Below are 57,671 nucleotides of genomic sequence, written 5' to 3'. Positions count from 1 at the left end.
TCAACCTTCTCTCCAGCATCACAAGGCATGATATCCGGAACCAGCTCATGGCCCTCAAGACCTACATCCAGCTGAGCGAGGACTCCTTAGGAAAACCTGCCCACGTGATGGAATTCTTAAAGAAGCAGGAAAAGATTTCTGACAATATCGAACGCCAGATCAATTTCACCAGCGATTACGAGGAGATGGGTGTAAAATCCCCGGCATGGCAGAACATAGAAGCGATTGTCAGCAGGGTGGCATCAGAGCATTTGTTGCGGGATACCCGGGTTGAGACGACCTGTCCGGATCTGGAAATCTTTGCCGATCCGCTGCTTGAGAAGGTGTTCTACAATCTTATCGATAATGCCCTGCGGTACGGGGGAGAGCAGATGACCGTGATCCGCACCACTATGCAGGAGTCTGAGGGGGGAATGGTTATTTCCGTTAAAGATGATGGTGTCGGCATATCAGCAGAGGACAAGAAGCACCTCTTCTCCCGCGGCTTCGGGCACAACACCGGCCTTGGCCTCTTCCTCTCCCGCGAGATCCTCTCGATCACGGGGATTATGATTACCGAGGACGGGGAGCCGGGCAAAGGTGCGAGGTTTGAGATCCTCGTGCCAAAAGGGGGGTGGCGGTTCACCAGTAAACCGTAAACCAGAAAATATCCGAAGATAGGATATGCAATCCCCAACCTTTCTTATATTCCTGTAATTATGGAAACTGCCTGCTGAGCGGTCACCGGTTCCACGACCCGGGCCGGCACCAGCCCGGCCACTGCAACGAACAGAGCCGGTACAATATATGAAGATGGCAATTCTGTCGCGATACGGATTCTTTCCCCCATTCGGGGATAATTTTATCATCCTTAAACTAAAAAGCGCTGTCATAGCAGAGGCAAGGAGAGAATGGCGTGAGGGTACTGGAAGAAATGCCCGTTATGGAGAATCGCCCCCTCATTTTGCCAAAGACGGGTCACTTCGCGTGCCTGGCGGGATGAATAAAAACGGCAGGACATAACCGGATTACCGGGAAAATACCTGCAGTTGTCATCACAGTAACGGAATACATCGAGGTCTGGCAGCAGGGACGTACAGGTTGAAAAATGAACGGTATGAAACAAAAAACTGACAATACAGAAGATAAGTTCCGGAAGAAACGACCCGAAGTGCCCCGGCGGGTATTACTTCAATACGTTCTCGTTCTACTCACATTTCTCCTGCTCGCCGCGCTTGGAGTCTCTTACATCAACAGCATTAACCAGGTTGCATCTGAGACCGCGATATCATCCTACCAGCAGACCGAACTGGAGATTGTCCGCGAAGCAGCCCGCGGGGCTGAAGAGTACATCCACATGGAGATGGTAGTGCATGGCCGGACGGATATTACGGCTGTTGAACAGGAGGTATATACAAAATTCATCGATCCCATCCGTCTGTTAAAAAACGGCGATGCCTGGATTTATGCGCCGGATCACATCGTATTTGACCAGAGTGCTGACCTGCCAAAGGAATACTGGGGCAGGAGCATGGCGCAGATCTTTGCCCTCCAGCAAACGCACGGGGCAAGCCACTATGAGGAGATGACCGCTGATGTCACCTCTGGCCGGGAAGGGGTCGGGTATTATGTCTGGCTTCCGGAAAAAGGTCAGGAGATCGCGGCGTGGACCCCGGTGAGGGTAGGCAATAATACCTGGACAATCGGCCTGTCAACGCCGCTGCCGGAGATCCTTGACGCAAGCGGCGCCTCGTCCCATATTGTCATTGCCAAAGCGGGTATCCTTTCAAGCATCCTCCTTGCCTTCATCCTGCTCTGCCTGTGGGTATTTTCCGATATGAAGCGGAGGCAGGTCAATGAGGATCTCCAGGTGAGCGAGGAGCGGTTCCGCCTGATATTCCAGAACGCAAATGACGGTATCTTTGCCCACGATATATCCATGGAAGGCCCCGGGAAGTTCCTTGATGTCAATGACCAGGTTTGCCGGTGGCTTGGCTACACCCATGATGAAATGACCCGGATGGCCGTCACGGATATCGATGTTCCCGAGCAGTTCGAAAAATTCCCGGCGATAATACAACGCCTGACAGAAGACGGGTTTGCGGTTTTTGAAACCGACTTTTTGACAAAGGACAAAAAGCGGATCCCGGTTGAAGTGAGTGCCCGCCTTTTCGATCTCCATGGCAGGCAGACAATCCTTGCCATCATACGTAATATCACCGACCGTAAAGCTGCAGAACAGGCGCGGCGGGAGAATGAGGCCCGGCTCGCAACCGCGATGGACATTGCGGCCCTTGCCGACTGGGAGTACGATGTCCCGACCAGGTTCTTCACCTTCAATGACCGGTTTTATGCATTGTACGGCACCACCGCGGAACGGGAAGGCGGCTACCGGATGCCGGCAGATGTGTATGCACGAACATTCGTTCATCCCGATGAGATGCAGGTTGTGGGCGAAGAAGTGAACCGGGCGATTACGACAACAGATCCCAATTACCGGTCACACCTGGAGCACCGGATTATCCGGAGGGACGGGGAAATCCGGTATATTGTTGTCCGGATCAGGATCACCAAGGACGCTGCCGGCCGCACCATAAAAACCCATGGCGCGAACCAGGATATCACCGAGCGCAAACTTGCCGAGAAGCACCTGCGGGAGCAGGAAGCCACCCTTGAAACGCTCCTGAATGCTCCTACGGATATCTTTGCCCTGCTTGACCGGGACGGGACAATCCTGAACATCAACGAGAGTGGTGCCCGACAGGAGGGGGGAACGGTAGAGGAAATCACCGGGCGGAATGTGTACGATCTCCTGCCACCCTCACTGGCTGGAAAACGGAGGGAGATTATAAAAGGGGTCTTCACCGCCGGGAAACCGGCACACTTCGAAGACGAATATGCCGGCAGGTATTTCTATAACAATATTTTCCCGGTCTTCGGTGCAGAACAGAAGGCGGTCGAACGTGTCGTGCTGTTCGCTTCGGATATTACCGACCGCAAGAAGGCAGAGCTGCAGCTCCAGCGTTACAATGTTGACCTTGAGGAGGGGATCGCAGAACGGACGGCATCCCTGCACAGGACCGCCGAACTGCTCCAGGACGAAGTGCTCCAGCATGAAGTAGCGGAGAAGAAGATCCAGGAATCGTTAGACGAAAAAAGTGTCCTGTTAAAAGAGGTTCACCACCGGGTCAAGAACAATCTCCAGATCATTGCAAGCATGTTAAACCTCCAGGCACGGTATATCACGGATGAAAAAACCCTCCAGGCGATCAAGGACAGCCAGAACCGGGTCAGGGCAATGGCCCTTGTCCATGAAAAGCTGTACCGGTCAGCGGATATCTCAAAGATCGACCTCGATGAATATATCAGGTTCCTCGGTAACAGCCTGTTCCAGTACTATGGAATGAAAGGGAGAGGTATCGTGTTCACAACCGGCATTAAGGATATCACGCTTGATATCAATGCCGCGATTCCCGTGGGGCTCATCATCAACGAACTGATCTCCAATTCCCTGAAATATGCATTCCCCGATGGAAGAAAAGGGGAGATTTCCATCACGATTACGCGGGAGGGCAGAGTACTCTCCTTCCTGTTTAAGGATAATGGCATCGGCATCCCTGCAGACTTTGACTGGCGCAATGCGGAATCCCTCGGGCTCCGGCTGGTGAACTCGCTTGTCGACCAGCTGGACGGGACGATTGAACTGGACCGGACAGCAGGGACTGCGTTTACGATTGTCGTAAAGGAAAAAGAGTGAGGGGAGGATATGAATCTGAACATCAGCACCGGTACCATTTTTGAACGGGTTGCACGTGCCTGCGGGATTATTTCAGTTATTATCGGGGGGACGGGTCTTGCAGGATGGGCCTTTGGATCGCGAGTCCTGACGGGGGTGCGACTGGATTATATCCCCATGGCACCCAACACTGCCATCCTTGTCATCCTGCTCGGGTCCGCTCTTTTTTCCGGGACCGCATGGCCCGGGAACCGTACTGTCCGCAGGGTGATTGCAGGAATCTCATCTCTTAGTATCCTCATCGCAGGCCTGACCCTTGCCGGGATCATTACCGGCATCGATCTTAAGACGGATTATCTCTTCCTCACGGTAACGGGTACGGTCGGCACCGTTCCTGTAGGGCGAATGTCTCCGGTGACTGCAACCTGCTTGCTGCTGGGAAGTGCTGCACTCCTGCTTCTCCTGGTGAAAAAGAACGATCTGAGTGCGTTTCTGGGCACGGTGATGGCGCTGGTTGGCGGAGTAGTGATCATCGGGTACTGGTATGGCGCCCCGCTGCTTTACGGGGGCACCGTAATACCGGTTGCACTTACCACAGCAGTGGCCCTCGGGATACTGGGGATCGGGATGAACGCAGCTGCGGGTCCCGCCAGCTGGCCCCTCTCCAGCGTAACTGGCGATTCGACCCGCGCACGACTCCTCCGCGGGCTGCTGCCGGTCATCCTCATCCTTGTCCTCCTCGTGAACTGGATGAATACAGTCGTCGTGGGACATGCGGACAGCACGGTAGTCCTCTTTTCTGCCGTGACAATTATTCTCTCCCTGCTTGTCGTGTATGGGGTAGTCTTACAGATATCCCATAAAATCGGGGATCCTATCGATCTGTCCGAGCGGGAACGGAAAAGAACCGTGGAAAATGTGCGGAGAGCACGGGATTTTTACTTAATGGTCCTTGACGATTTTCCCAACCCGATCTGGCGGTCGGACATCCATGCGAAATGCGATTATTTCAACAAGGACTGGCTCGCGTTTACCGGGCGCAGGATGGAGCAGGAGCTTGGCGACGGATGGGCTGAAGGGGTCCACCCGGACGATCTCGAACGGTGCGTAAAAATCTATCTCGATCATTTCCATGCGCAAAAACCATTCGAGATGGAGTACCGGCTCCGGTATCATGATGGCACCTACCGCTGGCTCTACGATAACGGGAAACCACTATTCACCCCGGAGGGGGAGTTTGCCGGGTATATCGGCTCCTGCTACGACATCCATGACCGCCGTATGGCGGAAGAAGAGATCCGGCGGCTCAATGCGGATCTGGAGAAACGGGTTTCAGAGCGGACGGAAGATTTGCAGCATGCACTCACCCGGATTGAAAAATCCCTGCATGAGAAAGAGATTCTCCTGCGTGAAGTTCACCACCGGGTCAAGAACAACTTCCAGATCATCTTAAGCCTGCTCTCCCTCCAGTCGCGAAGCATTGGTGATGAGAAGTTTTCCCTGGGGATACAGGAGAGCCGGAACCGGATACGGGCTATGGCATTTGTTCATGAGAAACTGTATACTTCAGCAGATTTCTCCCGGATTGATCTGGAGATGTATGTAAAATACCTGACAAAACAGTTATTTACCTTCTTTGGGGTACGCCCGTCGACAGTCTCACTCAATCTTAAAATAAACAATATTTTCAGTGATATCAACACGGCAATTCCTTTGGGGCTTGTCATCAATGAGCTGGTCTCGAACTCGTTAAAGCATGCCTTCCCTGATGGGAGAACAGGCCAGATCACCATCAGTATCCTTGACGATCAAAAGGGACTCATTATTACGTACCAGGATAACGGTATCGGATTTTCCAAAGGCTTTGACTGGCAGACAGCAGAGAGCCTTGGTTTCAAACTCATCCGCGTGCTGGTCGATCAGCTCGATGGTACTATTGAGCAGCAATCCCGTGAAGGTACACGCTTTATAATCAAAGTGAAGAAAAAAACGGATGAGCAGGGATACCTCCACGGTACATTTAACCCGGTCCCGGAATGAAAATTCGTTTTTAGTCGATTGAAGTCCGGAATCCTAAATGAGGAGGGTGGTAACCTTTGAGGGTACAGGAATTCTCTTCATTTTTTTTACAGGAGTTGTCCGGTAAAATTCATGCAGTTGGGGAGAGCTTCGTTGAACATAACCATCTCAAGGATATTCAGACCTGCTGCACGTACGCCTGGATCACTGACAGCGTTATGTGCTTCGCAATACTCCACCACTCCCGCATCAGGACCGGACCGCAGATTCCAGGCCAATTCCTGTTTTACAGACATCCCCGGAAAAAACGACCCTCATATTTGCATTCCGGCAGGGTTTCCGGGGCCCGGATGGGGTAAACTAACGGGCGAAAAAGGTCTCAATAAAAAGGTCTTTGGCAGGCTTTTGGCGAGGGTGTTTCCGCCCGTATTTTGGTAAACGGGGTAAAATTTGAACGTATTTTCCACAGGGCACAAAACGGAGGGTTTTACGGGCTTTGCCATACGGGAGCACGATAAACGAAGCCCAATTCGGGCGTTTTTTCCCTCATAGTACATACCACCCCATGGTGCCGGAGAGCGGGTACCGGTTTACCGGCTTAACGCAGGTGTTCCCATTCTTCGAGGGGTACACCAGATTATTTCTTTTAGTGATTCATCATTTGGTGCCACCAACCTTTAATGTCAGATATCAAATCAACAAATAGTTAACATTTTGTTGTCTGTAGTAAGCCTATTTTGTTAATACCATACCCCCCTCTTGCGCCACCAGTCCCCCGAGGGGGACGGGGCGCATTGTGATTGGACGAGGTGGGTTACAGGTAATACGTCGTTATCGCAATCCGGGGGATGCCACAGTGGCGGGGGCGGAGGTGGAACCAAAGCCCCCAAGAACGTCTGATAAGTTTTCTCTTGGAGATGGCTTCTTAAAAAAACCGAAACAAAATCTTAATTGGTGGCTCTAATTAACGAATCACCTTTCTTTTAATAATCCCGCTTGATATTATGGCGCATTTGTACCCGTACATGTCCGAATCTGAAAAGGGCGAACAATGCAGTATTCAGACCTTCAGGTCACCAGCAGGTTCCGGATTCTGACAGATATTTTTATCCATATCGATAATGGTGTCTACAAACATCGTCAGCTGGGTGAGTACATCCGGATCGAGCCCTTTTTCCACCGCAATGAAAATCCCGGCAAAACGCATGAGTCGCAGTTTGTTCGTCACAAAATGAATGAACCGGGTGATATTCTGCGAGGATATATAGATCAGCATGGAGTTGACCGAATCGAACACCAGCGATACTTTCTTTCCTTTAAGTCCGGCAAGGGACTCCGTGACAGCAATCCCGATAGCAGTCAGATCGGCAGGATTGCTGACAAACCTGCAGTTACTCTCAGGTTCGTGATCGTGTCCCATGGCATATTTTGTAACGGTATCAACCACAGAAATTTTCTCCATGGGGATACCATTTTTTTCAAAATTCTTTTTCAGGACATCAAAGGGCTGGTTTGTCGCGATGACCAGAACATGGTAATCCATGGCCTGCAGCATTTTGATCAGTTCGATGTTCTTGTTCCTGATCTCCGCCGCTGATGCCATGACAAGGTAGATCTCCTCATCTTTGATACTCGATAAGCAAAATGTCATCAACTTCACCTATTCCATGAGGAATTTCCTGGTTGCATCAGACAATTCATCGCCATGCTCAGTGATCGCCTTGTTCAGGTCTATGATGTTCTGCCGGATCTGTTCGATGTTCTTCATCTGGATTTTCAGCTGGAGGGCCACATCCGCCGTGTCACACCCGCCCCGTTCAACATCGCTGGTAATTCCTGCGATATTTTCCTCCACCACCTCAAGCGGGGTCTTTAACCGCATGGCGGCTTCCCTGATAAATTCAAGGAATCGTTCATTACTCTCTCTGAGGGCCTCTTCGTTTTTCATGATCCGTTCGGACTGCTCGCTGACGACTTTCTCCTGCACCGTCAGGAGTTCGGTCAGTGAGGCCACCATGGATTCAAGGGCGTGTACCCTGTCGGTTGTGATAACCATATCCATCTGTTATTCCTCCTTTACCGAAGTGCGCTGTTTCCGTGGATCAGAGAAAACCGCTTTGCCCTCAAAGGGAAGGATTGCAATCTTTACGCTTAAGGCAAGCGACCGGAACATATCTGCGGTCTGACGGGAGACCTTCACTTTGCTGAAAAAGATGATCGCAAAGAGATTTCCTGAAGGCAGGATGCCCCCAAAGCCAAGGACAGAATTGACCCCGAACGGGATGACGAAATCGTCCTGGGCAGGTACGTACCTGCTGCCAACTGCATCGGGTATCAGGAAAACATTGTAGGTAGTCTGTGCCATGTCCATGACAACGGCCGGATCCGGCTGTAATACGGTATTAACCTCAAGTCCCAGTTGCTGGATGAGCTGCGTGATCATGGGGAACGATTCGATGAAATGCTCACTGGGGAGGGGGATTGCTTTGTGCCCGTCAGATTGTTTGCGTGAGTTCCACTCCGGCAGCATGCCGGCGCTTGCCAGCAGGACAAGGCATTTCATTTCACGGGATCCCGGTGAGGCTTTCATGATGCGGGAGGCAAATGCCTGCAGGTTATCATCAAGTTCTCCGTAGGCGTGGGTCTTGAAGAGGCGGACAAGGACACAGGCATTACCTCCCCCGTCTTTGTCATTGAGATGATCGTACAGGTAATGAACGATTCTGTCCGCTACCTCTTCCATACTGGCAGCACCGGATCCCATCGATCGGAGTGCAGCTGAAACCTCGACCATATCCTTGAGAGTAAAATCGGCAATATCAGGCATCATATCCTCCTTATTCTGCGGGCAATGGACAGATTTTCAACCCGGGTTTTTTATCCTCCATGATACCGATGATACTCATTGCATCACCGGGCACGGTCCGGGTTGAAATAGTATATTTTCTCATTTAGAAGACATCTATATATATGTATTCAGCCAGCACGGTTGCAGGCATAACACCACCTGATGATTGCCGTGTCCCTTATCCACGGTCTGCCAATATCTGATGAGAAAAAACAGATGCGGAATTTCTCTGATGGTTTCTGCACCATCTTTGCTCCTGCACTATCATAGGTATTTTTCCTGTTGAAACACACATGAACGGGAGTTCGCACCCGAAGCATCAAAATCGTTTTTATGATTCTTCCCCGCCTCAGGATCTTTCCGTGGCACGGCGGGGCAATGAGATTTTAGAATTTTTTTGTTGCTTTGTAGAAATCATTTAGAAAACTCTGACGTTCTCAGGGGCTTCGCTCCCGCCACTGGGGCACACCCCCCATTGCGATGACAACGTATTACCTGTAACCTTACTCGGGCTATCGCACTGCGCCCGTCCCCCAACGGGGGACAGGTGGCGCGAAGAGGGGGGCAATATATAATAAAAAAAGGTTTTCTCCAGAGCAATTTTTGTCATTGAACCGCCGCGAGGCGCCCTTTGAGGTCGGCGGAGTTTATCGTATCTGGAGGTACGGGGGTCTCAACCCCCATTATAATTCCTGAAGAGGATATTTTCCCTGGTGAATACACCCGGGTTATTTAATAAGAAGTTTTATTAACCGCCCTGTATAACTCATCGATATGCCGCCTGTGGGTGAATCACCGGATACTGCACCCCGTGGCCTGATTATCGCTATTCTTCTCTTGTTTCTTGTCATTATCGGAGCCGGTGTCCTCTTCTACCAGTCACAGGAACAGCAGATCAGGGACAGGGTAACCGGCGATCTCTCGTCAATCGCAGCCTTGAAAACAGACCAGATCGAAGGCTGGAGGGAGGACCGGCTGTTCGATGCCCGGGTCATCTCAGCCGGGGAGTTTTTCGCTGACGGGGCGGAACATTACCTGGCATATGGTGATGACGAGACCCGGGGGAAGATCCTCGCCCGCTTCCGCGAGATAAATGCGTCGCCCCATTACCATAATATGGTGCTGGTCGATCCGCAGGGCGATGTCCGGATCACGCTCGATCCCGCGATCACGACCCTCCAGCCGTCCGTGAAAGCGTAGGTGCTGGAATCCCTTGCAACGGGTAACGTCACGATGACGGATTTTCACTATGTCCCGGGCAGCGATCATATCCACCTCGATGTCATCGCCCCCCTTGCCCGTAAGAGTAATGGTGCTGGCAAGCCAGTCGGCGCCGTCCTGCTCTCGATCGATCCGGAGGATTTCCTGTATCCTCTGATCCAGTCGTGGCCGGTACCAAGCGGGAGTGCAGAAACCCTGCTCGTTGAACGCGAGGGGGATCATGTCCTGTTCCTGAATGAACTCCGTCACCGGAACAATACCGCACTCAACCTGACAATCCCACTCATCCAGACGGACGTCCCATCCGTGATGGCGGTATTGGGAACTACCGGTGCATTTGAAGGAACGGATTACCGGGGGGCAGATGTGATCTCGGTGCTGGAACCGATCCCCGGTTCTCCCTGGTTCATCGTGGCGAAAGTCGATACCGGGGAGGCGTACTCGTCGTGGCGAAGTCGCTCGGCACTTATTGTCGCACTGGTAGCGGGAACAGTGATAAGCGTTTTTATCATCATCGGGCTGGTCTGGCAGCGCCGGCAGAAATATTTTTACCGCTCTCTCTATGCAACAGAAGCGGAGCGAAACAAAGAAGAGCTGCAGAACCGCGAGCGGCTGGAGACCCTGCTGCGGCTCTCTGAAATGCAGTCTGCCAGTGAACAGGAACTTATGGACTTTGTTCTCGATGCCGGATGCAGGCTTACGAACAGTTCACTGTCTTTTATCGGTGTAATGTCCCCGGACGAGGCGGTCTTTGACATCACAGCATGGTCGAAGTCGGCAATGAAGGACTGTTCCGTTGCCGCATCGCCGATCCATTTCCCTATCGAAAAAGCAGGCATCTGGGCTGAGGCCGTGCGAAAAAGAACCCCGCTTATCGTCAATGACTATAACGCACCCCAGGCGGCAAAGAAAGGTCTTCCCCCGGGACATGTTCCCATCACACGGTTTGCATCCATTCCGATCTTCGATCAGCAGCGGATCGTCATGGTCTGTGCCGTTGCCAATAAAGACGCTGATTATACGCCATTGGATGTGGACAACCTCACGCTCCTGATGCAGGGGGTCTGGAACCATCTCCGGAAGCGTTCGGCGGATGAGGCGCTGCGCCAGAAGACTACCGATCTTGAGGCTGCGTATGAAGAGATTACTGCGAGCGACGAGGAGCTGGCAGCAAACTACGATGAACTGGCAAAGAGCCAGCAGGCATTAGCCGAGAGCGAGCGGAAATACCGCACCATGATCGACTGGACGTATGACTGGGAATACTGGATCGGTCCGAACAGGAACGTTATCTATGTCTCACCATCCGTTGAACGCATCACGGGTTACGCTCCCACTGAATTTATTGCTGACAAAGATCTGATGGAACGGATCGTCCACCCCGATGACCGTGCCCGGTGGGAGGAACACCTCACACTCCATGCAAACAATACGCAGAGTAGCAATTCCGCAGAGATTGAGTTCCGCATTATTGCACGGGACGGTTCCACACGCTGGATCGGCCATACCTGCCAGGCGATCTTTGCAGATGATGACACATGGGCCGGAAGAAGGATCTCCAACCGGGACATCACCGGGCGGAAACGGGCGGAAGAAGCGCTCCGCGAGACCAACGAGTACCTTACCAGCCTCTTCGATTATGCAAACGCTCCGATCATTGTCTGGGATACGGAGTTCCGGATCACCCGGTTCAATCACGCGTTCGAGCGCCTGACGGGGAGCATTGCGGAAGGGGTCATTGGAAAACCTGTCGACATCCTGTTTCCCGACGATTCACGTCAACGGTCGATGGCTCTCCTGGGGCAGGCAACGGGAGGTGAACGATGGGAAGCAATAGAGATCCCCATCCACCGTAAGGATGGCTCCCGGCGGACTGTGCTCTGGAACTCGGCAACAATCTATGCTGATGACGGGACAACAGTTATCGCCACCATTGCACAGGGGCAGGATATTACGGACAGGAAGCAGGCGGAAGAAGCCCTTCGTGAGAGTGAGCGGCTCTACCGCTCCCTGTTTGAGAATATGCTGAACGGGTTTGCATATTGCAAAATGATCTATGAAGACGGTGACCCGCGGGATTTCACCTACCTTGCCGTGAATCGTGCCTTTGGGGAGCTGACCGGGTTACACGATGTGGAAGGAAAGAATGTCTCGGTAGTCATCCCGGGTATCCGCGAGGCAGATCCCCGGCTTTTCGAAGTTTACGGAAGGGTGGCATCAACCGGCATTCCCGAACGGTTCGAGATATTCGTGGAATCCTTAACAATGTGGTTCTCAATCTCGGTATATTCCCCGCAGCACGGGTATTTTGTAACCGTTTTCGACGTAATTACCGATCGCAAGGCTGCCGAGGAATCACTGCGCGAGAGCGAGAAGCGGTTCCGTTCTGCCTTTGATCTTGCCGCAATCGGGATGTCGCTGACCGCACTGGACGGGCGGTTCATGAAAGTAAACCAGGCATTCACGAGAATGATGGGGTATTCGGAAGAGGAGGTTCTCCAGTCCAATTATACCGATCTCACGTACCCGGAGGATATCGCATCCAGTGAGGCGGAACGCCTGGATCTCCTTTTCAGCACAAAGGAGGCGGCGCATTTTGAGAAGCGGTATATGAAAAAAGACGGCCGGATCATCCGGGCCTTTGTCAGCCATATCCTCGTGCGGGATGAAAACAACAAGCCGCAGTATTTTGTCACGATAATCCAGGATATCACCGAGCGCAAAGTGGCAGAAGATGCTCTGCGCGAGAGCGAGCACCGGTTCAGAAATCTTGTCGAAACAACCAGCGACTGGGTATGGGAAGTGGATGAAACCGGGCACTATACCTATTCAAGTCCGCAGATATTCGCGATTCTCGGGTATAACCCCGAGGAATTACCGGGTAAAACCCCCTTTGACTTCATGCCTCCGGAAGAGGCTGCGCGTGTCGGTGAGATCTTCAGTAAGATTGTTGCTTCACAACAAATGTTCTCATCTCTTGAAAATACGAATCTGCATAAAGACGGCCATAAAGTCATCCTCGATACCAGCGGCGTTCCGGTATTTCGCCCGGATGGAACATTCTGCGGGTACCGCGGAATTGATCGGGATATCACTGATCGCAAGCGGGCAGAAGAAGCGCTCCGCGAGACCAACGAATACCTCCGCAGCCTGCTGGATTATGCCAATGCCCCGATCATTGTCTGGGACCCGGAATTCCGGATTACCCGGTTCAACCACGCATTCGAGGATCTGACCGGCATGACCGAACGGGAAGCCATTGGCCAGCACATCTCCCGGCTCTTCCCGGAATCAAGCCGGGAAGCTTCTCTCGAACTGATTCAAAAGACCGTTGCCGGGGAGCGGTGGGAAGTTGTCGAAATCCCCATTCTCCACAGGTACGGAGAGATCCGGATGGTGCTCTGGAACTCGGCAAATATTGTTGATCCCAGCGGAACCCTCATCTCAACCATCGCACAGGGACAGGACATCACCGAACGCAAGGCAGCAGAGGAAGATCTCAAATCATCCAATGCCTTCCTTGACATGATCATCGACATGAGCCCCTTCTCGATGTGGATTTGCGATAAAGAGGGGACGGTTACAAGAGTGAACCGCTCCCTGTGCCAGACCATCCGTCTCACCCCTGATGACATTGTGGGCAAATACAATGTGCTCAGGGACACCAACCTGGAGACCCAGGGGGTCATGCCCGGTGTACGGGCGGTGTTCGACAACTACACGCCGGCACGTTTTAGTATCCGGTGGAAAGCGGCAGATGCCGGTGATGTCGATTTCAAAGGAGCACGCGACATGCATATCGATGTCTCCTTATTCCCGATCCTGAATGCACGGGGTGAACTGACCCATGTGGTATGCCAGTGGGTTGATATTACCGAACGGAAGAATGCTGAAGATGCACTGAGGGAGACCAATGAGTATCTCCAGAACCTGATCGATTATGCCAATGCTCCGATCATCGTGTGGGACCCGCAGTTCCGTATCACCCGCTTTAACCACGCCTTTGAAAAGCTGACGGGCCGGACCGAAGAGGACGTCATCGGGCAGCACCTTGCAATCCTCTTCCCGGAATCGAGCAGGGACGGGTCGGTTGAGCAGATTAAAAAGACCCTTGAAGGAGAGCGCTGGGAAGTTGTCGAAATCCCCATTCTCCACAGGTCCGGAGAGATCCGGATCGTGCTCTGGAACTCGGCCAATATCGTAAGCCCTGATGGCACGATCATCTCCACCATCGCACAGGGTACCGACATCACCGGGCGCAAGCTGGCGGAAGAGGCGCTGCGCGGGAGCGAAGCTTCCTACCGGGTGCTTGCCGAGAATTTACCAGGTATCGTGTACCGTATCCACCTGCGGGAGGACAACCGTATGGTCTTCTTTAACGATCAGCTGACCGCGTTATCCGGGTATGCTCCTGAAGAACTGGTAAAAGGTGCCGTCTGTTCCATTGAGCCGTTCATTCATCCCGATGATATTCCCCGGGTTCTTGCAGCCGTGGAGAAAGCAGTTGCAGAATCCACAACCTTCAGTGTTGAATACCGGTTCCGGCATAAGGATGGCAGCTGGCGGTACTTCATTGAACGGGGCAAGGTGGTTCCCGGCCAGGATCTGGCACCGCAGTTCATTGATGGTGTGATCCATGATGTCACCGACCGCAAGCTGACCGAGACCCAGCGTGAGAAACTTATCCGGACACTCGAACAGAAAAACACAGAGCTCGAACGCTATACCTACACGGTTTCGCACGATCTCAAGAGCCCGCTCATCACCATTCGCGGGTTTGCCGGGCTGCTCGAAGACGATGCATTAAAAGCGGACCATCTCCTGCTGAAAAAAGATATCCACCGCATCACTGAGGCTGCCGACACGATGCAGTCGCTTCTTGCCGACCTCCTGGAACTTTCCCGCGTGGGAAGGATCGTTAACCCCCCGGAAAAGATCCCGTTTGGCAGGATTGTGTCTGAAGCAGTGGATCTCCTTGCCGGGTCACTCACCGAACGGGGTGTCACGGTCGAGATTGCGCCCGATCTGCCGGAGGTGATTGTCGATTCTGCCCGTATCCGGGAAGTGATGGTCAACCTTATCGAGAATGCAATCAAGTTCCTTGGGAACCGGCCTGACCCCAAAATCCGGATCGGTGTGGACACAACCGGAGAGACCCCGGTCTTCTTCGTGCAGGACAACGGCATCGGGATCAATCCCCGGTATCTTGAACGGATCTTCAACCTGTTCGAAAAACTCGATGCTTCTGCACGGGGTACGGGGATAGGCCTGACGATCAGCCGGCGGATCATCGAAGTGCATGGCGGGAAGATATGGGCGGAATCTGAGGGACCCGGGAAAGGTACCACGTTCCGGTTTACGCTGCCGGCTGTACCCGCAGGAACCCTGGATCATGGCCGGTCCTGATCAGGATTAGTGCATGAGCAGCCACTTCCAGAGCGGAATGCAGCGGATCCCCTCCGTTTCCCGCTCCAGATCCCGGGTGATCAGCAGCAGTGATTGGACCTTGCCGGGGTATTCTGTCAAAAACTCCTTAAGTCCGGCATATTCACGCTCGTCCGGTACGCATGACCGTTATGACATCGGGCGCATCATTCTCATGAAAAACTGTCGGATAATCCACCCATTACTTTATTATATATAATACTGATTATCCATAGACCTACAGTCCCGGAAATGTGTGTTCTATGGACCAGAAGGACGGATTTTTACGGGAACCCCCCGAAGAATGCCTCCCGTCTGCATTGACAGTGGCGATTCCCCCGGCAGACCGTTCGGCAGCCAACACGCTTTTTGATACAGGGGCAGCTGAACACGGTTCTGAACATTTTTTTATCGGGATTCCTGGACCGGTCCTCAAAAAAATTGGGAACGAATGGGCATTGGACCGGGGGCGGTGCTAAATGGCTGAACACGCTTCGCCCCCGTCTTTGTTCCCCCAGGCTTCCCTTGTCCTGACCCTTGCCTGCAGTGCTGCTGCTTTTGTTCTCCTCTACCTTTTAAGTCAGTCCAATTATCTCCTCTTCCACAGCATTATCGAGATTACAACCGTCGTGATAGGGTTCTCCATTTTCGTGCTGATAATAAATGCACGGAAACATATCGACAATTCATATTTCTTTGTTATCGGTATCGGGTTTTTTTTTATCTGTACTATCGATGTTATCCATACTCTTGCTTACAAAGGGATGGGGGTATTTCCTGCGGCAACCGCAGATCTCCCCACCCAGCTCTGGATTGCCGGGCGATACCTCCAGGCGGCGACCTTGCTTGCAGCCCCGCTTGTTATCGGAAGAAAGATACGCCTGCCGGTGCTTTTTTTCGGATACGCAGCAGTCACCGCGCTCCTGCTGGGATCGATCTGGTACGGCATCTTCCCGCACTGCTTTATCGAAGGGCAGGGGCTGACACCGTTCAAGATAGGGAGCGAGTACCTCATCTCATTCATCCTTATCCTTGCAACCATCGCGCTCTATTATAAACGGGAGTATTTCGATCCCCGGATCTTCCTGCTCCTTGCTGCAGCAAACTTCTTAACAATCGGGGCCGAGCTCGCATTTACTTCGTATATCAGCGTGTATGGCTTCATGAACATGCTCGGGCATCTCTTCCGGCTGGCCGCTACCTTGTGTTTTTACATGGCATTCCTTGTATTCGGACAGGAGCAGCCGTATGAACTGCTCTGGCACCGTATCTGGCAGAAAGAAAAGGAACTCAAAGATCTCAATGCAACGCTTGCCGATCGTGTGGCGGTGCGGACCCATGAGCTGGAGGAGACAACCCTCCGGCTTGAAGAGGAGATTGATTTCCGGAAGCAGGCCGATGAGAATCTGCGAAATAACGAGGAGAAGTACCACACTGTCGCAGATTTCACCTTCGACTGGGAATTGTGGCTGGGTCGGGATCACCAGATACTCTATTGTTCACCGTCCTGTGAACGTATCACCGGATATCCCCCGGAGGCGTTTAATGCCGATCCGCAACTGTATACAAAGATCGTTTATCCCGATGACCAGTTCCTGATGGATGAACACAACCGCACCGCATGGGAGACTCTTGAAGCCCGGTCTGTTGATTTCAGGATCATTCACCGGGATGGTTCAATACGCTGGATCGGTCATGCCTGTCAGCGGGTGACAGCCCATGACGGTACTGAGCTTGGCAGACGCGTAAGCAACCGGGATATCACTGACCGCAAGCAGGCGGAGGAAGAGCTTACCCGGGTCAACCGTGCGCTGCAGATGCTCAGCGATGCCAACCAGGCAATGGTTCGCATCACTGATGAAACAAAACTGATGAACGAGATCTGCCGGATCGCTGTCGATATTGGCGGTTATCGCATGGCCTGGATCGGGTTTGCGGAACAGGATGAAGGAAAGACCGTGCGCCCGGTGGCCCATGCCGGTGTCGACTCGGGATACATCGAGACTGCTCATCTTACCTGGGCTGAGGACAGCCCCCGGGGCCGTGGCCCTGGCGGTACCGCGATACGTTCGGGGCAACCGTCCATGGCTCGCAACATTTCCATGGACCATGCTTTCGCTCCGTGGAGAGATGAGGCCATGAAACGCGGCTATCAATCGATCATTGCCCTGCCGCTGACCCGTGAAGGCAGGACGTTCGGAGCGATGGGCATCTATGCCAGCGAGGCGGACGCATTCGATTCTAAAGAAGTAAAAATCCTCAAAGAGCTGGCAAACGATCTGGCCTATGGTATTGACGCGCTGCGGACGTGGGCGAAACAGAAGCAGGCTGAGGAAGCAATCCGTGACCTCAACGACTATAACCGCAGCCTGATCGAGACGAGTATCGATCCGCTCATGACCATCAGTAAAGACGGGAAGATCCAGGATGTGAATACCGCAACGGAAACGGCGACCGGCCTGACAAGGAAGGAACTGATCGGCACCGATTTCTCGGAATATTTCACCGAACCACAGAAAGCCCGTGAAGGGTACATGCGGGTCTTTTCCGAGGGAAAAGTCCTTGATTACCCGCTTGAGATCCGGCACTGCGACGGGCACATCATGCCCGTTCTTTACAACGCAGCCGTATATCCCGACCGTAACGGGAATATCAAGGGGGTCTTTGCAGCAGCACGGGACATCACCGAGCGCAAACGGGTAGAGGAGTCACTCCGGGAGAGCGAGGAGAAGTTCAGGTCTCTTGTTGAGTATGCCCTTGATGGAATCCTGATCCTTGATTTACAGGGGACGATCCTTTTTGTAAACAATGCTATGGCTCGCACGATAGAATCCGATGATCCTGCAGGATTAATTGGCAGGAATGTGATGGAATTCATCGCATCAGAGTCTCGGGAAGATGTTGTTAAGGACTTTGTGCAGGTATCTCAGGGTCACGATGCATACCTTGCACACTACTATGTGATATCGGCAAAAGGAAAAAAAATCTACGTGGAAAGCATTGGGAAGGTTATTATCTATGAGGGAAAACCCGCAGACCTCGTTTCCATACGGGACGTCACCGAACGCAAACAGGCTGAAGATGCGCTGCAGAAAAGCGAGGAGAAATTCCATAACGTATTCGACTGGGCAAACGATGCGATTTTGCTGCATACCCTGACAACGGAGGGGTCGCCCGGCCGCTTCCTTGACGCGAACCCGGTCGCGTGCCGGATGCTAGGGTATTCCCGGGCCGAGCTGCTCACCATGGGTCCACCTGATATTGTTCCCGCTGAACTTCACCCCCAGCTTGGAGAGATAATCCGGCAGACCGCAACGAAGGAATCAGTTCTGTTCGAGACCCGGCTCCTGCGAAAGGACAGTACAACCCTCCCGGTCGAATCGAGCGGCCATCTAGTCACCTACGACGGAAAGAGGACCTGGGTTTCCCACATCCGTGATATCACCGGGCGAAAGCAGGCGGATGTGCAACGAGAGAACCTCATCCATGAACTCGCCCGGAAGAATGCCGAGCTTGACCGGTTCACCTATACCGTATCCCACGATTTAAAGAGTCCCCTCCTCTCCATCAGGGCATTTCTCTCCCTCCTTGAAGATGACCTGAAAAACGGGGATTCGTCCCGGGTAAAAACAGACATTTCGCGGATGTCTGAGTCTGCGGAAAAATTAGAGTCCCTGATCACCACCCTCCTTGCGCTGTCCCGTAGTGGAAAAAGTATTGATACGCCATTGCCGGTACCATTCCGCAGACTCGCGCTGGATGCAGCAGGGTTACTGGACGCCTCATTACAAAAACACGGGGTCACGTTAATAATTCCTGACACCCTGCCGGTCGTTTCGGGCGACCGGCAGAGGCTGCTTCAGGTGATGACCAACCTGCTGGACAATGCGATCAAGTTCATGGGTGAGCAACCGGAACCGCGAGTGGAAGTTGGCGTACGCAACGATGCCGGAATAACAGTCTTTTATGTGCAGGACAACGGAATGGGAATTAACCAGGAGAACCTGGAAAAAGTCTTCGGACTGTATGAGCGTTTCCATCCGGACATTCCCGGTACCGGCATCGGGCTTGCCACGGTGAAGCGGATCATTGAAGCCCATAAAGGAAAGATTTGGGTGGAGTCGGAAGGTGAGGGAAAGGGAACAACGGTCTGCTTCACGCTGCCGGGAATTATGGAAACGAATGCTACGTGAGGGGGGAACCAAAAACGATTCGTCTCTTATCGCCTTTTTTTACATGAAAACGCGTTCTTCTGCCATTGGATAGGTGATATGCTCCTCTTTGGGTTCTGCGGCTGCCTTATGGAAATGCGGTGTGAAACGATCCGCCCCCTCCTTTATCCCTCTTCTAAGAGACTGATAGCAGGAGGGTCCGGGTCCTGGGGCAAATAAGCCCATCCCGGGCGATTTTTCCCTTTATGATACGCCAGCCAAAATCGGAAAACCCCGCAAAACCGTCCGTTTCGGTGCGTGTAAAAAATACACTTAATTATCGCCCTGTTTGCCAAAATACGGGCGGAAAGCCCCTCACCTGAAGCCTGCCAAAGGCCCTTAAACCGAAGCTGATTTTGCCACTTAGTTTACCCCATCCGGACCCCGGAAACCCTGCCGGTATGCGACTATGAGGGGCGTTTTTCCGGGGGTCTGAAAAACAGAGTAATTTTAGTCGATTAAGGAAGGGAGAGCACTTGCTCTTTCTTAGTCAACCTGTTACTTTTTGCCCAATATCTCCTCGCGGAGCACAATGACCCGGTATCTCATCCGGTTTTCTTCATACAATGGGGAACTTTTGAGGAGAAACGCCAGGTTCAGCCCGTATTTGTTCCGGGCTATGAATTTGCCCGTCCGGACCGATTTCTGGTCCGTGACAAATCCGTCGACACTCAGGGAAAACTTGTTCTCCGGGGCTGCGAGTGAGCTGAAGTGTTTTCCAACGATGTCCGCCATAGTATAACCGAATCGTGTTTTAAACGACTCGTTTACATACGTGATTATGCCCGCCGAATCCGTGATAATGACCGGGTCATCCATGCTGTCCAGAGCAGCATCGAGTGTGGCGAGCCGGATCCGTTCTGCTACGAGCTGATCATTTAAGGACTTCAGGGCTATCTCATCATCTTTCCGGTGGGAGATATCGGTGCAGTATACCGCAATCGATTGGATAATTCCCTCGGAGTCTGCAATGGGAATCGCAGCGCTGTCATACCAGATATTCCCCACATGTTCCTCAACCCGGGTTGTTTTTCCGGCTCCTGCCTGCCGTACTGCTTCTGCGAGGGGCGCGGAGATGGATTGACGGGTAAGCAGTTCAAAAAAGGACTTGCCGATAAGGCTCCCTGCGGTGTCCTGTGCTCTCTTTTCCATCGCTTCGTTCAACGCCATGATCGTTGCATGTTTGTCCAGCAGGACGGAGGGATTGTCCGTAGCGTTGAGCAGCGTGCGTATGGTGTCGTCACGTTCCCTGAGTTGCCGTTCGATCTTGTGCTTGTAGAGTGCCATCTCAATAACGGAATAGAGTTCACGTTCATCGTAGGGTTTTAAGACATAACCATAGGGAACGGTTACCTTTGCCCGTTCAAGCAGCGCCGGGTCTGCATACGCCGTGAGATAGATGACCGGGATATTGCAGAGTACATGGATCCTGCCTGCGGCTTCAATCCCATCCATCTCTCCGGCAAGATGGATGTCCATAAGGACAAGATCCGGTTTCATCTCTTTGATTTTTTCCACCGCGATCTCACCGGATTTTGCTATCCCGGAAACGGTATATCCCAGGCCTTTTAAGGTCTCCATGATATCGTTTGCAACGATCGCTTCATCTTCTACAATAAATATCGTCCTTTTCTCCATCATGCACCGAGTCCTGAATCCGTTATCCGGGGTTCCCTCATTATATAGTTCCTATACCGCGGTCTGATAAAATATTTTGTTTGCTCGATTACGATTCCCTCACAATTCCGGGCGATCAGCTGCCGTAACTGGATCCGGCTCTGACATTCAATGAAAAACCCCGCAGCCGGTTATATTTTCGCAGGTTAAGGGTGTCGTTGCACAAGACGCGGATGGTTTCAGGGGAATCATCCGGGTTTTTGATAACGAAATCCATGTCATATCCCATTCAAGTAATGCGGGTCGGCAGACTGAGCACAGATTTTGAGCTCCCTGCTTTTGTACCCGAATGGCGTATTCCCGCCCGGATGATGACTGGCGGAGTTGTCATGATGCGAACAGGATTGAGATCTAATTAAATTTTCTGATAAACGTAACGATATTTATTCTTTCCTATGCTCTGCATCGAAGGTTGAACGGCGGCTACATGGGCAATGCCGGATATTATCCCGTTTTAATTAACATGATCTACTTGTGCAGAATATCATCGGCCAATGTATCTGGCATGTACAGGCTCTGAAGAAAATAGGCTCCAGCGGTTCGTGTTTCCCATTTCTTCATCATGATGATGAAATTGCATATGTAACGGGCATGTAGCTGTTCGGAGTGAGCCATAGTCGCTTCCATAATGTTCGTCTCCACGGGCTCGCGCCCGTTCCGCTCACATCACGTAGCGATATTTTTAAAGGAGCGTGTATACACAACCAAAGAATTGTGGGCCAAACCGGGTATCCCATGAGTTATTCTTTTCTCCGGGCGGATCGCTCCCGTATAGATTTGGAGAAATTACCCTCGCACCTTTCAAAACGAATTGTTGATAAAATTGAATCGTTATCTGAAGATCCGGACCGCACAGCAGAACGATGCGAAGGGTATCTGTATTACTTTCACCATGCAGGAACCCGACGCGTTATCCTTAAAATCGCTGATTCCAAATGGCGGATCTCCGTTGTGAAAACAGGCCCGAGAAAGAAAGTATATGATCGGTGATCTGTTCCCTAATTATTCTCGTATGAGGAACCTGTAATCAGTGTGTAGGCAACCCAAGGGAAAATACGCCTTATTCGGGCTCCGTTTACCATACCCTTAACCAGAAACCCCCGAAAATCCGTCCGTTTCGGTGCGTGTGAAAAATACACTTAATTATCGCCCTGTTTGCCAAAATACGGGCGGAAAGCCCCTCACCTGAAGCCCGCCAAAGGCCCTTACACCGAAGCTGTTTTTGCTACTTAGTTTACCCCATCCGGACCCCGGAAACCCTGCCGGAATGCGAATGTGAGGGTCGTTTTTTCCGGGATGCCGGATTTTTTGGAAAATAAGGCGGGACAAGAACGGGGTTCTTCGATCCAGGGATCTGAAAAATCGGGGATATCCAGGAATACGGGGAGCCGGTCGCGGTCAGGGAAGATTCCCCTTTCATTCGTTGATGCAGTGCACTGCATACAGGGGGACCGATTTAATGTTATTATCAAATCCAAAATTTTTTGTGGATATTCGAATGGCATACTCCGGATGGTAATGATCAATATATTGCGCAAGGCTTTTCGATCGCACATTTTCTGAAGATTTTACTTCAATGGGAACGATTCCGCCGGTTTTATTCTGAACGATGAAGTCTACTTCTGCCTTTCCCGGTGATTCCCAGTAATAGGGGGTGTATCCATTTGCAAGAAGGGCAAAACAGACGTAATTTTCTGTGAGAGCACCCTTGATACTATCCAGTTGTGAACTTTTTTGTAAAATCAGGTGTGCGGGTATGCCGAAATGAGCACAAAGGAGACCCGTATCGGTCATGTATATTTTAAAAAAGGATGATTCTCCATATACCGAAAGGGGAAGTCTGCCTTCTTTAGCTCTGGTGCAGATGATAACAACGCCCGATTCTTTGAGCCAGTTGAGGGATGATTCATACAGGTTTGCACGGGCACCGGATTTGATTAATCGGTATTGAAATTTATGATTGGGTTTTGCCAGTTGGGCAGGGATGCTGCGGAACACTGCCATAATCCTTGTCGTTTCTGCAGGGGCTGCGTATTTTGCCATATCGGCGATATAAGCATCACTGATATTTTTCTGAACGGAATGGAGAAGATCAAAGTCCTGCCGGTCTTTGTATTCCATGACCGCACCGGGCATTCCTCCCACCACAAGGTACAGCAGGTAGAGATCAAGAGCGGTTTCGTGCAGTGCCATCTGAGTGTCAGAGCGGTATGAATCCCTGATCAGTTCAGAGAGTTCCCGTTTCCCCACTGCCCATAAGAACTCTTCAAAATCGAGCGGGTACAGGGTGATCATCTCAACCTTTCCGACAGGGAACGAATAGTGTTCCCGGTTAAGAGCAACCCCGAGCAGGCTGCCGGCAGCGATAATGTGATAATCGGTACGATCTTCGCAGAAGTACTTTAAGGATGTCAGGGCCTGTTCACATACCTGTATCTCATCAAAAAACAGCAAGGTTTCGTTCGTCAGTATTGTCTGACCGGATAATGCGGTGAGTTCTTTTATGATCCGGGAAGGATTCAGATCCCGCCTGAAGATGTTCGCAGCCTCTGCATTTGCTTCAAAATTTATGTAGACAACATTTTTGTAATGTTTCTTTCCAAATTCAAGGATTGAATAGGTCTTTCCCACCTGCCGGGCTCCATACAGGAGAAGTGGTTTATGATGGGGAGTATTTTTCCATTGTTTCAACCGGGCAGAAATTTTTCGGTCCATAAACAGGATATATTCTACACTTTTTGGATTATAATTGTGTTGGTTCAGTACACTTTTCAGACCATAGATCGTGGCCGGTGAAGATTTTTGTTCTCCGCCATTGATGCCAGTCCTTACTTCATATCAGCGGTTCGCCACGTCCCCTTCGGTACCATGATCTCGAACCGTGCCCCTTTGCCCGGTTCCCCGCGCTCCGTGATCGTAATACCGGTGATCGACAGGATCTCGCGGGAGAGGAAGAGGCCGAGACCGGTATTGTGCCCGAACCCGCGCCCGAACAACCTTTTCTTATCCTCTGCCGGTATTCCGTCACCGTCATCCTCAACAGAGATCATCATATCCTTTCCTGACTCCTGATGACAGAACCGGATCGTGGTCATATTCTGGCCGCCGTACCGGAGAGCATTGTCAATGAGGTTGTAGAACACTTTTTCAAAAAGCGGGTCTGCATATATTTCAAGACCGGCAATCTCATCCACGACCCGGACATTGCGCATCGGGAGAACGGTAACTGCCAGTTTAAGACAGAGGGAGAGGTTCTGCCAGACGGGAGCTTTAACGCCGAGATCCTGGTATTCTTTGGTAAAGAGAATCTGCCGTTCGATGGCGTTTGCAGCCCGCTCTTCCTTAACAATATATTCCGAAGTTTTTGCAGCATCGCCAAGGGTCTCTTTTGACAGCTCCAGATAAGCGGTCAGCGAGAGAAGCTGGTTGCGGATATCATGACGGGTGATGCTTGAGAGAAGATTTAATTTCTTGTTCACTTCGCGGATGGCAGTCTCCATCTGTTTCCGTTCGGAAATGTCCCGGATGATACCGACGAGGTATTCTTCGCCGTCGCTGTTTATGTACAGGGATTTCTTGGTGACAATGGTATGCCGGTTCCCATGGGCATCGGTCAGGCTTTCTTCATTCTCGTTTATCTCCCGTGTGCTGAACACTTCCTCATCTTTTTTGCGGAAAACATCTGCTTCCTCTTTGGGAAAGAAATCATAATCGGTTTTTCCTAAAAGTTCTTCCCGGGTATAGCCGATGAATTGGCAGAAACCATCGTTCAGGGTCACAAACCGGTGCCTGCGATCCTTGACAAAGACCGGATCGGAGATGGTGTTGATGATGGCATCGAGATAGTTCTTCGATTCCTTCCATGCCCGGGCAATTGTTTTCTGGTGCGTGACATCACGGAGCGATTCAATTGCGCCAACGATCTCCCCGTTCTGGTTGAAAAGGGGAGTTGCCGTAATCCAGAACTGAAGCCGGGTTCCATTAGGCCGCTGTGTCTCGATCTCAGCAAGGATGGTGTGCCCGTTCCGGTGAGAATTAGGATACTGCGTCCCGATCGCGTCCTGATCATCGTGCAGCACCAGATCTATGAGAACCGGACGGGGTTTTCCATAGAACCAGACTGCATAAGCATAATCCCCTTTACCGAGAATGGAAGAAGGTGGTATCCCCGTTAATTTTTCCATTGCCCGGTTCCACGCCACGATCTTTCCGTTCGTATCGATGACCATGGTGGGATCGGGAAGGAAATCGATGATATCAGTAAGGCGCCGGTTGGCATCCCGCAGTTCATATTCCACACGTTTGCGGACAGTGATGTCCCGGTTGCTGGCCCGCCGCCCGGTGAATTCTCCCCGTGCATTATAAATCGGCTGGCAGACATGACCGATCCAGCGTATATCCCCGTTCCGGTGAATAATACGGAAATCAACGGCACCGGGCTGCTGCCGGGTAAATCCCTGCGTCATGTGGTGATCGAGAGCATGGCTGTCATCAGGATGGATGATCTTTTTGATCAAACCTTTATCTTCTGCAAATTCCCGGGAGGTATACCCGGTGATTCGCTCGCAGGAAGGCGTGGTATACAGGATGGTCTCGTCGGGCGCTATCCAGTACTCCCAGTCAAAGGTATAATCCGCAAGCAGACGGTATTTTTCCTCGCTCTCAATGAGAGCCTTCTCGGCTTTCCTGCGTTCTGTAATGTCCCTGCCGATCACCTGGATTCCGGTGACTGTCCCCTCTTTTATGACCGGTGCTCCGGAAAACTCCATGATAGCATATTCCCCATTCTTTTTCCGGAACCGGATGGTAATCTCGTTGATTTTTTTTCCCTGTCCGATATCCGGAATCGAGGCTAGCACCATGCCGGAATCGTCCGTGTGGATAAACTCCCCGGGCATTTTCCCCATGATCTCAAAAGAGCTCCACCCAAGAATTCTCTCCACAGACGGGGAGACGTACATTGCTTTTCCCGTTATGTCCGTGAGGATAATGACATCGGAACTTCGCTCCGCAACGCCCCGGAACTGTTGCTCGCTCTCCTGGACCCGCAATGTGAGGAATGAGACTACGGCAGCGATTACGATGAACAAAACGATCCTTCCTCCTGCGGATATGAGTTCCCCGGGAAAGACCGGATGAATAATGAATATCATGCAGCAGTAGATCGCCGAGAGTGCGCACGCGAAGAGTATCCCCCGGCGGGGAAAGAAGTATGCTGTGAGAATAATCGGGATGTAGAAGAGGTGCGGGAGCACATTTGTGATGCCGAGGGTGAGCCCATATGCGTTCAGGAACAGGACTACGGCAGAGATGGCAGCGATTAGGAAAGAGAGGAGGCCCGGTTTTTTCTGCAAGTGGAGGATAATGGGATGGTCCATTGGATAATTTCCTTTAGTTGTGACTCTATTCATTTGTTATTGATGATGTAAATTATAATACTTGATCCGTCATGGATTACGCAGGATATGATCAACCTGCCGGGGTCATCAATGGCTCCATCCGCTCAGGTATTCATCAGGATTCTGCCATCCGTATTTCTTTCCCATGACTCGTTTCTCTCAGGTCCTGGCCGGATTGGTTCGACATCCTCCCCTGCGATGAGATGCATGATATTGATGGCCGCCATGTTTACCCGCGTGCACCGGGTATCCACCCGGTCCAGATCCGGACCAGTTGCCGGAAGTGGGCGCAGATGGGGCGGATGCGGATGCAGTGATTGATGCATTCGGGAAGAATGTGCAGGTCTGTAAAGTGTTCTGGACCTTGTTCGTGGTTATGGCGGGGATAGTGCCGGCCCGGGTTGTGGGCCCGGGGACGGTTCAGAATGCAGGGGGAGATTATTACGGGGAGGGAGATACGAGACCGGTTTTTTAGTCCCGGTTCATTATCCGGGTTGTTTTTACTACGGGTCAGCAAAACGGTACGCCCCGTTCGGTACCGTAATCTCGAACCGTGCTCCCGTGCCCGGGGTTCCGGTCTCGGTTATCGTGATATCGGTTATTGCAAGAATTTCCCTTGAGAGGTAGAGACCAAGACCCGTATTTTTTCCAAAACCCCGGGTAAACAACTGTGGTTTGTCTTCTGCGGAAATACCCGTTCCGTCATCATCAACAGTAATTACCAGCATTCCGTTAACTTCTCTGTTCGTTACCCGGATAGCAGTCAGCTGCTCACCCCCGTATTTGAAGGAATTGTCGATAAGATTGTAAAACACCTTCTCGAGCAGGGGATCGGCAAAAATCTCCAGGTCTTGATCACCTGCGTCTACAGCGATGTTTTGCATCGGCAGCAGCGGAATAATCCTTGTGATTATCGTGTGGATATTCTGCCAGATGGGAGTATTCACACCCAGATCCTCATAATCCCTGGTAAAACTGATCTGGTGGGCAATGGCGCCTGCGATCTTTGCCTCCTTTGCAAAAAATTTTCTGAGCTCATCTGGTTCATTGATAGCATCTTCGCTGAGTTGGATATAGGTATTCAATGCCATGAGCTGGTTCCGGATATCGTGCCGGGTGATACTGGAGAGCAGATTGAGTTTTTTGTTGGTTGAGCGAATTGCAGCCTCCATCTTCTTTCGCTCGGTGATATCCCTTATGATCCCGACAATAAACTCCTCACCGGCAGTATTGACATACCAGGTCTTTTTGGTGCTGATTGTATGGGTATTTCCCTGCGAGTCTGTAATATGCTCCTCATTTTCATTTTCCCGATGGGAACGGAAGACCTCCTCGTCTTTCTCCCAGAATATATCAGCTTCTTCTTTTTTGAAAAAATCATAATCCGATTTTCCCAGCAGTTCTTCGCGTTTATGCCCGGAAAACTGGCAGAAACTGTCGTTCAGTTTGACAAAGCGGTGCTCGCGATCCTTGATAAAGAGGGGGTCTGCGAGAGTATTGATGACCGTGTCAAGGTATTCATTCGATTCCCGCAATGCACGTGCAATCTTTTTCTGGTGCGTGACATCCCGGATGGACTCGATCGCACCGGTGACTTCTCCATCCGGGTCAACCAGCGGCGTTGCACTTATCCAGAGTGAGAGGGGGGTGCCATCCACGCGGGTAATGTCTGTCTCGGTCTTGACGATATTTCCTTCGAAGTGGGCATGGGGATAGGCGGTTTTGATCCCTTCAGCATCCTGTCGCAGGACATAATCAATGAGGAGGGGGCAGGTCTGACCGGAAATCCATGCCATGTACGCATCTCTCCCTTTGCCGAGCATTTGCGCTGCCGGTATCCCGCTCATCAGTTCCATAGCATGGTTCCATGCAATAACATTGCCTGCCTTGTCAATAACCATCGTTGGATCAGGAAGGAATCCGATGATATCTGCCAGACGCTGGCTGGTTTCTCGATGGGCTTCTTCTACCCGTTTCCTTTCTGTGACATCTCTCCCGATAACCTGAATTCCCGCGACTGCTCCATCCTTCATGACAGGAGTTCCGGAAAATTCCATGACCGCATATTCCCCGTTTTTTCTCCGGAAACGGACCATGATCTGTTCGATGACAACTCCCCTCTCAAGATGCGGGATGGACTCCAGTAATTTATTGAGATCATCGGGATGAATAAAATCGGCAGGCAGCTTTCCGATGATTTCGGCTGGATCGTAACCCAGAATTCTTTTAACTGACGGAGAAACATAGGTTGCCCGCGCCTCCATATCGGTGAGTAAGATAATGTCGGAACTTCGTTCCGTCACACCCCGGAAACTGGTCTCGCTCTCCCTCAGTCGGGTCGTCAGGAACGAGACCACCGCTGCAATCAGGATAAACATGATGATCCGTCCCCCGGCAGACAACAGTACCCCGGGGAGGGTGGGGTCGAAGGAGAATATCATACCACAATAGATTGCTGAAACAGCGACTGAAAACTGGATACCGCGACGAGGAAAGAAGTATGCTGTGAGGATAATCGGGATGTAGAAGAGGTGCGGGAGTACGTTCGTTATTCCGATCGTGAGCCCGGAGCCGTTCAGGATCAGGATTATCGCGGTAATGGCTGCGATGAGTGCAACAAGTAAGTTCGGCTTTTTTTGCAGGCGATAAAAGAAAGAACGATCCATGAGCGTATACACCCCGTTACGGGACCAACGTGTTTATTCTTGAAAGACAGGGAAATAATACTATTGTTGTCAGGATCCTGTTCATCACGATTGTTATCCATAACTCTCCTCATATTATTTTCAAACCCGTGTAATGCTGCGCATGACCAGGCGCCGCCAATGGGTCGATGGAACACCGGTCTTCTTTGTACAGGACAATGGTATGGGTGTTGAATCCCGTATCTCGAATGGATCTTCAACCGGTTCGAGAAACTGAACAGTTCTACCGTGGGAATAGTCATCGGCCTTACAATCCGCCAAACGCATTATCGAAGCCCACAAAGGAATGATCCGGGCTGAACCGGAGGGGGCGGGGAAAGGAACCACGTTCCGGTTTACGCTCCCCATTGTGGAAACAAACACCGATAAGGATAATACCCGTTAAATAAAAGAGAGATTCCTATGGCTGAACTTACCGGCGAACCTTTACACATCCTGCTGGTCGAAGACAACGAAGCCCATGCCGAGCTGGTGATACGGGGCATGCGGGACCAGCAGGTGGCAAACAAGATCCATCACGTATCGGATGGCGAACAGGCCCTTGACTATCTTTTCGGGAGAGGGGCGTATTCGGATCCGGTAGAAAATCCCCGGCCCAATTTTGTCCTGCTCGATCTTCGCCTTCCCCGGGTTGACGGCCTCGAAGTGCTCCGGACGATAAAAACCACTCCTGACCTTCTCCGGATACCGGTGGTCATCCTCACCAGTTCCGATGCCGAGAGCGATATTGCCAAATCCTATGATTACCATGCCAACAGCTACGTGGTAAAACCCCTCGACTTCAGGACCTTTACAAAACTCATGAAGGATCTCGGGTTCTACTGGCTGGGTTGGAATGCAAAACCGATAAAGGACTGATTACGGGGGCATGCAGTCACGTTTCCTCCAGTGAAGTCCGAAGCGGGAACAAAAGTATCCCATATTCTTCTTCTTGAGGATGATACCGCCCACCAGGAGCTGTGCCTCCGGGCATTCAGGGACGATCCGGAACGGTTCCGGGTCTCGATTGCAGGAAATATCCTTAAAGCCCGGCAGATCATTGAGCGCGATCCCCCCGATCTGATCCTTGCCGACTGGCTTTTACCCGAAGGAAAAGGTCTTGAGATCCTGCCCTACAAGGATGGCAAAGTGACAATTCCCCTGATTATCATGACCAGTTTCGGGGACGAACACCTTGCCGTAGAGGTCATGAAGTCAGGGGCGATCGATTATGTGGTCAAATCTGCAACGGCGTTTCGGGATCTGCCCCATATCGTGAGGCGTGCTCTTAGGGACTGGGAAAATATCCACGAGAGGAACCGGGCGGAAGAGGCGGAACGGGACTCGCAGAAACGCTTAGCGGATATCCTCGGGTTCCTTCCCGATGCGGTGCTCGCGATTGATAATGATGGCCGGGTAATTGCGTGGAATGACGCATTAGCAAAGATGACCGGTGTTGCGGCTGTTGAGATGCTGGGGAAAGGCGACCATGAATACAGTCTCCCTTTTTATGGAGAACGGCGACCGACTCTCATTGACCTTGTCCGGAGGGACGATACGGAAATTGAGAGGAATTACGACTATATCCAGCGCGATAAGGGAAAGATAACCGCAGAGACGTTTATCCCTGCCCTCTATGGCGGGAAAGGGGCTTACCTGTGGGGTACGGCATCTCTCTTATCCGATGCCGCCGGAAAGCCTATCGGTGCGATAGAAGTGATCCGGGATATCACCGATCGCAAACGAGCGGAAGAGACCCTGCAGAAACGGGAAGCCACGCTTGAAACGCTCCTGAATGCCCCTCACGATACCATTGCCCTCCTTGACCGGCAGGGAATTATTATCGATATCAATACTGAAGGTGCCCGGCGGCTCGGAAAGACGGCCGGGGAGGCGGCCGGGCGGTGTGCCTATGATCTTCTGCCTCCCGATGTGGCGGAAGAGCGAAAAGTGCATATCGACCGGGTCTTTGATACCGGTATCCCCGCCATTTTTGATGATGAGCGGTCAGGCATGTATCTTCACAACGAGATATTCCCTGTCTTCAACCCGGAACATACGAAGGTGGATTATATCGCGATATTTGCCCGGGACATCACCGGGCAGAAACGGGCGGAACAGGCATTGCAGGAGAGCGAGGGGAAATACCGGTTCCTGATAGATAATGTCCGGGATATCATATGGCAGACCACACCGGACCTCACCTTCACCTACGTAAGCCCGGTGGCAGAAAACCTGACCGGCTACTCTTCCCAGGACCTGACCGGGACCTCGCTCCTTGGCATCCTGACAGAATCATCGGCCCGTGCTATCCGGGAACGACTCAGGAAGCGGATGGAGGAATATTCCCGTGGGAACCGGGATCTTGCAACGGTTTTTGAGATTGAAATACTGCATAAAAACGGGAGCACCCGCTGGTTTGAAGTCAGCTCGAACGCGGTAATCGGCCCGGGCGGATCCCTCGAAGGCTTCCAGGGGATCAGCCGGGATATTACAGAGCGGAAGCAAGCCGAGAAGGCTCTCATCGAGAGCGAAGTGCGGTTCCGGGACCTTTTCAACAACATGGGAGCCGGTGTTGTAATCTACGAAATGACACCGGATGGGGAGGACTTCATCATCCGGGATATCAATCGTGCCGGAGAGACGATAGAGCAGGTCAGGAAAGATGAGATTATCGGAAAGAGTGTTCTCGAAGTATTTCCCGGCGTAAAAGAGTTTGGACTATTTGCCGTATTCCAGCGGGTGGCAAAGAGCGGGATCGCAGAATCGCACCCGGTCTCGTTATATCACGACAACCGCATATCCGGCTGGCGTGAGAATTATGTCTATAAACTTCCATCCGGGGAGATTGTCGCGATCTACGAGGATGTGACCGAGCGCAAGCAGATAGAAGAGGAGTTGCAAGCCAAGGAGTACCAACTTTCAACAATCTATCGAAATATTTCTGAAGTCCTGTTTTTCTTATCTGTCGAAGAACATAATCGCTATCGTTTCCTTTCTGTCAATCAGCCATTCCTGGATATTACTGGATTAACACAAGAGCAGGTTCTCGGCAAATACGTTCACGAAGTCATTCCGGAACCGTCTTTGACATTGGTACTTGAGAAGTATAAACAGGCAATTCAGGACAATACAACCGTGACCTGGGAAGAGATTACAGAATATCCCGTGGGAAAAAAATATGGTGAAGTCAGGGTCACCCCGTTGATTGATGCAACGGGTCGTTGTACAAACCTTGTTGGAAGCGTGTACGATATCACCGAACGCAAGCGGGCAGAAGACATGCTCCGGGAGAGCGAGGAAAAATTCCGTTTCATGGTAGATGCATCACCGGATATGATATGGGAGATTGACAAGCAGGGAAATTTCACCTATATAAGTTCCCAGTGCGTTATCCAGCTTGGTTATGCACAGGAAGATCTTATCGGGAAATCATTTCTTACCCTTATCCAGCCGGAATCTGCCCCTGCCATTAAAAACAGGTTCCTTGCACATGTTCAGGAAAAGAGTTCCTTCAATACCCTTGAAGTTCCGGCAAACCGCCGTGATGGAAGTCCCTGTATCATCGAGATCCGTTCCGTTCCGATAACCGGAAATGAGGGGCAGTTGCTGGGATTCCGGGGGATTGCCAGGGATATCACTGAACAGAAAAAAACAGAACTGGCACTACGGGTGAGTGAAGAGAAAGCCCGGACCCTGATGAACGTACCCACTATAGGTGCCTTCATCATCGACAGCAAGGGGATACTGCTTGATGCCAATGAAACGGTCCTGAAGGGGTATGGCATAACAGCTGAAAAAATCCTTGGTACATCCGTCTGGAACCTGTTTTCCCCCCCGATGGCCAAACGCCGGAAATCCTGGGTGGAAGAAGCCATACGGAAAAAAGAGATGGTGCGGTACGAGGATGAAAATGAGGGACGATATCATAACGTGATTATCACCCCCCTGATCGACTCTCTGGGGGAAGTTCCCCGGCTGGCCATTATTGCATTCGACATCACCGCGTTGAAAAAGGCGCAGGAATCGCTGGTGGAGAGCGAGGAGCGGCTCAGGACCATAATCGAGCAATCTCCATCAAGCATCCAGATATTGTCGCCGGATGGCAGGACCATACAGGTCAACCGTGCCTTCGAGAAACTCTGGGGATTGACCCTTGAGGATTTGAAGGATTACAATATACTCATGGATGAGGAGCTTACCCGCATCGGAATAATGTCTTATATCAAAAGAGGTTTTTCCGGAGAGGCAGTTGCGATCCCCCTCGTCCAATATGATACCAGTCCGATCAAAGGAATCGGGCAAAAACGGTGGGTACTTGGTCATATCTATCCGATCCGGGATGCAGCCGGGGATATCCGTAATATCATTGTTACGCATGAAAATGTCACGGATCGTGAAAAGGCAGATAATCTCAGGAGAGCCTACGAAGCCCGGCTGGATTCCGCCATGGAAATCGGACGCCTCGCGTGGTGGGAGATGGACCTGCCGGATGGTGCAGTACGGTTCGATGACCGCAAAGCAATAATGCTGGGATATTCTCCCTCACAATTCCATCAGTACCAGGATTTTACCGCACTCCTGCATCCTGAAGATTATGAGCCCTCAATGAAGGCGATGAAAGACCATCTTGAGGGTAAAGTGGCGCGATATAATGCAGATTATCGCATCCTTGCATCAGACGGGACTTACCGGTGGTTACGGGATGTCGGGGGAATCACCAGGCGCCATCCCGATGGATCACCGGCAACAATTACCGGGATCGTCATCGACATTACGGCCAGCAAACAGGCTGAAGAGGCTGTTCGCACAACCGAGACGCGGTTCCAGGCCCTTATCCAGAACTCATCGGATATCATCCGCATCCTCGATCAGCATGGCCTGATAGTCTATGAATCCTCTTCTGCTGAAACTATACTGGGATACCCGCCCGGGTACATGATGGGAAAAGATCCTTTTGAGTATATCCACCCCGAGGATATCGAGCGGGTCAGAATGGATCTCAGGAGTGTGTATGAAAAGAAGAATGACGGGATCCCTACCGAGTTCAGGGTCCGTAAAGCTGACGGGGAGTATATCTGGGTCGATTCAATAGGGGTCAATCTCCTGGACATCGCCGGCGTGAACGGGATTGTAATCACAACACGCCCGATCCAACAGCGCAAACAAGCCGAAGAGCGGATGCTTGCGGCCCAACGGCTCTACGCGGTCCAGTCCCGGATCAACCAGGCCATTGTACGGGTAAAAGACCTCGAGACCTTTGCTGCCGAGATTTGCCGGATATCGGTTGAGTCCGGTCGCTTCCGGATGTCATGGATAGGCCTGATTGACTCCGAATCGGGCTCCATCCGTCCCATAGCCTATGCGGGGCATGAGGAGGGGTATCTCCAATCGATCAGGATTCGCATCAATGGTGACGACGAAAGCCTGGGTCCGACCGGCACTGCCCTGCTGGAAAAGCGGTACGATGTCTGCAATGATATCGACACCGACCCCCGTATGCAACCGTGGCGGGAAGAGGCGCTGAAACGCGGTTACCATTCATCTGCAGCATTCCCCTTCAGTCACCACGGCAAAGTGGTGGGGGCGTACATGATCTATGCATCCGGGAAGAATTTTTTCAATGAGACAGAGATCGCCCTTCTCGAAGAGATCGCGGTGAGTATCTCGTTTGCCCTTGATATGCTCGATGAACAGGCCGGACGCACGAAGGCGGAGAAAGCCCTGCGGGAGAACGAGGCGCGACTAGCCACGGCGATGGAGATTGCCGGTCTTGTCAACTGGGAGTATGATGTCGCATCCGGCATGTTCACGTTCGATGACCGGTTCTACGCTCTCTATGAAACAACAGCCGAACGCGAGGGGGGAAACCTGATGCCGGCTGAGACTTATATGCAGGAATTTGTTTATCCCGACGATCGCCCGGCTGTACTCGCATCGATTCAGAAAATTCTTGCAACAACGGATCCGGATTATGCCGGCCAGATTGAACACCGCATCACCCCCCGCGACGGGAGTGTCCATACCATTATTGCAAGGTTCGCCCCGATCATGAGCCCTGACGGAAAAGTTATCCGTACTATCGGTGCAAACCAGGACATCACCGACCTCAAGCTCATGGAATCTGAGATCCGTTCCTTAAACACCGTGCTTGAACAGCGGATCAAAGACCGTACAGAAGCTCTCTCAAAAGCAAATGAAGCGCTGGAAGAAGAGAACGCCCAGCGCCTGGAAACGGAGAGAAAACTCCAGACATCCTACGATGAGAAAGTGCTGCTCTTAAAAGAGATCCACCACCGGGTCAAAAATAACCTCCAGATCATTGCAAGTCTCTTAAACCTCCAGTCCCGGTACATCAAGGATGAATCGACCCTTGCTGCCATCCGGGAGAGCCAGAACCGGGTCAAAGCAATGGCGCTGGTCCATGAAAAACTGTACCGGTCTGAAGACATCGCCAAAATCAGTCTCCAGGATTACATCAGGTTCCTCGGCACCGGTCTCTTCCAGTTCTACGATGCCAAGAGCAGGGGAATCCGGTTCACGCTGGAGGTTCACGATGTCAATGTCGATATCGATTCCGCCATCCCCATCGGCCTCATCCTCAACGAACTGATCTCAAACTCGCTCAAATATGCATTCCCTGATGGCAGAAAGGGCGAAGTTGCCATCAGCGTGAAAAAGGAAGAACATACCATAACCATCCTGTTCCGGGACAACGGTATCGGGATTCCGGCAGAAATGGACTGGAGGGACACCCCTTCACTGGGCCTCCGGCTGGTCAATACGCTGGTCGACCAGATGAACGGAACCGTGGAACTCGACCGGACTTCAGGTACCCTGTTTACGATGGTATTGCATGAAAAGGAACCGCGGAGCCCGTCATGAAATCCCCGGATGTATCCCGGTTCCGGATCGCTGAACCCTGGTGGAGGGGAATTATCCTCGCGCTGTCTGTCGCAGTCATTATCATAACCATCTGGTGCCTGGCTAACGGGATCACCATCATCTTCATGCATCTCTATTATTTCCCGATCGTTTTACTTGCCTATCGCTACCGCTGGAAAGGGTTCGTTCCTGCCACGCTCCTTGCCCTTGCCTACCTCTCCATGGTAATCGCTTTTGATGCAAACCAGCCAGAGGTCATCCTTGGGGCGGTGTACCGGTTCTTTGTCTTTGTGGGTATTGCAGCAGTCATCGCATATCTCTCAGAGCAGCTGTACAAAGCTCAGCACAGACAGCAACAATCCGCAGAGATCAGGGAGCAATATCTCTCCCTTGCACCGGCAATTATCCTTGTGCTCGACCGGAACGGGGCGATAACGTTTCTCAACAGGAAAGGCGGTCAGATCCTTGAATGCCAGCCTGAAGAGGTGAATGGAAAGATCTGGGCCGACCTGTTCCTGCCGGAAAAAGACCGGGGGCGGGTGAAAAGGGTATTTTCACAGCTGATTGCCGGACAGGTTGAACAAAACCGGGTTTTCGAAAACCCGGTACTGACCCGGGGCGGCACGGAAAAGATCATCCGCTGGTATAATACCGTTCTTCACGATGAGAGCGGGGCTATCAAGGGAACACTTGGATTTGGTGAGGATATCACCCAGGAAAAATGGGCGCAGGACACGCTCCGGGAGATGCAGCAGTTCCAGGAGAGCGTGATAACAAACGCCAATGTCTGGATCTCGGTGCTCGAACCTGACGGCACCCTCCTTATCTGGAATGATGCTGCCGAGGCTATCAGCGGTTATAAAAAAACGGATGTCGTGGGAAAAAAAACAGTCTGGAAACAACTCTACCCGGAGAACGAATACCGGAAAAAAGTTACCCGGGAAATCCAGTCAATTATCGGGCGGGACACAATCCTTGAAAATTTTGAGACCGAGATCCGCTGCGCAGACGGGACAAAAAAGACGATTGTCTGGAATACCCGGGGTATGCGGAACACACAGGGAGTGGTTTCCAGTTTTATTGCCATTGGACGCGATGTCTCGGCACAGAAATCCGCCGAGTTCCGCGCCGGGGAGAGTTCGCGTTTCCTTGCTGCCATGATCGACACGCTTCCCATGCCCATCTTCTTCAAGGATAAAAACGGGAAATACCTTGGGTGCAACCCGCCGTTTGAGGAGTATATCGGGATAAAACGGGGGGATCTCATGGGTAAGACCGTGTATGACATATCACCCCGGGATCTTGCTGACAGGTATGCTGCTGCTGACCAGCAGATGTTTGATAATCCCGTTCCCCAACAGTATGAGACCCAGGTACCGTACGCGAACGGTTCCCGCCACGATGTTATCTTTTACAAAGCCCCGTTTTTTAATAATGACGGAACTCTTGGGGGCCTGATCGGGGCTTTCCTCGATATCACCGAACGCAAGCGGGCGGAAACAGCCGTGCGGGAGAGCGAGGAGAAATACCGTGCTTTCTTTACCACGTCGCGGGACTGTATTTTTATCACAACAATAGAGGGCAGGTGGGTGGATTTTAACGACGCAGCGGTTGACCTGTTCGGTTATGACAGCAGGGAAGACCTGCACAGGATCCAGATTCCTCAGATATATGCAAATCCCGAAGATCGGGATGCACACATCAGGTATATTCGTGAAAACGGGTATTCGTTCGAATATCCTGTTGATTTAAAGAAAAAAGATGGAACAATAATTAACACGCTTATTACTACGGTTGCCCGAAAGGATTCGACCGGAAAAACCATAGGTTTCCAGGGATCGATACGGAATATCACCGAGAAGAAAGCAATCCAGGATCGCATCAATGAACTGCTCCGCCAGCAGGAAGAGCAGGTAAGGATCATCAACACCAGCCCGGCTGTCGCCTTCCTCTGGAAAGCCGAAGAGAACTGGCCGGTCGAGATGGTGAGCGATAACATCTCCCTGTTCGGGTACACCCGCGACGATTTTCTCCTGGGTCAGATCCAGTACAGCGCCATTATCCATCCCGATGATCTCGTGCGAGTGAGCACGGAAGTGGAATACAACAGCAGCCACTATATCGATGACTATACGCAGGAATACCGGATCTTCGGGAAAAACCACGAGATATTCTGGGTAGCGGATTTCACGCATATCCGACGTACTGCAGACGGAAGCATCACCCACTATGAGGGAGTAATTCTCGATATCACTGAACGCAAACGGGCGGAAAAGGCGCTGCGCATGAGCGAAGCCCGCTTGCACACGCTGGTAGAGACGATCCCCGACCTGATCTGGCTGAAGGACAAAGATGGGATCTATCTCTCCTGCAACACCATGTTCGAGCGCTTTTTCGGTGCAAAGGAAACAGACCTTGTGGGAAAAACCGATTACGACTTTGTAGATCGCGAACTGGCAGACTCCTTCCGCGAGAATGATCGCAAGGCAATAGCAGCGGAAAAGCCCACAAGCAACGAAGAATGGATCACCTTTTCAGATGATGGCCACCGGGCCCTGCTGGATACCATCAAGACACCGATGTACGATAGCCAGGGAATGCTCATCGGCGTGCTGGGTATCGGGCGCGATATCACTGCGCGCAAACAGGCTGAAGAAGAACGGGAGAAGATCCGGTCGTGGCATGACGGGGTAAGCAGGATCCTTACCTCCATTCTGGCACCTACTCCGCTGGATGAAAAATTAAAAATTGTAACCGACGGCGTTATTAAAGTATTCGGAGCAGATTTCTGCCGCATCTGGATGATCGATAAGGGAGACCTGTGTAGTGCCGGTTGCATGCATGCCTACGTTGAGGAAGGGCCGCATGTATGCCGGTTCCGCGAGAAGTGCCTGCACCTGAGAGCAAGCAGTGGCAGGTATACCCATATTGACGGAAAAGCACATCGCCGTGTACCGTTCGGGGCCTACAAGATCGGGCTTATTGCATCCGGCGGGGAAAGTAAATTCCTCACGAATGATGCCCAGCATGATCCCCGGGTCCATGATCATGTCTGGGCAGAAAGACTCGGCCTCGTAGGATTTTCCGGCTATCAGCTGAAACCTCCCTCCGGTGAGGTACTGGGTGTTTTTGCTCTCTTTACGAAATTTCCGATATCTTCGGATATGGATGCCATCCTCGAAGTGCTGAGCCGTGCAATCTCTCTCGCAATCCAGAAAGATATTGCAGACAGGGCACTTCTTGAGAGTGAAAGACAGAACCGGGAGTCCCGGCAGCTCTTCATGGATATCATCAGTTTCCTGCCGGATCCCACGTTTGTCATCGACAGGGACGGGAAAGTTCTCGCATGGAACCGGGCCCTTGAACAGCTCAGTAGCGTTTCTGCCGGAGATATTATCGGTAAAGGGGACTTTGAGTACAGCATCTGGTTGTCCGGAAAACGTCGCCCGATCCTAATCGATCTCGTTCTCGATCCGGACAGGGATGCGGCACGGTTGAATTATACCCAAATCAACTGGGAGGGAAAGACCGTAACAGCGCAGACGGAGATCAACCGTGATGGCAGCGGGCACATAATTCCGCTCTCGCTTGTTGCATCCCCCCTGCTTGATGCCGAGGGCAGGATCACCGGAGCCATCGAGTCCATGCGGGACATCTCCCGTCTCAAGGAAACTGAAGCAGAACTTGAACGGATGAACCAGAACCTCGAAGAGATCGTCAGGGAACGTACCCGGACACTTGAAGACGAAGTTGTCCAGCGTAAGCGTGCTGAGAAGGACGTGCTGGCGGCGCTCGATTACACCCAGTCGGTTATCGAGGCAAATCCTGACCTTATAGTAGTCCTCGATGAGAAGGGTATTATCCTGGATATTAATGCAGCGGGAGAATTATTGTCCGGCATACCCAAAGAGAACCTGATCGGAACCTCATATTTCGGTTACCTTGTCGAAGACGGTACTCTCGCCAGTTCCTTTTTCAGTCTTTTAAAGGATGGCAGGATCGAGAATATTGTCCACCTGAAGAGGACAGATGGCAGCGCAACGCCGTTGTCCATTCATGCCATGGTGATCAGGGGGCGTGAAGGCAGAAAAGACCGGATCATCGTTGCCGCCCACGACATCACCCGCCAGAAGCAGGATGAGGAAGCCATACGGGCATCTCTGGATGAGAAAGTCCTGCTCCTCAGGGAAGTCCATCACCGGGTGAAAAACAATCTCCAGATCATCATCAGTTTAACCAACCTCCAGATGCGCCAGACCGATGATCCCGAAGTGAAAAAGATCATGTCCGAGACGCAGAACCGCGTGCGGGCAATGTCGCTGGTTCATGAAAAACTCTACCGTTCCGAGAGCCTGTCACGGATCGACTTTGCGGATTATACCCGATTCCTTGCAACCCAGCTCTTCTCCTATTTCGGTACGGATACGCGAAGGGTACACCTGGATTTTTCCATGGGTGAGATCATGGTGGACATAAACACTGCGGTTCCCCTTGGCCTCCTGATGAACGAGCTCATCTCCAATGCCCTCAAGCATGCCTTTCCGCAGGGAAGGGAAGGGGCGATCAGTATCCGTGGCGAAGATACTGGCGATCTCATCACGCTGGTTGTCCGTGATAACGGTATCGGGATACCGGCAGAGCTTGACTGGAAGAACACCACATCGCTGGGCATGCGCCTTGTGACCAGCCTTATCGACCAGGTTGACGGGACAATTGTGCTCGACCGGGATCAGGGGACAACTTTTACGATAACGATCAGGAGAATACCTACACCAGGTGAGGTTTAAATGATCGGAGGAAGGGGTGCACTGATACCGCAGCTATCGGATTGTGATTATCCGTTCGAAATAGAGAGAATCTGCCCTTCTCGTACCGCAGTATTGTTTTTTCTGGTGTGAATCATGAAATCCGGTGAATCCCCCCGTAAACCTAAAAAGAAAAACGCGACAGTGACCGGACAGGATCTTTCAGAAGCACTCCGCGAGGGCGAGGAAAGTTATCACGGTCTGTTCAACACGATCCAGCAGGCCATCTATATCCAGGATCACGAGGGAAGATTTGTCGAGGTGAACGACGGGGCCTGTGCCATGTACGGGTATAAACGCGAGGAGTTCATTGGCCGGACCCCTGAATTTCTGGCAGCACCGGGGCTCAATGATTTTTCCCTGATAAACGAAAAAATAAGGCAGGCATTGGCAGGGGAGCCCCAGCAATTGGAGTTCTGGGGCCGGCGCAAAAACGGGGAGATCTTTCCCAAGGATGTCCACCTCTACAAGGGAATGTATTTCGGAAAGGATGTCCTGACCGTTGTTGCCACCGATATCACCGGGCAGAAGAGGGCAGAAAAAGCACTCCATGAGAGCGAGGAGTATTACCGGGCGATCATCAATACCTCCCCGGATAACATCACCATTACGGATCTTTCCGGTACTATCCTGATGGGCTCTTCGGCCGGTATCGCCATGTTCGGGTTATCAGACCTGACTGAAGCGATCGGAAGAAAAATCACCGATTTTATTGTACCTGAGGAGTGGGAGCGTGTCCGTCAGGCTTTGGCTTTAATCGTAAAAACGGGAGTGGCCATAGGGGGATATCATGGAGTAAGGAAGGATGGAAGCGTGTTTCCTTTCGAAGCTCACATGTCCCTGATGCGGGACCGCAGGGGCAATCCCTGGCGCCTGATCTCCGTTGTACGTGACATCTCACAGCGCAAAGAACTGGAAGATTCATTAAGCAGCGCACTTGCCCGCAGCCATAGCCAGCAGCAGGTGACTGCCGATATATCGGCATCTCCTCTCGTCACTTCGGGCGAGGTTGAGGACCTTGCGCGGATGATCACAGAGCGGGCGGCACCCCTGCTTGGGGTAGAACGGGCAGGTGTCTGGATCTTTGACGAACAGGAAACCCGGCTGTCATGTATCGATCTCTTTGAATCAACTCCCAAAAAACATACGTCCGGTATAATCCTTCAGGAAAGCGAGTACCGGAATGAATTCGAAGCACTCAGGTCAGAAAAGTTCATTAACGCAGATAACCCGTTGACCGATCCCCGGACTGCCGGCTATGTCGAAGGTTATCTCAAACCCCTGCGGATAACTTCGATGCTGGATGCGGTTGTGAGAAGTTCAGGAAAGAACATCGGGCTCATCTGCTTCGAGCATGTTGAAAAACTGCACCACTGGGAGCCGGATGAATGTACGTTTGCCTGCCAGCTGGCTGACCAGATCGCCCTTGCGTTTACAAACCGGGAGCGAATAATGGCGCAGCAGACGCTGGTTGAAAGCGAGGAACTCTTCCGTGAAGTCTTCAACAACGCAAACGATGCAGTATTTTTACACGAGTTGACCCCGGAAGGCCCCGGGAAGTATATATTGGTCAACGATATTGCCCTCAGCTGGCTGGGATATACCCGCACGGAACTCCTGGACATGTCGCCACGGGACATCGTGCCGAAAGAAACCGGGGGAAGACTCATGCCGGAGGTAACGGCATTACTGGTAAAAACCGGGCATGCTACGTTTGAATCCGTGCACCAGCGAAAAGACCGGAGTACCTATCCGGTTGAAGTCAGCACCCATATATTTCCGTTAGGGAAAAGAACGGTTGCGCTCTCCATTGCCAGGGATATTACCAAGAGGGAAAAGGTACAGGATGCACTTTGGGAAAGTGAGGAGAAATACCGGCTGCTCGTCGAAACGCTCAACGAAGGTATCTGGGTCATTGACAAGGATGCACTCACTACGTATGTAAACCCGAAGATGGCAGAGATCCTCGGATATACAGCCGAAGAGATGAAAGGCCGCAATCTCTGTGAATTCATGGATGATGAGAGAAGGCAGATTTGCGAGGTAAATATTAAACGCAGGAAGAGAGGGATCAAGGAACAACATGAGTTTGAATTCTTAAAAAAGGACGGGACCCCGATCTTTGCCCGTCTAAAAACCAGCCCGATAACCGGAAAGGATGGGGAGTATCTCGGTGCAATCGCCGGGGTTACTGACATCACCGAACGGAAGCGGATAGAGGGAGCGCTGCGAGAGAGCGAGGAGCGACTGAGGCTTGCGCAGACCAGCGGAAACATCGGCATGTGGGACTGGATCGTCAAAACAGGAGATCTGCACAGGTCACCCGAACTTGAGGCCCATTATGGCCTGAGTCCCGGAACAATACGGACGTACGATGACTGGCGACAACGTGTTCATCCGGATGATATTGATACGGTTGAATCTGACCGGGACGCCGCGATCGCCTGTCATGCACCCTTTACCCCTCAGTTCCGGATCCTGCACAGTTCCGGTGAGATACGGTGGATGTCTGTACAGGGGAAGGCATTCTATGATGACGCAGGGGAAGTTTCCCGCGTGATCGGGATTAGTATCGACATCACTGACCAGAAGGCAGCGGAAGAGGCCCTCCGGGTTGCCAGTGCATACAATCGCAGCCTGCTGGAAGCAAGCCCAGACCCGCTCGTCACGATCAGCCCGGAGGGAAAAGTCACCGATGTTAATACGGCAACCGAGCGGATCACGGGATTATCAAGGGAGGCTCTCATCGGTACTGACTTTTCCCGGTACTTTACCAATCCGCAGAAAGCCAGCGAAGGATATGAACAGGTATTTCGCGAAGGTCATGTCCGAAACTACCCGCTGGAGATCCGTCATACAGACGGACATGTCATACCCGTGCTCTATAACGCAGCAGTCTACCGGGACGAGCAGGGAAAAATCAAAGGAGTCTTTGCCGCTGCACGCGACATCACCCTGCACAAAAAGGCAGAAGAAGCGCTCCGCCAGAGCGAGGAGCGGTACCGGCATCTTTTCGAAGCGGTCACCGACTATGTCTTTACGGTCCGGGTTAAAGCCGGGCGTGCTGTCAAGACCCTGCACGGGCCGGGCTGCAAATCAGTTACCGGTTACTCCACCCGGGATTTCAGCAGGGACCCCGGTTTATGGCTCCGCATGGTGGTTGAGGAAGACCGTGCAACAGTAACCACACAGGCAGAAAAAATCCTTGCCGGGAAAGAGGCAGGAGCTATAGAACACCGTATTGTGCATAAAGACGGGGAAGTCCGCTGGGTGATGAATACCCTGGTGCCCCGCTATGACGAAGCCGGAAACCTGATCGCATATGATGGCCTGATCCAGGATATTACTGCCCGTAAACAGGTAGAACTGGCACTCATGAAGAGCGAGACGCAGCTGAATGCGATCATACGGGCATCCCCGATCCCGATGTTTGTCATTGACGATCGCCATCAGGTAATCTCGTGGAACAAGGCCCTGGAAAGTACCACCGGTATTGCGGCAGGGGAAATGCTGGGGACAAACCTGCACTGGAAAGCGTTTTACCCGGCAGAACGCGCCTGCCTGGCCGACCTGCTGCTTGACAACACTCCTGAAAAGATTTCGGAGATGTACGCCGATAAATGGAAAAAATCAGAGATTGTCGAGGGAGCTATTGAGGTCACTGATTTCTTCCCCCACCTGGGATTGGGGGGGAAATGGCTCCATTTTATGGCTGCTCCCATAATCGACAGCGGGGGTAACCTGATCGGTGCGGTAGAAACTCTCGAAGATATCACCCGGCTGGTGATGGCCCGGCAGGATCTTAAGGAGAGCGAGGAGCGGTACAGCGCCCTCTTTACCAACAACTACTCGGTCTCGCTTCTCATTGACCCGGACACCGGCAGGATCATCGATGCAAATGACGCGGCAGTGCAGTATTACGGGTATTCCCGCGATCAGCTGATCGCCATGGGGATCTATGATCTCAACCGGTTACCGAAAGATACGGTAATCAAAAACCTCATACGGGCTAAAGGTCAGAAAAAGAAGCATTTCTTCTCCTCCCATTACCGGGCTGACGGAGAAAAACGCTACGTCGAGATCTATTCAGGCCCGATCACAGTACAGGGAAAACCACACTTTTACTCGATCATTCACGATATCACGGATCGCAGGCTGGCTGAACAGGAGTTAAAGGAGAGCGAATCACGGTACAGCGCCCTCTTTACCAACAACTACTCGGTCTCGCTTCTCATCGACCCGGACACTGGCAGGATCATCGATGCAAACGGAGCGGCAGTGCAGTATTACGGGTATTCCCGCGATCAGCTGACCGCCATGGGGATCTATGATCTCAACCGGCTGCCGAAAGATACGGTTGTCCGAAACCTCAAACAGGCAAAAGGTCAGAAAGAGAAGTATTTTTTCTCCTCCCATTACCGGGCTGACGGAGAAAAACGCTACGTGGAGATCTATTCAGGCCCGATCACGGTACAGGGAAAACCCCTTTTTTACTCGATCATTCACGATATCACGGAAAGGAAGAAGGCTGAAGAAGCACTCCGGCAGAATGAAGCCACCTTAAACGTCATTCTCCAGAGTTCCCCGATACCGAAATTCGTTATCGACCGGAATCATCGCGTGATCTCCTGGAATAAAGCGCTTGAAGAGACCAGCGGGATCAGGGCACGCGATATCGTCGGGACAACCCGGCAATGGATGGCGTTCTACGAAAAGGAGCGCCCCTGTCTTTCCGACCTGTTAGTGGACGGGGCAACGGAAAGGATCCCCCGGCTCTACCGTGACAAGTATAAAAAATCGGAACTTGTTGAAGGCGCCTACGAGGTGACCGATTTTTATCCCCGGGTGGGGAAAGACGGGAAATGGCTGCATACCATTGCTGCTTCTATCATTGATAATGACGGCACGGTTATCGGTGCGGTTGAAACACTGGAAGATATCACGGTGTTTACCCATGCCCAGCAGTCACTCAAAGAGAGCGAGGAGCGGTACCGTACCCTCGTCGACAAGCTCCCGGATTACGTGATCGTCCACCGCGATGGCATCCTGCTCTACGTCAATCCTGCAGCAGCAGCCCGGATGGGATATGATGCGGACTCGCTCACCGGCAAACCGATCCTCCCCTTCATAGCCCCGGAGTATCACGATACCATGCGGCAGGCTGTTTCCCTGCGGATGGCAGGCAAGGAACTTCCCTCGTATGAGTTGAAGATTGCTGCACAGGACGGAACCTACCGTACGGTCCTTGTCAATGGTTCAATGATTATTTACAGAGGCAGGCCGGCGGATCTTAACGTGCTTACGGATATCACTACCTTAAAGCAGGCTGAAGAGACAATACGGGATGCAAAGGAGGATCTCGAGAAGCGGGTGACAGAGCGGACCGAAGACCTGGTAAAGGCAAATGAACAGCTGACAACCGAGATCGCGGCGCGAACGAAAGCCGAGCAGGAGATCACCCGTTCCTTAGAAGAAAAAGAACTCCTGCTCCGGGAGATCCACCACCGGGTGAAGAACAATCTCCAGATCATTGCAAGCCTCTTAAATCTCCAGTCCCGGACCATCACCGATCCCAACGTGCTGGACTCGATAAAAGACAGCCAGAGCCGGGTGCGGGCAATGGCTTTGGTTCACGAGCGGATTTACCGTTCCCACAATATTGCAGAGATTAATCTCAAAGAGTACCTGACCTTCTTAACAAAACAGATATTACAGTTCTACAACATCCCGCAGCACCAGATCGGGATCATGGTGACCATGGATGATATCCTGTCAGATATCGATACCATCATTCCGGTGGGGCTTATCCTGAATGAACTGGTATCCAACTCGCTTAAACATGCTTTTCCCGAGGGGAGAAAAGGTACAATATCCATCGAATGTACCCCGCAGGAAGGGAACAGGCTCCGTTTTGTCTACAGTGACAACGGGATCGGCATGCCCGCCGGGTTTGACTGGAAGACCTCAGAAACCCTTGGCCTCCGGCTGGTGAACAGCCTTGTCGATCAACTGAACGGTACCATCGAAGGCAGCACAGGGGAGGGAACAACGTTTATTATAACAATCCAGCAGAAGCAGGATCCTGCTCCCTCATGAAGGGGTGCAGCCCCCATCACCACTGCAATCCTCTGAGGGCCGGCAGTGGATAGCAGCAGACAGGATATACAGCAGGGAAATGCAGTCACAGGACCTGATCACAAATTTCGCGCTATCCGTCTCAGGGGGATCTCTTTCATAGGCAGTATTCCGCACACGGGGGGATATAAAAGTATATGAGGGATATAATTAAGTTCAAATAAAAAGAGGCACTACTAGTCACGGGTAAGCCGGATTTCTGTGTGTTCCAATGAACCTGAGAAGTAAACTGCTCCTGGGAATCGGCATTGCGCTGATCGTCACCTTTACTCTCGTTGCTGTTTTTTCGTACCTTTCCATGGAACAGAGTTACCGCCAGCTGGAAAGACAGGAAGTCCACCGGGCCCTGGAGAGTACGGTCAGCTCCTTTGAGAGCGATCTGAAACATACCGATTCGATCACCCGCGATTATGCGGTATGGTCGGAAACCTACCGGTTTGCACAGGGCCAGAACCCGGGCTGGATCGACCAGAACATGGTAGAGGATTATTTCACCCGGTTCGATGTCGACTATGTGCTGGTATTCAACAGTACAAATCAGCTCGTTTTTGAGAGGGGGTATAATTCCGGTTCACATATGTTCGAGGCGGTGCCGGTATCCCTCGTGAACGATATCCGGAACCGGAATATCGCGGAGGGTATTATGAATTCCACGGAGGGAATCCACGGGGTCTTCGACAGCCCGGATGGCCTTTTCATCATCTCAACCCACTCGGTTCTCAATGATACTTTTGAAGGGCCGGCCTCAGGAAGCCTGCAGATCGTGCGCAGGATTGACCGCCACTACTTAGCAGATCTTACTACCCGGGCGGGATATTCGGTCACCATCATTCCGTCACAGGAAATTAAAAGAAACCCATCGCTTGCCGGTGTGGTATCCCTCATCACTTCGTCTTCACCGGTGGCAGTTGTACCAGAAACCTATGATACCATTTCCGGATATATCCATGTGAACGACCTGCAGAATCCTGAAGGATTTTATGTAAAGGTTACCGAACACCGCACGCTCTACCACGCCGGACGGGATACGATTTTTATCTTTCTCATGAGCCTGCTGGGAGCAGGAGTTTTCATCATCCTGTTTGTCCTGCTGTTCATAGACCGGATCGTTCTCTCCCGTCTCAATGCCATCATCAGTACGGTGCGGAAGAACAAGGAGACCGGGAACCACCAGGGAGCAAACAGCAGCAACCGTGAAGACGAGCTCGCCCGGCTCGCGCTGGAGATCGATCCCGTGTTTTCCCGGCTTGCCGAGTCCCGTACCGAACTCCTGGAAAGTGAGGAGCGGTACCGCACCCTCATCGATCAGCTCCCGGATTATGTCATCGTCCACCGCGACGGTATCCTGCTCTATGTCAACCCGGCAGCAGCTTCACACATGGGGTACGATGTGGCGATGCTCATCGGCAAACCGGCACTCATGTTCATAGCCCCGGAATACCATGACACCGTACGGCAGGCAATAGCACAGCGGATGGCAGGGGAGGAGTTCCCCCCCTACGAGATGAAGATCGCAGCACGGGACGGGACCTACCACCCCGTTCTTGTCAACGGTGCTATGATCAAATACGAAGGCAAACCTGCCAGTCTCAACGTACTTACGGATATTTTCTCTCTGAAAAAGGCTGAAGAGGCGATACGGCATGCAAACGAAGAACTGGAAAAACGGGTTGCCGAACGGACAGAAGCCCTGAGCAAAGCCAACGGGCAGCTGAATGCCGAGATAGCAGCACGGATGCGGGCAGAGCAGGAGATCACCCGCTCATTAGGGGAAAAAGAACTCCTGCTCCGCGAGATCCACCACCGGGTCAAGAACAATCTCCAGATTATTGCCAGCCTCTTAAATCTCCAGTCCCGGTACATCACCGATCCCAACGTGCTGGAATCGATCAAGGACAGCCAGAGCCGGGTGCGGGCAATGGCCCTTGTCCACGAGAGGATTTACCGCTCCCCCAATATTGCGGAGATCAACCTCAGAGAATACCTGGCCTATTTAACAAAACAAATCCTCTCGTTCTACAACATCCCGCAGCACCAGATCGCCATCACGGTGGCCATGGGGGACATCATGGCGGATATCGATACGGTAATTCCTGTCGGGCTTATGATGAACGAACTGGTATCCAACTCACTCAAACATGCTTTCCCGGAGGGAAGGAAAGGAGCGATATCCATCGAATGTCTCCTGCTGGAGGGAAACAGGCTCCGCTTTGTCTATAACGACAACGGGGTCGGCATGCCCGCCGGGCTTGACTGGAAGAACACAGAATCCCTTGGTCTCCGGCTGGTGAACAGCCTTGTCGATCAGCTGAACGGCACCATCGATCTCGGCACCGGGGAGGGAACGACTTTTATTATTGAAATACAGAAGAACCCTGCCAGCAAAACCGGGTGACGGGCAGAGATAAAAACAGGGGTATACCGGAATCACCGGCTGCATGAAGCAGGAGATCAGGCAGTACGATACCACTGCATGCACATCCTTAACGTCACAGGGCAGGTTTTGTCTTAAGTATGGAGCAACAATTATCTGGATGTATCGTCATTCATTGACTAAATAACAAGGAGTCAATCCATGGAACAGGCATCCATCTTCATTGTCGAAGATGAGCTCATCGAAGCTGAGGATATCCGCCAGACGTTAAAAGATCAGGGGTATTCAATAGCCGGGGTTACCCAATCGGGTGAATCTGCCCTGGAAATCTTAAAAGGAATCCATCCCGATCTGGTGCTCATGGATATCCACCTTGCCGGCACCCTTGACGGTATCGATACGGCAGAGCAGATCCGGACTCTATATCACATACCGGTCATTTTTCTCACGGCCCATGTGGATGATATCACCCTCGGGCGGGCAAAAGTCACCGAGCCGTATGGTTATATCCTCAAACCCTTTGATGATCGCGAGCTGCATTCAGCCATTGAGATGGCACTCTACAAATACCGGATGGAGGAGCGGGCACACGAGAATGAACGCACGATCCGAATCCTCGCCAATGCCATTCCCGACGCAGTCATGCTTCTGGATCGCAACCAGCAGATCATCGCCTTCAACGATGCCATGGCGCATCGGCTGAAAGAAAATTCAATCCTGAACGTGGATGAATCACCTGTCCGGTTTGACCGGAAGGGCATGTTTACCTCGTTAGAATCCAGGATAAAAGAGCTCCTCAGTTCCGGCCGGCCTGTCCGTTTTGAGGAAAAGACAGGAGATGAGTGGTTTGAGATCTCCCTTATGCTTATTGATGGAATGGCGGGCGAAAATCCCCGTATTTTTATCCAGTATCACGATATTACCGACCATAAGAAAATAGAGGAGCACCTTAAGAAGGAAGGAATAACCCAGCTCGAGCTGAATATGGAGCGGTTCCAGATCTTAAACGACCAGATCAGAAACCCGCTCCAGGCAATACTGGGATATGTACACCTTGACTGTTCCCAGAACCGGAAGCAGATCCTGGAACAGATCGAGCTGATTAACACCCTTGTTGACCATCTCGATCGTGGCTGGGTTGAGTCCGAAAAAGTACGGCGTTTCCTCATCCGTCACTACCGGGAGGTTCCCGATGAAATGCCAGAACCGGAGATCGGGAGAAGATGAAGGACGTACATGATGGACATCACACGGCTTGTCGAGGATGTTCCCGCTATCCGTCAAATCTGCGCCGCGCACCGGGATATGCATTGATAAAAGACTCTTTTAACCGGGAGTGAGCCGGAATGCCTGGACCGGTTAAAGACGCACATGCACAACCACCTGCCGGAGGAAAGATGAGGGATGTTGACCGATCCGGACAGGAGAAATACGCATAATATATCGGAACTGTTATCAGGATAATCAGAAGAACGATTACACAAGGGGTTCATGATGGAAAAACCGGCCATATTCATTGTGGAAGATGAGGCCATTGTAGCCAACGATATCAAGGAGACCTTGAAAAGCCTGGGATACGCTGTTTTAGGCATTGCGAAATCCGGAGAGATCGCGCTTGAAAAGGTAAAAGAACTCCGGCCTGATCTCGTTCTCATGGATATCCACCTCGCCACCCAGATGGACGGGGTCGAAACCGCGGGAAAAATCCACGTACTCTACGATATCCCGGTCATTTACCTCACTGCATATGCAGATAAGGCGCTGCTCGACCGGGCCAAGGTGACCGAACCGTACGGGTACGTCATCAAACCCTATGACGAGCGGGAACTCAACTCGGTTATCGAGATGGCACTCTACAAGCACCAGATCGAGCACGAGATCAAGAAACGGGACGCGGTTCTCTTTGCCGTGAGTTCCGCTGTCGAATGGCTCCTCCGTATCTCCCGCGATACGACCCGCCTGCCCCGCGATTTTGCTACCGCAGATATCCGGGATATCCTCGAACCCATCGGCCTTGCGCTGGATGCAGGGGCAATCGGGATCTTCCGGGAAAACACCGATCCCGCGGGTTTAGAAACGGTCAGCATGATCTATGAATGGGGATGCCCCGCCTACCAATGCTCACTCTACAAACCGGAACTGAAACAGTTCACCTACAAGGCTCTCGGGCTCTCCCGCTGGCATGACCAGCTCATGAAAGGCGAAGTCATAGTGGCAACCATGTCCGTTCTTCCTGAAGAAGAAAAACAGCTGTTCGTGTTGCTTGGCGTGAAGTGCGGGATTATCCTTCCCATTTTCATCCATGACAATCTCTGGGGTTTCATAGGGTTTTTCGATCTCGCGGAGAGAACCCGTTCGGCAGACGAGATCGAGGCATTGCGCATAACGACAAACCTGCTCGGGGCGGCATTGGGGTACCACTGATACTCCTGGGACCACGATGTCGTCAATCCTCATTGTCGAAGATGAAACAATTGTAGCAAATGACATCAAGGAGACGTTAATCAGCCTTGGCTATTCTGTGGCCGGTATGGTTAAATCCGGGGAGACAGCCCTTGAAAAACTGGCTGATACCCGGCCGGACCTGGTGCTCATGGATATCCATCTTGCCGGTGCAATGGATGGCATTGAAGCAGCAGGTCAAATCCATTCCCTGTACGATATCCCGGTCATCTACCTCACCGCGTATGCAGACAAAACGCTGCTTGACCGGGCAAAGATTACCGAACCGTACGGGTACGTCATCAAACCCTATGATGAACGCGGGCTTCATTCCTCGATCGAGATGGCAATCTACAAACACCGGTTGGAACGCCGGTTGCGGGACAGTGAAGAAACGACCCGGGTGATGGTGAACGCAACGCAGGATTTCCTGTACCTGCTCAGCGCAGACGGGAAATTCCTGGTAGTCAACGAGGCGTTTGCCGAGTATGCCGGGATGTCTCCCGATGAGCTGATTGGCACCAGTGCCTATGCTCTGGTTGGACAAAAATTACTCACGCCGAAGATGGCCTGCTGGCAGCTGATCGTGCGGGGGGAAAGACGCCTGAACTTTGAGGACCAGTTCAACGGCATCTGGTATGACGTGACAGTCTACCCGGTCTATAACAAAAAGGCGGTCCTGGAAAAGTATGCTGTCAGTATCCGGAATATAACGGCACGAAAACAGGCAGAAGAGCAGGTGAAGAACAATGCAGAGTATTTCCGGTTGCTCATCGAGGATGCTTCTGAAATTGTGGTCATGCTGAACCCCGACGGAACCTTCGCCCAGACAAGCCCGTCATTCAGACACGCTATTGGTTACCTGCCACACGAGAACCTGAAAAAATCATTTTTCGATCACATCAGCTTAAACGACTGGCAGCAGGCAAAACAGGTTCTCTCCGAAATCCTCGTGCATCCCGGCATGGCAAAAACGATCCGCCTGAAATTCGAGAAGAGTGACGGGACATTCTGTATCATCAAAGGGATCATGAGCAACCTGTCCAATAACCCGTTCGTGGGCAGGATCGTACTGAACGGGTGGGTTGAGTAAGGAGATTTACCGTAAGAACGTATGGCAGGGAAGAATCCGGTCGGACCGTTATGGGAAATATGTTTTTATTGTATACACCATATCTGAATATTACCTGCTGCATACCTGGATCAGGAAAGCAACCAACTTCACTGCATAACCAAAAAAAGTCTATCGGTCATATTCCGGTTTCCGGTGAGATTCAGGAGATGCAGTGTGCAGCACCTTACCCACGGCCGAAAACAGGAAGGGATCATGACGGATTTCCGGATTTTCATTGTTGAAGACGAAGTGATTGTTGCAAGCGATATTGCTGAGACCTTAAAGAGCCTGGGTTACAGCATTGCCGGAACAACCCGATCGGGTGAGAACGCGATGGTAAAAGTACCGGAGACCAAACCCGATCTCGTGATCATGGACATCCATCTTATGGGGAAATTAGACGGTATCCAGACCGCAGAAGAACTTCACAAGGTCTGTGATATCCCGCTCATCTATCTCACGGCATACGCTGACAAGGTACTGCTTGACCGGGCAAAACTTACCGAACCGTATGGGTATCTTATCAAGCCCTATGATGAACGGGAACTCCTGTCAGTCATCGAAATGACCCGTTACAAGTTTGTGGTTGATAAAAAGCTCCGGGAGAGCGAGGAATACTTAAAGAAACTCAATAAAGAACTCAAAGAGTGTGTAACCACCCGCACCATCTCCTTACAGCAGCAGCTGGAATTTCTCCAGCAGCTGATCGATACTATACCCGCACCGGTGTATTATAAAAATTCGAAAGGAGTGTACCTTGGCTGCAACAAAGCCTTCGAAGAGTATACCGGCATTCCAAAACAGGAAATGGCTGGAAAGACCGATGCGGATCTCTTCTCCTCCGATATTGCGGTTATGACCGGAGAGCGGGATTCCCAGTTGATGAACCGGAGAGGAATCCAGGTATACCAGGCAAAATTTCCCTGTGCCGATCATCATCTGCGGGAGGTCATATTCAGGAAAGCCACATTCAATAACAGCGACGGAAGTGTAGCCGGGTTTGTCGGGGTGATGATCGACATCACCGATCGCGTTCATGCAGAAGAAGCCCTGCGGGAGAGCGAGCAGCGCTTTGCGGCAATGGTCGAGGACCCGGCAGAACTCGTGTACCGTACAGGCCCGGACTGGATCTGCGTATCGGCAAATACTGCATTCCTCCGGTTTTTCAACCGTGACGCAAAAGACACGATCGGATTCCGGTTTACCCCTCCGGTTCATCCTGACGATGCAGAGCGGTTTTTCCAGCATCTTGCGAGCTTGTCTCCAGAAAACCCGTCGGCCTCGATCACCTGCCGGGTGATTCTTCCGGATGGAGCAGCGCGGAACCTGCACTGGTACACCCGGGCGATTTTCGACAGCAACGGGCAGGTCCGGGAGTACCAGCTTGTCGGGCATGAAACGGCGTGAGCAATCCCCTGCCAACCTTATTTCAGACACCATTAAAAATGGCTAAAACCAGCTCTCCAGCGTCTTCTGCCCGGCCTTTACCGTGAAGTTCTCAAGCGCACGGTTCACCCGCTCTTCCGAGAATTCATAGCCATCGCAGAGCATCTTTTTTATTCCCGCTGTGTCGGGGTGCCCCCAGGCAAGCGAATAATCATCCGTCACCGGGGGGTGCAGAAAGAGGTCCATCACCGGGGCTGGATCGAAGTCCGGCTGCTTCTCTTTGAGTTTCTGAACAAACTCTCCCTTCTGCACGATCTTGAGGCCGGTCTTTGCGCCAACCCCGTCAACGCCCGGGTTGAAATCCGTACCGATAAGGATGCTGATCTCGATCAGCTGCTCGCGGGTGAGGTGCAGGCCGTTGAGCACTTCAGAGAGGACCAGCCGCTCCGGGCTGACGGTGATCAGCCTGCCCCGGATCTTGCGCTTGCCACTTACGGTGAGATTCCGTACAAGGGTAGGGGCACCGAACAGCAGCGTATCATAATCCTGCGACACCACGTACCGGGCATCACCTTTAGCCACCATGTAGGATGCCTGCGCTTCGCCCTCACCCGGTGCCTGCACGAACGGGATGCCCAGCAGGCCGAGCAGTTCCTTGGAAGACGCAATGATAGCGGCATCCACCCGGGTTGCCGATCGCGCCTGCTTGTACGCCTCTGCCTCATCCCCGCGTTCGACCGCTTCCTTCCAGCGTTCCCCCGCGGTATCGCGGATCTTGCGGCGCTGGTCAACAGTAGACTGCTTGAGTTCTCCGGGTTTTCCGTCAAAGACAAAGACCGGCTTGATCCCCTTGTCCATGAAATTTGCAATACGGAACAGAATGCCGGAGAGGTGTGAGGTGACCCGCCCGCGCCCGTCCATCAGGGGAGTCCCGTCCGGCTGCCGTATGATGGTTAAGAACTGGTAGAGGGTGTTGTTCGCATCGATAGCCGCAATACCGGGAATGGTCTCTAACGTGACCGGTGTCTTATACTCTGCCAGAATATCCCGAAGTGCAACGCCCATCCCTGTTCACCTGATAGTACATACGTTATTTGTACGCACGTTTAGCATATTCGGCGCCGGGTTTGTCAGGATAAGAGACTGCCGGGTCATTTTTCCCGCACGCACATAGAGATTGTTTCGGGATTGGTGCGGAGCATCCGTTTGCAGGGGAACATGGGGTTTTCAAGGTTAGAGACCTTGACAAAAATGGAGATAAACAGCCCGCTCCTGCACGAGCATCACGAGACATGCGGCAACGGCAATCCCAGGGTCAGGCCAGCACCAGGGGATGAGAGCGGGGGGATCCTACCATTACGAACGTGAACGGGAAATCGACAGCAGATCACGGATATCTAAGCTTTTAGGTGATGAGAGCACAGTAATTAATCGAACAACAGTTTCGGAGTTCGCATGGACACAAAAAATCTCATCCCCCTTCTTGCAATGCCGCTCCTGCTCCTTGCCGTGGAGATCGGCGCATTGCTGATCTCCCTGCCGGTGCAGGCATCAGGGATCGTTGCATTTGAAGATCCCACCTCCCTTGAAAACCCGGTCATCTTTATCGCAATCCTGCTGGTCTTTACCGCATTCCTGCTGCTCCTGATCAAATTCGATATGAAGAAAGTGATCGCAGCAGTCATCGGGCTCTCGCTGTTTTTGACATTTGCGTATATTTTTGCCGCCCTTGTCTATGCGGCAATAGGGGTTTCAGACATTGCCAATATCCTTGTGCTGGTCCTCTCGATACTCGCAACAGCGCTCCTGTACAAATACCCGGAATGGTACGTGATCGATGCGCTCGGCATCCTGATAGGCGCCGGGGTCGCCTCAATCTTCGGGGTATCCTTAGATGTGCTTCCGGTTGTCATCCTGCTCATCCTGCTCGCGGTGTACGATGCGATCTCGGTGTACAAGACCAAACACATGATCACCCTTGCCGAAGGAGTGATCGATCTCAAGACCCCGATCCTCTTTGTTATCCCCAAGCGCCGGGACTACTCGTTCATCAGGGAAGGTATCGGGAAACTCGGCGATGGCGGGGAGAGGTCCGCGTTCATCATCGGCATGGGCGACCTGATTATGCCCTCCATACTCGTAGTATCAGCCAATGTATTCATTAAAGGAGCAAGACTGGGTGGAATCATCAATCTTCCCGCGCTCGGCGCAATCATCGGTTCGCTGGCCGGTCTCTGCGTGCTTTTGTATTTTGTCATGTCCGGAAAACCCCAGGCCGGACTCCCGCCATTGAATGGGGGGACTATTCTCGGTTTTGTCGCGGGGTTGGCCGCTATGACATGGTTGTGAAGAATTGTAACTACCTATCAAATTTCTTTATGATGAACGCTGCCGCCCCCGAAGGGACGCCCCCGCGGCGGTTTTAACGACCATAATAATGACACTCATTCCCCCACCGTACCTCGGAGAGTATTCATGGCAGTCGAACCACAGGGACTCGTGGATATGAGATATCCATAGCAGGCCCTGAGGCGGGGTCTCCTCACAATTGTTATTATTGATGCTTTTTCAGGAATTACTGGGTGAACTCAATTTGTTTACACCCTTTCTTAAAGGTATATAAAAAGAGGAATCAGACGGTCTCGGGATTTATTCCCGCACGATCGGTACGGGGCTTCCGGTGCAGCCGTTTTCGTTTGGGTTTTTTGACCGTCCCATTGTCGAAATCTTCTTCCATCTCGGTCTCTTCGGCTTCATGCCGGATAGGAGACCGGATATCCGTAACCGTTCTCTTCTTTTCCACCGGTTCCGGCTTGTGTGTCAGGATCTCTGCGAGAACTGCCTCGACACCGTCTCCGGTCTTGGTTGACATCGTCAGGTAACCTTCCCCACCAACAAGGTCGGACTTATTGGCCACGACAATCATGGGCACATCCACCATGCCTTTGACTTCATCGCGCAGGTGGAGCTGGACATCCATGGGATAGCCACAGTGCTCCGATGGATCGAGAATGAAAAGAACAATATCTGCGACATTCATCATCGCAGAGAGTGCCTGGCGCTCGATCTGGTTGCGTTCGTCTGCCGGGCGATCAAGAATGCCCGGTGTATCCACGAACTGGATCCGTTCCCGCGGGAGATCCCGGTGACCGACAATAACCCCTTTCGTGGTGAACGGGTACGCTGCCACTTCCGGGGCAGCTGATGAGACCCGCTTGATAAACGAGGATTTCCCGACATTGGGGTATCCTGCAATAACGATAGTATATCCTTCCTCGACATGGGGAAGGTGGCGCAGGACATTTCTTACTTCATTTAAGAAGAGCAGGTCC

General features: G+C 52.0%; 27 protein-coding genes (2 of these 27 only partly in view). 17 read left to right on the top strand and 10 right to left on the bottom strand.

Annotated features, from left to right (window positions below):
• The 4 genes from WC593_10475 to WC593_10460 form a co-directional block, all read left to right on the top strand.
• Positions 1 to 638, top strand: the final stretch of a protein-coding gene (locus WC593_10475) for a PAS domain S-box protein (GenBank protein ID MFA4825566.1). It extends 1,606 nt beyond the left edge of the window; the window shows 638 of its 2,244 coding nt (coding positions 1,607-2,244); the start codon falls outside the window, past its left edge; it ends in the stop codon at positions 636 to 638.
• A gap of 148 nt (positions 639 to 786) precedes the next feature.
• Positions 787 to 1,002, top strand: a complete 216-nt coding sequence (locus WC593_10470) for a hypothetical protein (protein ID MFA4825565.1) — start codon at positions 787 to 789, stop codon at positions 1,000 to 1,002.
• 94 nt (positions 1,003 to 1,096) lie between these two features.
• The gene (locus WC593_10465; protein MFA4825564.1) at positions 1,097 to 3,736 is read left to right on the top strand and encodes a PAS domain S-box protein; all 2,640 of its coding nucleotides are present in this window, start codon (positions 1,097 to 1,099) and stop codon (positions 3,734 to 3,736) included.
• A gap of 9 nt (positions 3,737 to 3,745) precedes the next feature.
• On the top strand, positions 3,746 to 5,755 hold the full coding sequence (locus WC593_10460; GenBank protein ID MFA4825563.1) for a histidine kinase dimerization/phosphoacceptor domain -containing protein: 2,010 nt from the start codon (positions 3,746 to 3,748) through the stop codon (positions 5,753 to 5,755).
• 86 nt (positions 5,756 to 5,841) lie between these two features.
• On the opposite strand, the gene WC593_10455 is transcribed toward WC593_10460, so the two are convergent.
• The 4 genes from WC593_10455 to WC593_10440 all read right to left on the bottom strand — a co-directional run bounded on the left by WC593_10455 (position 5,842) and on the right by WC593_10440 (position 8,561).
• Complete coding sequence (locus WC593_10455; protein MFA4825562.1) at positions 5,842 to 6,012, bottom strand: hypothetical protein; 171 nt, start codon at positions 6,010 to 6,012, stop codon at positions 5,842 to 5,844.
• A 782-nt stretch (positions 6,013 to 6,794) separates the two neighbouring features.
• Positions 6,795 to 7,385 (bottom strand): hypothetical protein, encoded by a 591-nt coding sequence (locus WC593_10450; protein ID MFA4825561.1) that lies wholly within the window; start codon positions 7,383 to 7,385, stop codon positions 6,795 to 6,797.
• 9 nt (positions 7,386 to 7,394) lie between these two features.
• Entirely contained in the window at positions 7,395 to 7,796 is a 402-nt protein-coding gene (locus WC593_10445; protein ID MFA4825560.1) for a hypothetical protein, read from the bottom strand.
• A gap of 3 nt (positions 7,797 to 7,799) precedes the next feature.
• The gene (locus WC593_10440) at positions 7,800 to 8,561 is read right to left on the bottom strand and encodes a hypothetical protein (GenBank protein MFA4825559.1); all 762 of its coding nucleotides are present in this window, start codon (positions 8,559 to 8,561) and stop codon (positions 7,800 to 7,802) included.
• A gap of 795 nt (positions 8,562 to 9,356) precedes the next feature.
• Between WC593_10440 and WC593_10435 the strand changes: the two genes are divergently transcribed.
• The 3 genes from WC593_10435 (at position 9,357) to WC593_10425 (ending at position 19,420) form a co-directional block, all read left to right on the top strand.
• A complete protein-coding gene (locus WC593_10435; protein ID MFA4825558.1) occupies positions 9,357 to 9,782 on the top strand; it encodes a hypothetical protein in 426 nt (141 codons plus the stop codon).
• Between the two features lie 33 nt (positions 9,783 to 9,815).
• Positions 9,816 to 15,209 (top strand): PAS domain S-box protein, encoded by a 5,394-nt coding sequence (locus tag WC593_10430; GenBank protein MFA4825557.1) that lies wholly within the window; start codon positions 9,816 to 9,818, stop codon positions 15,207 to 15,209.
• 497 nt (positions 15,210 to 15,706) lie between these two features.
• Positions 15,707 to 19,420 carry an MASE3 domain-containing protein gene (locus tag WC593_10425; protein MFA4825556.1) on the top strand — a complete coding sequence of 1,238 codons (3,714 nt, stop codon included), beginning with the start codon at positions 15,707 to 15,709 and terminating at the stop codon, positions 19,418 to 19,420.
• Between the two features lie 516 nt (positions 19,421 to 19,936).
• Here the strand turns inward: WC593_10425 and WC593_10420 are convergent.
• From WC593_10420 to WC593_10405, 4 genes are all read right to left on the bottom strand, one after another.
• Entirely contained in the window at positions 19,937 to 21,079 is a 1,143-nt protein-coding gene (locus WC593_10420) for a response regulator (GenBank protein ID MFA4825555.1), read from the bottom strand.
• Between the two features lie 1,452 nt (positions 21,080 to 22,531).
• Positions 22,532 to 23,830 carry an ATP-binding protein gene (locus WC593_10415; protein MFA4825554.1) on the bottom strand — a complete coding sequence of 433 codons (1,299 nt, stop codon included), beginning with the start codon at positions 23,828 to 23,830 and terminating at the stop codon, positions 22,532 to 22,534.
• A 113-nt stretch (positions 23,831 to 23,943) separates the two neighbouring features.
• Positions 23,944 to 26,493: a PAS domain S-box protein gene (locus WC593_10410; protein MFA4825553.1), complete on the bottom strand. Its 2,550-nt coding sequence runs from the start codon at positions 26,491 to 26,493 to the stop codon at positions 23,944 to 23,946.
• A gap of 524 nt (positions 26,494 to 27,017) precedes the next feature.
• Positions 27,018 to 29,180: a PAS domain S-box protein gene (locus tag WC593_10405; GenBank protein MFA4825552.1), complete on the bottom strand. Its 2,163-nt coding sequence runs from the start codon at positions 29,178 to 29,180 to the stop codon at positions 27,018 to 27,020.
• Between the two features lie 441 nt (positions 29,181 to 29,621).
• On the opposite strand from WC593_10405, the gene WC593_10400 reads away from it, so the two are divergent.
• The 9 genes from WC593_10400 (at position 29,622) to WC593_10360 (ending at position 54,360) form a co-directional block, all read left to right on the top strand.
• Complete coding sequence (locus WC593_10400; protein MFA4825551.1) at positions 29,622 to 30,077, top strand: response regulator; 456 nt, start codon at positions 29,622 to 29,624, stop codon at positions 30,075 to 30,077.
• A 30-nt stretch (positions 30,078 to 30,107) separates the two neighbouring features.
• Positions 30,108 to 36,083 carry a PAS domain S-box protein gene (locus WC593_10395; protein MFA4825550.1) on the top strand — a complete coding sequence of 1,992 codons (5,976 nt, stop codon included), beginning with the start codon at positions 30,108 to 30,110 and terminating at the stop codon, positions 36,081 to 36,083.
• On the top strand, positions 36,080 to 40,870 hold the full coding sequence (locus WC593_10390) for a PAS domain S-box protein (protein ID MFA4825549.1): 4,791 nt from the start codon (positions 36,080 to 36,082) through the stop codon (positions 40,868 to 40,870). Before WC593_10395 ends, WC593_10390 begins: the two co-directional genes overlap by 4 nt.
• Before the next feature lie 114 nt (positions 40,871 to 40,984).
• Entirely contained in the window at positions 40,985 to 46,984 is a 6,000-nt protein-coding gene (locus tag WC593_10385) for a PAS domain S-box protein (protein MFA4825548.1), read from the top strand.
• A 250-nt stretch (positions 46,985 to 47,234) separates the two neighbouring features.
• Positions 47,235 to 49,418 (top strand): CHASE4 domain-containing protein, encoded by a 2,184-nt coding sequence (locus WC593_10380; protein ID MFA4825547.1) that lies wholly within the window; start codon positions 47,235 to 47,237, stop codon positions 49,416 to 49,418.
• A 180-nt stretch (positions 49,419 to 49,598) separates the two neighbouring features.
• Complete coding sequence (locus WC593_10375) at positions 49,599 to 50,624, top strand: response regulator (GenBank protein MFA4825546.1); 1,026 nt, start codon at positions 49,599 to 49,601, stop codon at positions 50,622 to 50,624.
• 264 nt (positions 50,625 to 50,888) lie between these two features.
• Positions 50,889 to 51,821: a response regulator gene (locus WC593_10370; GenBank protein ID MFA4825545.1), complete on the top strand. Its 933-nt coding sequence runs from the start codon at positions 50,889 to 50,891 to the stop codon at positions 51,819 to 51,821.
• 16 nt (positions 51,822 to 51,837) lie between these two features.
• Positions 51,838 to 52,932 carry a PAS domain S-box protein gene (locus WC593_10365; protein ID MFA4825544.1) on the top strand — a complete coding sequence of 365 codons (1,095 nt, stop codon included), beginning with the start codon at positions 51,838 to 51,840 and terminating at the stop codon, positions 52,930 to 52,932.
• Positions 52,933 to 53,127: 195 nt separating this feature from the next.
• Positions 53,128 to 54,360 (top strand): PAS domain S-box protein, encoded by a 1,233-nt coding sequence (locus tag WC593_10360; GenBank protein ID MFA4825543.1) that lies wholly within the window; start codon positions 53,128 to 53,130, stop codon positions 54,358 to 54,360.
• Between the two features lie 42 nt (positions 54,361 to 54,402).
• Here WC593_10360 and fen read toward each other — a convergent pair whose 3' ends face one another.
• Positions 54,403 to 55,404 carry a flap endonuclease-1 gene (gene fen, locus WC593_10355; protein MFA4825542.1) on the bottom strand — a complete coding sequence of 334 codons (1,002 nt, stop codon included), beginning with the start codon at positions 55,402 to 55,404 and terminating at the stop codon, positions 54,403 to 54,405.
• A 390-nt stretch (positions 55,405 to 55,794) separates the two neighbouring features.
• On the opposite strand from fen, the gene WC593_10350 reads away from it, so the two are divergent.
• On the top strand, positions 55,795 to 56,688 hold the full coding sequence (locus tag WC593_10350; GenBank protein ID MFA4825541.1) for a presenilin family intramembrane aspartyl protease PSH: 894 nt from the start codon (positions 55,795 to 55,797) through the stop codon (positions 56,686 to 56,688).
• 283 nt (positions 56,689 to 56,971) lie between these two features.
• Here WC593_10350 and WC593_10345 read toward each other — a convergent pair whose 3' ends face one another.
• A protein-coding gene (locus WC593_10345; protein MFA4825540.1) for a GTPase crosses the window boundary here: on the bottom strand, positions 56,972 to 57,671 show its 3' portion. 398 nt of this gene lie beyond the right edge of the window; the window shows 700 of its 1,098 coding nt (coding positions 399-1,098); its start codon lies beyond the right edge, outside the window — the gene reads right to left on this strand; its stop codon occupies positions 56,972 to 56,974.

The organism is Methanoregula sp., from assembly GCA_041645435.1.
GTDB lineage: Archaea > Halobacteriota > Methanomicrobia > Methanomicrobiales > Methanospirillaceae > Methanoregula.
The sequence above is the reverse complement of the archived record's forward strand: the minus strand, read 5'-3'. Positions and strand labels throughout refer to the sequence as shown.

What these genes read in the sequence shown, in the direction of transcription:
- WC593_10425 (MFA4825556.1), top strand. Translation starts at nt 15,707, where the DNA reads ATGGCTGAACACGCTTCGCCCCCGTCTTTGTTCCCCCAGGCTTCCCTT.
- WC593_10400 (MFA4825551.1), top strand. Translation starts at nt 29,622, where the DNA reads ATGGCTGAACTTACCGGCGAACCTTTACACATCCTGCTGGTCGAAGAC.
- WC593_10435 (MFA4825558.1), top strand. Translation starts at nt 9,357, where the DNA reads ATGCCGCCTGTGGGTGAATCACCGGATACTGCACCCCGTGGCCTGATT.
- WC593_10380 (MFA4825547.1), top strand. Translation starts at nt 47,235, where the DNA reads ATGAACCTGAGAAGTAAACTGCTCCTGGGAATCGGCATTGCGCTGATC.
- WC593_10365 (MFA4825544.1), top strand. Translation starts at nt 51,838, where the DNA reads ATGTCGTCAATCCTCATTGTCGAAGATGAAACAATTGTAGCAAATGAC.
- WC593_10405 (MFA4825552.1), bottom strand. Translation starts at nt 29,180, where the DNA reads ATGGATCGTTCTTTCTTTTATCGCCTGCAAAAAAAGCCGAACTTACTT.
- WC593_10390 (MFA4825549.1), top strand. Translation starts at nt 36,080, where the DNA reads ATGAAATCCCCGGATGTATCCCGGTTCCGGATCGCTGAACCCTGGTGG.
- WC593_10440 (MFA4825559.1), bottom strand. Translation starts at nt 8,561, where the DNA reads ATGCCTGATATTGCCGATTTTACTCTCAAGGATATGGTCGAGGTTTCA.
- WC593_10445 (MFA4825560.1), bottom strand. Translation starts at nt 7,796, where the DNA reads ATGGATATGGTTATCACAACCGACAGGGTACACGCCCTTGAATCCATG.
- WC593_10385 (MFA4825548.1), top strand. Translation starts at nt 40,985, where the DNA reads ATGAAATCCGGTGAATCCCCCCGTAAACCTAAAAAGAAAAACGCGACA.
- WC593_10415 (MFA4825554.1), bottom strand. Translation starts at nt 23,830, where the DNA reads ATGGACCGAAAAATTTCTGCCCGGTTGAAACAATGGAAAAATACTCCC.
- WC593_10465 (MFA4825564.1), top strand. Translation starts at nt 1,097, where the DNA reads ATGAAACAAAAAACTGACAATACAGAAGATAAGTTCCGGAAGAAACGA.
- WC593_10430 (MFA4825557.1), top strand. Translation starts at nt 9,816, where the DNA reads ATGACGGATTTTCACTATGTCCCGGGCAGCGATCATATCCACCTCGAT.
- WC593_10420 (MFA4825555.1), bottom strand. Translation starts at nt 21,079, where the DNA reads ATGATGGAGAAAAGGACGATATTTATTGTAGAAGATGAAGCGATCGTT.
- WC593_10350 (MFA4825541.1), top strand. Translation starts at nt 55,795, where the DNA reads ATGGACACAAAAAATCTCATCCCCCTTCTTGCAATGCCGCTCCTGCTC.
- fen (MFA4825542.1), bottom strand. Translation starts at nt 55,404, where the DNA reads ATGGGCGTTGCACTTCGGGATATTCTGGCAGAGTATAAGACACCGGTC.
- WC593_10450 (MFA4825561.1), bottom strand. Translation starts at nt 7,385, where the DNA reads ATGACATTTTGCTTATCGAGTATCAAAGATGAGGAGATCTACCTTGTC.
- WC593_10375 (MFA4825546.1), top strand. Translation starts at nt 49,599, where the DNA reads ATGGAACAGGCATCCATCTTCATTGTCGAAGATGAGCTCATCGAAGCT.
- WC593_10460 (MFA4825563.1), top strand. Translation starts at nt 3,746, where the DNA reads ATGAATCTGAACATCAGCACCGGTACCATTTTTGAACGGGTTGCACGT.
- WC593_10410 (MFA4825553.1), bottom strand. Translation starts at nt 26,493, where the DNA reads ATGGACCATCCCATTATCCTCCACTTGCAGAAAAAACCGGGCCTCCTC.
- WC593_10370 (MFA4825545.1), top strand. Translation starts at nt 50,889, where the DNA reads ATGATGGAAAAACCGGCCATATTCATTGTGGAAGATGAGGCCATTGTA.
- WC593_10470 (MFA4825565.1), top strand. Translation starts at nt 787, where the DNA reads ATGAAGATGGCAATTCTGTCGCGATACGGATTCTTTCCCCCATTCGGG.